Source organism: Cognatiluteimonas weifangensis (assembly GCF_003416885.1).
GTDB lineage: Bacteria > Pseudomonadota > Gammaproteobacteria > Xanthomonadales > Xanthomonadaceae > Cognatiluteimonas > Cognatiluteimonas weifangensis.
Genome location: NZ_QVPD01000005.1, coordinates 1 through 56,986, shown reverse-complemented (window position 1 = coordinate 56,986; position 56,986 = coordinate 1). Strand labels below are relative to the sequence as shown.

General features: G+C 72.0%; 45 protein-coding genes and 2 tRNA genes (1 of these 47 cut by a window edge). 26 read left to right on the top strand and 21 right to left on the bottom strand.

Annotation, left to right across the window (positions count from 1 at the left end; translation table 11 throughout):
* From rnd to D0Y53_RS06310, 3 genes are all read left to right on the top strand, one after another.
* Positions 1–754, top strand: partial view of a ribonuclease D gene (gene rnd, locus D0Y53_RS06320; RefSeq protein WP_117202374.1) — the 3' portion only. It extends 434 nt beyond the left edge of the window; 754 of the gene's 1,188 nt are visible here — the last part of the coding sequence; its start codon lies off the left edge, out of view; its stop codon occupies positions 752–754.
* Between the two features lie 44 nt (positions 755–798).
* Positions 799–874 (top strand) — tRNA-Ala (locus D0Y53_RS06315).
* 165 nt (positions 875–1,039) lie between these two features.
* Positions 1,040–2,080 carry a TraB/GumN family protein gene (locus tag D0Y53_RS06310; RefSeq protein ID WP_158550593.1) on the top strand — a complete coding sequence of 347 codons (1,041 nt, stop codon included), beginning with the start codon at positions 1,040–1,042 and terminating at the stop codon, positions 2,078–2,080.
* 52 nt (positions 2,081–2,132) lie between these two features.
* Here the strand turns inward: D0Y53_RS06310 and D0Y53_RS06305 are convergent, their stop codons facing one another.
* Positions 2,133–3,035 (bottom strand): AraC family transcriptional regulator, encoded by a 903-nt coding sequence (locus D0Y53_RS06305; protein WP_117202372.1) that lies wholly within the window; start codon positions 3,033–3,035, stop codon positions 2,133–2,135.
* 104 nt (positions 3,036–3,139) lie between these two features.
* Here D0Y53_RS06305 and D0Y53_RS06300 point away from each other — a divergent pair, with 104 nt between their 5' ends.
* From D0Y53_RS06300 to D0Y53_RS06290, 3 genes are all read left to right on the top strand, one after another.
* A complete protein-coding gene (locus D0Y53_RS06300; protein WP_117202371.1) occupies positions 3,140–3,895 on the top strand; it encodes a hypothetical protein in 756 nt (251 codons plus the stop codon).
* Between the two features lie 342 nt (positions 3,896–4,237).
* On the top strand, positions 4,238–4,990 hold the full coding sequence (locus D0Y53_RS06295) for a response regulator (protein WP_117202370.1): 753 nt from the start codon (positions 4,238–4,240) through the stop codon (positions 4,988–4,990).
* Positions 4,987–6,978, top strand: a complete 1,992-nt coding sequence (locus tag D0Y53_RS06290) for a PAS domain S-box protein (RefSeq protein WP_117202369.1) — start codon at positions 4,987–4,989, stop codon at positions 6,976–6,978. Before D0Y53_RS06295 ends, D0Y53_RS06290 begins: the two co-directional genes overlap by 4 nt.
* A 6-nt stretch (positions 6,979–6,984) precedes the next feature.
* Here the strand turns inward: D0Y53_RS06290 and D0Y53_RS06285 are convergent, their stop codons facing one another.
* Complete coding sequence (locus tag D0Y53_RS06285; RefSeq protein ID WP_158550592.1) at positions 6,985–7,659, bottom strand: helix-turn-helix domain-containing protein; 675 nt, start codon at positions 7,657–7,659, stop codon at positions 6,985–6,987.
* Positions 7,660–7,899: 240 nt separating this feature from the next.
* On the opposite strand from D0Y53_RS06285, the gene D0Y53_RS06280 reads away from it, so the two are divergent.
* Entirely contained in the window at positions 7,900–8,808 is a 909-nt protein-coding gene (locus tag D0Y53_RS06280) for a glycyl radical enzyme family protein (RefSeq protein WP_117202367.1), read from the top strand.
* A gap of 112 nt (positions 8,809–8,920) precedes the next feature.
* On the opposite strand, the gene D0Y53_RS06275 is transcribed toward D0Y53_RS06280, so the two are convergent.
* Positions 8,921–9,502 carry a sll1863 family stress response protein gene (locus D0Y53_RS06275; protein ID WP_117202366.1) on the bottom strand — a complete coding sequence of 194 codons (582 nt, stop codon included), beginning with the start codon at positions 9,500–9,502 and terminating at the stop codon, positions 8,921–8,923.
* 20 nt (positions 9,503–9,522) lie between these two features.
* A complete protein-coding gene (locus D0Y53_RS06270) occupies positions 9,523–9,966 on the bottom strand; it encodes an Hsp20/alpha crystallin family protein (protein ID WP_117202365.1) in 444 nt (147 codons plus the stop codon).
* Positions 9,967–10,155: 189 nt separating this feature from the next.
* Here D0Y53_RS06270 and D0Y53_RS06265 point away from each other — a divergent pair, with 189 nt between their 5' ends.
* Entirely contained in the window at positions 10,156–12,765 is a 2,610-nt protein-coding gene (locus D0Y53_RS06265; RefSeq protein WP_117202364.1) for a cation-translocating P-type ATPase, read from the top strand.
* Here D0Y53_RS06265 and D0Y53_RS06260 read toward each other — a convergent pair.
* From D0Y53_RS06260 to D0Y53_RS06230, 7 genes are all read right to left on the bottom strand, one after another.
* Positions 12,738–14,159, bottom strand: a complete 1,422-nt coding sequence (locus D0Y53_RS06260) for a cryptochrome/photolyase family protein (RefSeq protein WP_117202363.1) — start codon at positions 14,157–14,159, stop codon at positions 12,738–12,740. The two genes, D0Y53_RS06265 and D0Y53_RS06260, sit on opposite strands and share 28 nt — an antisense overlap.
* A 141-nt stretch (positions 14,160–14,300) precedes the next feature.
* Positions 14,301–15,908 (bottom strand): serine hydrolase, encoded by a 1,608-nt coding sequence (locus D0Y53_RS13250; protein ID WP_425477030.1) that lies wholly within the window; start codon positions 15,906–15,908, stop codon positions 14,301–14,303.
* 103 nt (positions 15,909–16,011) lie between these two features.
* The gene (locus D0Y53_RS06250; RefSeq protein ID WP_117202362.1) at positions 16,012–17,598 is read right to left on the bottom strand and encodes a serine hydrolase domain-containing protein; all 1,587 of its coding nucleotides are present in this window, start codon (positions 17,596–17,598) and stop codon (positions 16,012–16,014) included.
* A complete protein-coding gene (locus tag D0Y53_RS06245) occupies positions 17,595–18,836 on the bottom strand; it encodes a dipeptidase (RefSeq protein ID WP_117202528.1) in 1,242 nt (413 codons plus the stop codon). The genes D0Y53_RS06250 and D0Y53_RS06245 overlap by 4 nt, the downstream gene beginning before the upstream one ends.
* Positions 18,833–20,152: a diaminopimelate decarboxylase gene (lysA, locus tag D0Y53_RS06240; protein ID WP_117202361.1), complete on the bottom strand. Its 1,320-nt coding sequence runs from the start codon at positions 20,150–20,152 to the stop codon at positions 18,833–18,835. The genes D0Y53_RS06245 and lysA overlap by 4 nt, the downstream gene beginning before the upstream one ends.
* Positions 20,153–20,280: 128 nt before the next feature.
* The gene (locus D0Y53_RS06235) at positions 20,281–23,283 is read right to left on the bottom strand and encodes a TonB-dependent receptor (protein WP_117202360.1); all 3,003 of its coding nucleotides are present in this window, start codon (positions 23,281–23,283) and stop codon (positions 20,281–20,283) included.
* 61 nt (positions 23,284–23,344) lie between these two features.
* Positions 23,345–24,757 carry a transglutaminase-like domain-containing protein gene (locus tag D0Y53_RS06230; protein WP_233511680.1) on the bottom strand — a complete coding sequence of 471 codons (1,413 nt, stop codon included), beginning with the start codon at positions 24,755–24,757 and terminating at the stop codon, positions 23,345–23,347.
* A gap of 327 nt (positions 24,758–25,084) precedes the next feature.
* Between D0Y53_RS06230 and D0Y53_RS06225 the strand changes: the two genes are divergently transcribed.
* The 11 genes from D0Y53_RS06225 (at position 25,085) to D0Y53_RS06175 (ending at position 36,802) form a co-directional block, all read left to right on the top strand.
* Complete coding sequence (locus tag D0Y53_RS06225) at positions 25,085–26,239, top strand: DUF819 family protein (protein ID WP_117202358.1); 1,155 nt, start codon at positions 25,085–25,087, stop codon at positions 26,237–26,239.
* A 22-nt stretch (positions 26,240–26,261) separates the two neighbouring features.
* Positions 26,262–27,674, top strand: a complete 1,413-nt coding sequence (locus D0Y53_RS06220; RefSeq protein WP_117202357.1) for a C40 family peptidase — start codon at positions 26,262–26,264, stop codon at positions 27,672–27,674.
* A 60-nt stretch (positions 27,675–27,734) separates the two neighbouring features.
* Positions 27,735–28,844 (top strand): dipeptide epimerase, encoded by a 1,110-nt coding sequence (locus D0Y53_RS06215; RefSeq protein ID WP_117202356.1) that lies wholly within the window; start codon positions 27,735–27,737, stop codon positions 28,842–28,844.
* Between the two features lies 1 nt (position 28,845).
* Positions 28,846–29,694, top strand: coding sequence for a MurR/RpiR family transcriptional regulator (locus D0Y53_RS06210; RefSeq protein WP_117202355.1), 849 nt, complete (start codon positions 28,846–28,848; stop codon positions 29,692–29,694).
* An 82-nt stretch (positions 29,695–29,776) separates the two neighbouring features.
* Positions 29,777–30,580 (top strand): L,D-transpeptidase family protein, encoded by an 804-nt coding sequence (locus tag D0Y53_RS06205; RefSeq protein ID WP_233511679.1) that lies wholly within the window; start codon positions 29,777–29,779, stop codon positions 30,578–30,580.
* Positions 30,581–30,602: 22 nt separating this feature from the next.
* Positions 30,603–31,850, top strand: a complete 1,248-nt coding sequence (locus tag D0Y53_RS06200; protein ID WP_117202353.1) for a dicarboxylate/amino acid:cation symporter — start codon at positions 30,603–30,605, stop codon at positions 31,848–31,850.
* A gap of 75 nt (positions 31,851–31,925) precedes the next feature.
* A tRNA-Arg gene (locus D0Y53_RS06195) sits at positions 31,926–32,002 on the top strand.
* Between the two features lie 116 nt (positions 32,003–32,118).
* On the top strand, positions 32,119–33,651 hold the full coding sequence (gene amaB, locus D0Y53_RS06190; RefSeq protein ID WP_117202527.1) for an L-piperidine-6-carboxylate dehydrogenase: 1,533 nt from the start codon (positions 32,119–32,121) through the stop codon (positions 33,649–33,651).
* Positions 33,652–33,769: 118 nt separating this feature from the next.
* Entirely contained in the window at positions 33,770–34,828 is a 1,059-nt protein-coding gene (locus D0Y53_RS06185; RefSeq protein ID WP_117202352.1) for a quinone-dependent dihydroorotate dehydrogenase, read from the top strand.
* Positions 34,821–35,873, top strand: coding sequence for a UDP-N-acetylmuramate dehydrogenase (murB, locus tag D0Y53_RS06180; RefSeq protein WP_117202351.1), 1,053 nt, complete (start codon positions 34,821–34,823; stop codon positions 35,871–35,873). The genes D0Y53_RS06185 and murB overlap by 8 nt, the downstream gene beginning before the upstream one ends.
* A 53-nt stretch (positions 35,874–35,926) precedes the next feature.
* Positions 35,927–36,802 carry a DMT family transporter gene (locus D0Y53_RS06175; RefSeq protein WP_386724726.1) on the top strand — a complete coding sequence of 292 codons (876 nt, stop codon included), beginning with the start codon at positions 35,927–35,929 and terminating at the stop codon, positions 36,800–36,802.
* A 93-nt stretch (positions 36,803–36,895) separates the two neighbouring features.
* On the opposite strand, the gene D0Y53_RS06170 is transcribed toward D0Y53_RS06175, so the two are convergent.
* Positions 36,896–37,654 (bottom strand): phosphatase PAP2 family protein, encoded by a 759-nt coding sequence (locus D0Y53_RS06170; protein ID WP_117202350.1) that lies wholly within the window; start codon positions 37,652–37,654, stop codon positions 36,896–36,898.
* The gene (gene ispG, locus D0Y53_RS06165; protein WP_117202525.1) at positions 37,611–38,855 is read right to left on the bottom strand and encodes a flavodoxin-dependent (E)-4-hydroxy-3-methylbut-2-enyl-diphosphate synthase; all 1,245 of its coding nucleotides are present in this window, start codon (positions 38,853–38,855) and stop codon (positions 37,611–37,613) included. Before ispG ends, D0Y53_RS06170 begins: the two co-directional genes overlap by 44 nt.
* A 187-nt stretch (positions 38,856–39,042) precedes the next feature.
* On the opposite strand from ispG, the gene xseA reads away from it, so the two are divergent.
* Together xseA and D0Y53_RS06155 are read left to right on the top strand one after the other, a co-directional pair.
* Positions 39,043–40,392 carry an exodeoxyribonuclease VII large subunit gene (gene xseA, locus D0Y53_RS06160; RefSeq protein WP_117202524.1) on the top strand — a complete coding sequence of 450 codons (1,350 nt, stop codon included), beginning with the start codon at positions 39,043–39,045 and terminating at the stop codon, positions 40,390–40,392.
* Positions 40,393–40,532: 140 nt separating this feature from the next.
* Positions 40,533–41,960: an aldehyde dehydrogenase family protein gene (locus tag D0Y53_RS06155; RefSeq protein WP_117202349.1), complete on the top strand. Its 1,428-nt coding sequence runs from the start codon at positions 40,533–40,535 to the stop codon at positions 41,958–41,960.
* 17 nt (positions 41,961–41,977) lie between these two features.
* On the opposite strand, the gene D0Y53_RS06150 is transcribed toward D0Y53_RS06155, so the two are convergent.
* Entirely contained in the window at positions 41,978–44,821 is a 2,844-nt protein-coding gene (locus tag D0Y53_RS06150) for an EAL domain-containing protein (RefSeq protein WP_117202348.1), read from the bottom strand.
* Positions 44,822–45,065: 244 nt separating this feature from the next.
* On the opposite strand from D0Y53_RS06150, the gene D0Y53_RS06145 reads away from it, so the two are divergent.
* From D0Y53_RS06145 to D0Y53_RS06125, 5 genes are all read left to right on the top strand, one after another.
* On the top strand, positions 45,066–45,635 hold the full coding sequence (locus tag D0Y53_RS06145; RefSeq protein ID WP_117202347.1) for an RNA polymerase sigma factor: 570 nt from the start codon (positions 45,066–45,068) through the stop codon (positions 45,633–45,635).
* A gap of 7 nt (positions 45,636–45,642) precedes the next feature.
* A complete protein-coding gene (locus D0Y53_RS06140) occupies positions 45,643–46,692 on the top strand; it encodes a hypothetical protein (RefSeq protein WP_117202346.1) in 1,050 nt (349 codons plus the stop codon).
* Positions 46,689–47,288: an IMPACT family protein gene (locus tag D0Y53_RS06135; protein ID WP_117202345.1), complete on the top strand. Its 600-nt coding sequence runs from the start codon at positions 46,689–46,691 to the stop codon at positions 47,286–47,288. The genes D0Y53_RS06140 and D0Y53_RS06135 overlap by 4 nt, the downstream gene beginning before the upstream one ends.
* A gap of 369 nt (positions 47,289–47,657) precedes the next feature.
* On the top strand, positions 47,658–49,412 hold the full coding sequence (locus D0Y53_RS06130) for an ABC transporter transmembrane domain-containing protein (protein ID WP_117202344.1): 1,755 nt from the start codon (positions 47,658–47,660) through the stop codon (positions 49,410–49,412).
* A 48-nt stretch (positions 49,413–49,460) separates the two neighbouring features.
* Positions 49,461–50,114: a lysoplasmalogenase family protein gene (locus tag D0Y53_RS06125; RefSeq protein WP_117202343.1), complete on the top strand. Its 654-nt coding sequence runs from the start codon at positions 49,461–49,463 to the stop codon at positions 50,112–50,114.
* A 43-nt stretch (positions 50,115–50,157) separates the two neighbouring features.
* Here the strand turns inward: D0Y53_RS06125 and D0Y53_RS06120 are convergent, their stop codons facing one another.
* The 7 genes from D0Y53_RS06120 to D0Y53_RS06085 all read right to left on the bottom strand — a co-directional run bounded on the left by D0Y53_RS06120 (position 50,158) and on the right by D0Y53_RS06085 (position 56,769).
* Positions 50,158–51,801 (bottom strand): acyl-CoA dehydrogenase family protein, encoded by a 1,644-nt coding sequence (locus D0Y53_RS06120; RefSeq protein WP_117202523.1) that lies wholly within the window; start codon positions 51,799–51,801, stop codon positions 50,158–50,160.
* 688 nt (positions 51,802–52,489) lie between these two features.
* Entirely contained in the window at positions 52,490–52,696 is a 207-nt protein-coding gene (locus tag D0Y53_RS06110) for a cold-shock protein (protein WP_117202341.1), read from the bottom strand.
* Between the two features lie 99 nt (positions 52,697–52,795).
* Complete coding sequence (locus D0Y53_RS06105) at positions 52,796–53,575, bottom strand: S-methyl-5'-thioinosine phosphorylase (RefSeq protein ID WP_117202340.1); 780 nt, start codon at positions 53,573–53,575, stop codon at positions 52,796–52,798.
* A 102-nt stretch (positions 53,576–53,677) separates the two neighbouring features.
* Positions 53,678–54,235, bottom strand: a complete 558-nt coding sequence (locus D0Y53_RS06100; RefSeq protein ID WP_117202339.1) for a hypoxanthine-guanine phosphoribosyltransferase — start codon at positions 54,233–54,235, stop codon at positions 53,678–53,680.
* Positions 54,232–55,230, bottom strand: coding sequence for a beta-N-acetylhexosaminidase (gene nagZ, locus D0Y53_RS06095; RefSeq protein ID WP_117202338.1), 999 nt, complete (start codon positions 55,228–55,230; stop codon positions 54,232–54,234). Before nagZ ends, D0Y53_RS06100 begins: the two co-directional genes overlap by 4 nt.
* Before the next feature lie 176 nt (positions 55,231–55,406).
* Positions 55,407–56,087 (bottom strand): DsbA family oxidoreductase, encoded by a 681-nt coding sequence (locus D0Y53_RS06090; protein WP_117202337.1) that lies wholly within the window; start codon positions 56,085–56,087, stop codon positions 55,407–55,409.
* Between the two features lie 175 nt (positions 56,088–56,262).
* On the bottom strand, positions 56,263–56,769 hold the full coding sequence (locus D0Y53_RS06085) for a CYTH domain-containing protein (RefSeq protein ID WP_117202336.1): 507 nt from the start codon (positions 56,767–56,769) through the stop codon (positions 56,263–56,265).
* Between the last annotated feature and the right edge of the window lie 217 nt (positions 56,770–56,986).

Sequence of the window (56,986 nt, the reverse complement as noted above, 5' to 3'; positions counted from 1 at the left end):
GCCGCTGTCGCCGGCGCAGCTGGACTACGCCGCCGACGACGTGCGCCACCTGTTCGCCCTGCACGACGACCTCGAGGCGCGGCTGCAGGCGCTGGGCCGCGGCCCGTGGCTGGCCGAAGACGCCGGCCGCCTGGTCGCCAACGCCCGCAGCGACGCGCTGGAGCGCTGGCCGCACCTGGCCTTGCGCACGACCCAATTCCTTGCCGTCGACGCCCAGCGCCGACTGCTGCGGTTGCTGCGCTGGCGCGACGCCTACGCCCGCGAGCACGACCGCCCGCGCAACTGGATCCTCGACAACGAACTCGCCGCCGCCCTGGCCCGCAACCCGCCGGGCGACCGCACCGCCCTGCAGCGCCAGCTCGAGGCCACCCCGAAAGCGCCACGCGCGCTCGGCGATGCACTCTGGCAGGCGCTGCAGACGCCGCTGGCCGACGAGGCCGACGCGCCGCCGGCACGCAGCGAGGAGCGCGACAAGGCCATGCTGCGCAAGCTGCAGGACGCCGTGGCTGCGCTCAGCGCCGAGCACGGCCTGCCCGAGAGCGGCGTACTCGCCTCGCGGCGCTGGTTGCAGGCGCTGCTCGACAACCTCGACAACGGCGCCGACGAGCTCTGGCCCGGCCCGCTCGCCGGCTGGCGCCGGCAGCTGCTGGAACCGCGCCTGGCCCCGCTGCTGGCTGCGCTCGCGCCCCGCAGCACCGGCCACGCCACGCCCGTTGCCGGCACGGCTGGCGAGGGCCGGGGCGCGCCCGTATAATGCGCCGCTTCCGGCGTCGGCCGGGTCTGCTGTTCAAAAAACGTGGGGCGGTAGCTCAGCTGGGAGAGCGTCGCGTTCGCAATGCGAAGGTCGAGGGTTCGATCCCCTTCCGCTCCACCATTCCTCTCTTGCCAGAGGATCCAGGCAAGTCCAGAAAACCGGCCAAGCGCCGGTTTTTTGTTGTCATTCGTTCTGCCGGAACGTCATCCGGCGCAGCCACCGCTGCGTCCGTCGCGACTGCCCGTAAGATTGCGGGCGAGCCGGCCGAATGAAAGGGATGTCCGAATGAGAACGGGAAAGTTGCTCGCAACTTCCGTGCTGTGCACCTGCCTCGTCGCAGCGGCTGCCCGGGCGCAGGACGCCACGCCGGTGCCATCCGCATCCGCAAGCCCGGCGCCAAGCGAGCCCAAGCTCCTGGATACGGTGGTGGTCAGCGGTCGGGTCGCGGGCCCGGGCCTGTGGCAGGTTTACCGGGACGAGGACCATGACCTGTGGATCATGGGCACGCTCTCGCCACGGCCGGCCGACATCGAGTGGGACGCCACCGAGGTGCGCGCCCTGGTGGCCCGCTCGCAGGAGGTGCTGTGGGCGCCGAGATACAGCGTCAACGTGGATGCAAACCTGTTGCAGCAGGCCATGCTCGGCATCGGCTATCTGCGCGCCAAGAAAAACCCGGACGGGCAATTGCTCAAGGACGTGCTCCCGCCGGAACTGTATGCGCGCTGGCTGCAGGCCAAGGCAAAGTATCTGCCGCATGATTCCGGTGTGGAGCGCAAGCGCCCCCTGATCGCAGCGCAGGAACTCTTCGCAGCTGCCGTGAAGCGGGCGAATCTGTCCTCCCGCGGCTTCGTATATCCGGCCATGCAGCCAACCATCGAGGCGAACGGGGTCAAGAGCACCGTTCCGCGAGTCCAGGTGGACATCACCAGCCAGACGGCAAAGGCGGCGCTGGCCGACATGAGAGAAATGCAACTGGATGACCGGAAGTGTCTGGCCGCGACGCTGGATGCCGTCGAAACCGACATCCCGCGGATGGTCTCCAATGCCAACGCCTGGGCCAACGGCCAGGTCTCCCGCATCAGCTTCGCGTCACTGCAGCGGCGCGACGCGGCCTGTTCCGATGCCCTGATAAGGCCCGAGTTCTCGGCCAAGTACGGCTTGCCGAACATCAAAGACAGCGTGGAGGCGCGCTGGCTCGACGAGGCGACGGCAGCTCTGGCCAGGAACGCGTCCACGGTTGCCTTCGTGCCGATGGAGAACCTGATCGGGCCGGGCAGCTACCTCGACCGCTTGCGCGCGCAGGGCTATACGGTCAGCGGCCCGTAAATCCGCGCATGTCGGTCCGGTCACCGCGACCGGCCGCGAGCCACGCCAAGTTTCAGTCGCCGCGCTGCAGCGACGCGGCATCGGCGCCCACACCGCGCTGCATGCGCTTGACCCAGTCGCGCGGCGCCAGTCCGGTGCGGGCGGAAAAGGCCCGGCTCAGCGCCGAGGGGTTGGCATAGCCCAGCTCATCGGCGAGCAGTTTGAGGGCTACGCCCTCGCGCAGCCCGACCTGGGCCAGGGCCATGCGCCACTGGGCGAGGTAATCGGCCGGCGTCTGCCCGACCACCGCCTTGAAGGTGGTGGCGAAACTGGTGCGCGACATTCCGGCGACACCCGCCAGGCGCTGCAGCGACCAGGCCGCGCCCGGCGCCTCGTGCATCGCGACCAGCGCGCGCGCCAGGCGCGGATCCGACAGGCCGGTGATCAGGCCGGGGCGGATCCCGGCCTCGGCCGGGTGATCGAGCAGCCAGCGCAGCAACTGGATCAGGACCACCTCGAACAGGCGGTCGGCCAGCAGCCGGTGCCCGCAGCGCACCCGGGTGGTTTCCGCGAACAGCAGCCGCAGCGAGTCCTCCAGGCCTTCCACGGTCTCCAGCGGCAGCGCAATCAGGGGCGGCAGGGCCCGCGCCAGCGGATGGCGCTCGCCGCCGTCGAAATCCACCAGCGCGCAGGTGAAATCCGAACCGTCCACGGGCGGGTTGTGGAACAGATGGGTCGCCGGGCGCGGGTAGAACAATACGGCCGGCGCCTGCAGGCGCAGCCGCCGCGGCAGATCGCTCCGGCCCGGGTGCGTGACCTCCAGGCTCCCGCGCCGCAGGACATGCAGCGCCCCCTGCCCCGGCTGCGCCGGGAAGGCGTGCACGCCGCACAGCGTCCCGGCGAAGGACAGACGGGCGCCGACGCGGAACCGCTGCAGCAGGCCGGACAGGCGATCGAGGGCGGGTTCGGCAGACATTTGAACGCGATGATACGAAACAAGTACCGGATGACACCTATGGTACGGGGGATTCCACCAGACTTCCTGTCCCGGCATCCGCCGAATCCCAGTCAGGAGCTCTCATGCGACATCCCTCCCTCACTACGTTGGCCGTCGCCCTGTCGGTGGCCGCGGCGTCTCCCGCCATCGCCCACGGCCCGGACGCCCACACCGGCGGCATCGCTTCCGCCGCGGCCCGGGCCGTGCAGGCGCCCTTCGACATCGTGCACACGAAAATCACGACCGAGGGCAACACCGCGATCTTCCACATGGCGGTGTCCGGCGCCGCGGGCGCGGCGCGGCCGGCCAAGTCGGGCAAGCTCGCCGGCAGCACGGTGTTCTCCTACGTCTGGCCGACCAGCCTGGACCCTGCGACGATCGGCTTCGAGCCCAAGGCCGGGATCCTGGCCTTTGCCGTGACCGCGCACCCGGACTTCGACGACACCCCGCTGTTCGACGAGAACGGCGACGGCGAGCTGGGCAACGACGGCGACGTCTGGCACTCGCACTGGGTGGTGCTGCAGCCGGACCCGGCCTGCGGCCAGGACGCGCTGAAGGTGGTGGACATCGCCGAAGGCGCCAAGCCTCGCCTGCCCAAGACCTGGCCGGGCCTGCCGATCCTGATCGACAGCCCCGGGTGGGCGCCGCGCATCGCCGGCCACAGCGTCGAGGTGCGGGTGCCGTTCGACGACGTCGCGGCGATCGGATCGGCCGGCTTCGACGGCGTCACCGCCGCGCTGCGCGTCAACGCCAGCGTGCACAACCCGCTGCTGTGTGTGGTCGACGTGTTCAAGGTGGCGTCGGGCGATCTGTCGTTGCCGGGCCGGGTCGACCGCTGAGCGCAGCCAGGAAGGTCGCCGTCGGATTCGTCGTCGGCGATCGTCCGGACCTTCGTTTCCGGGTCGGCCAAGCGCGCCCCACGGACCCCGCCGCGTGCGGGGTCCGTCGTCGGCTGGCCTGGAATTCCGCCGCAACGCGTTGAATTTGCTGTCAGGACCCGAGTACCTGCCCGTTGCGGCATTCCCCGGGGGGACGAGATGGCACTCTCCGCGCAGGCCTCGCACCCGCAGGGGTGCGCCCAGCGGCAACCATGCGCAGCCGTGCGCACACCGCTGCGCGGCAGTCGCGTACCCTGCGCCTGGCCGCACCCTCCGCCCGCGCGCCCATTCCGGAACTGACCGATGCAGGCTCCCGGCTCCCTCGGCGACACCGCGAACACGGCAGGCCTGCACGTGCTGGTCGTCGACGACGATGCCGAGATCGGCGCCATGCTCGCCGGCTACCTGCAGAGCCAGGCGATGCGCGTGAGCCTGGCCGCGGACGGCGCCGGTCTGCGCGCGGCGATGCAACAGCAGGCGGTGGATCTGGTGCTGCTGGACCTGGGCCTGCCCGACGAGGATGGCCTGAGCCTGATCCGCGACCTGCGCAGCCGCTGGCAGGGGCCGGTGATCATCGTCAGCGGCCGCGGCGAATCGGTCGAGCGCGTCGTCGGCCTGGAGCTGGGCGCCGACGACTACATCACCAAGCCTTTCGACCTGCGCGAACTGCTCGCCCGCATCCGCTCGGTGGCGCGCCGCACCCAGCCGCCGCCGGCCGACGCAGCGCGCGGGGCCACCTACACCTTCGCCGGCATGCGCCTGGAAGTGGCGGCGCGCCGGCTGGCGGACCGCGACGGCACGGACATCGCCCTGACCGCGGGCGAATTCGACCTGCTGCTGGCGCTGGTCGAGCGGCCGCAGCAGGTGCTGACCCGCGACCAGCTGATGAACACCATGCACGGCCGCGACGCCGGCCCGTTCGATCGCGCGATCGACGTGCAGGTCGGCCGCCTGCGGCGCAAGCTGGAAGCCGACCCGGCGCACCCGGAACTGATCAAGTCGGTACGCGGCGCCGGCTATTATTTCGCGCCCGCGGTGACGCCCGCCCCGAGATGACCAGGTTCCCGCTGATCAATGCGGTCCCGGATGCGCTGATCATCGTCGATGGCGCCGGGCGCATCGAGCGGGCCAACCAGCAGGCCGAACGCCTGTTCGGCTATCCGCCCGACGGGCTGACCGGGCTGGGGATCGAGCAACTGGTGCCCGCGGAGGCGCGGCAGCGCCACCAGGCGCATCGCATCGGCTACATCGCGGCGCCGCGGATGCGGCCGATGGGCGACCGCGCGATGACGCTGGCCGGGCTGCGCCGCGACGGCAGCCAGTTCCCGGTGGAAATCGCGCTGAGCCCGATGCAGGCCGACGACGGCGTGCCGTTCTACGTGGCCTCGATCCGCGACGTCTCCGAGACCCGGCGCGCGCGCCAGACCCAGGTGCGCGCGCGCTACGACGCGCTGGTGGCGCGGATCGGCCAGCAGGCGCTGGAATCGGGCGACGCGGATCACGTCATCGCCAGCCTGCCCGCGCTGCTGGGCGAGGCGCTGGACGTGGACGCGATCGCGGTGGTGTTCCTGCGCCAGAACGCCGAGCTCGACGTGCGCTTCGTCAGCGGCCCGGAACCCGACGCCCTGGACGAAGCCCAGACGCTGCGGCTGGCGCAACTGCTGGCGCAGGGACAGGTGCTGGCGGTGCAGGACTGCGCCGAGGCCGCCGCCGAGCCGTTTCCGCTGTACCACGCCACCACCGGCAGCGGCGCGCTGGTGCCGCTGCCCGATCGCGAGCGGCCGATGGGCGCGTTGATCGCCTGGTCGCGGCAACCGCGCCGCTTCGACCACGACGCCCAGCACCTGCTGCAATCGGTCGCCAACCTGCTCGCGGCGCTGGTGCAGCGCCGCCGCACCGAGGAGCAGCTGGCGCACTCGCAGCGCCTGGAAGCGGTCGGGCAATTGACCGGCGGCATCGCCCACGACTTCAACAACCTGCTGACCGTGATCTCCGGCAGCCTGCAGCTGCTGCAGATGCAGTGCCAGGACCGGCCCGAAGCCGAGGCGCTGATCGCCAGCGCCCTGCGCTCCAGCGGCCGCGCCGCCGAGCTGACCGAAAAGCTGCTGGCGTTCGCCCGGCGGCAGCGGCTGAGCCCGTGCGCGGTGGTCCCGGCGCAGATCCTGCGCGAGCTGGACCTGATGCTGCACAGCACCCTGGACGAATCGGTGCGGCTGCGGATCCAGTGCCCCGAGGACCTGCCCGCGGCCTACGTCGATCCGACGCAACTGGAAGCCGCGCTGCTCAACCTCGCCCTCAATGCGCGCGACGCGATGCCGCGCGGCGGCGACCTGCTGATCGCCGCCGAGGAGCGTCGCACCGGCGCGAGAAGCGCGTCCTGGGCGCCGGCCGCCGGTCGCTACGTGGTGTTCTCGGTGATCGACACCGGCCACGGCATGACCCCGGAAACCCTGGCGCATGCGGTGGAGCCGTTCTTCACCACCAAGGGCCAGGGACGCGGCACGGGGCTGGGGCTGAGCATGATCTACGGCTTCGTCAAGCAAAGCGGCGGACACGTGCAGATCGACAGCCGCCTGGGCTACGGCACCCGGGTGGAGCTGTACCTGCCGGTGCTGCGCGCCGGCGACGCGGCACCGACGGCCGAACCGGCGGGCGCGACCGCGCCGGCGCCGGGCCACGGGGAGTCGGTGCTGGTGGTGGAGGACGAGGTGGAAGTCCGCGGCGTCGCCGCCGCCTTCCTGGAGGCGCTGGGCTATCGCGTGCACGCCGTCGCCAGCGGCGAAGAGGCGCTGGCGCATCTGGCGCAGGCCCCCGATGTCGATTTGCTGTTCAGCGACGTGCGGCTGGGCGCGAACCTGGGCGGGCGCGAGCTGGCCACGCTGGCCCGGCAACGGCGACCGCACCTGGCCGTGCTGCTGACTTCCGGCCACGATGCCGCCGTCGGCACCCGGGACGGCCCCGCGATCGAACTGTTGCGCAAGCCCTACCAGCGCGAACAACTCGCCGCGGCGGTGCAACGCTGCCTGCGGCGACGCGGCGCCTGAGCCGCGCTACTGGTCGCCGGCCATCGCCGCCCGCAGGCCCGCGGCATCGGCAATCCGGATCTCGCGCCGCGCCACCTCGATCAGTCCGCGCGCCTGCAGCCGCGACAGCGCCCGGGTCACGGTTTCCAGCTGCAGCGCCAGGAAGTTGCCGAGCTCGGCGCGGGTCATGCGCAGCAGCAGGCAGCGCGCGCTGAACCCCATGCGCTCCAGTCGCGCGGCGAAATCCAGCAGGAACGCGATCACGCGCTGGTCGGCGCTGAGCGTGCCCAGCGCCAGCATCCAGCCCCAGTCGCGGCGGATCTCGCCGGCCAGCAGCGCGGTTAGCCGTTGCTGGAAGTCCGGCAGCAGCGCCTGCATCCGGCCCACCGGCAATTCCCAGACTTCGCCCACGTCCAGCGCGATCGCGTCGCAGGCGTGGGTGGGCATGTCCAGCGCATCGATGCCCAGCAGGTCGCCGCGCATGCGGAAGCCGGTGATCTTCTCGCGGCCGTCGGCGCTACCCACGCTGGTCTTGAAGAACCCGGCGTGGATCAGGTACAGCGCGTGCCGCGGTTGGCCCGCGCGGAACAGGTATTGCCGGGGCTTGAGCCGGCGCCGCAGCAAGGGCAGCTGCCGGACCAGTTCCTCCAGGTCCGGCGCGGGTGCGGAATCCAGGACCGGGGCGAAGTCGGCGTCCGCCAATGCGGCGCGAACGGGACTCGGGGCGGGCGACGGGGGCGGGAGGGCGAGAGCAGCATCCTGCATGGCAGCAACTCCGGAACCGGAACGCACACCCTAGCCGCACCCGCCGCGCGCACGATGTTGCCGCGGTAACCGACTGTAACGATCGGTAACCGGCACGCGGTCCTTGACGCCGATCAATATCGCCTGCCGGCACCGGTACAGGCTGGCCTCGTCCCGCGCGATGCCGAGGCCGCCCGCGTGCTCCCGATCACTTCCTTCACCGATCCCGTCGCCGTCGAAACCTGGGACGCATGCTTCCGCTGGCGCGACGGCGAGGCGTTGCGCGACGTCACCATCGACGCCACCTGGTGGCGCGTCGCCGAAGCCGTCGCCGCGGTGGAAGGCGCGCAGGCGCCGCTGTGGGCGCACCGCTTCGTCGATGCCTTCAGCCACTGGCGGCTGCTGCCCGACGAGCGCCTGCTGCGGGCGATCGGCACCAGCGACGGCTTGCGCGACCTGGAGACGCCGTCGGCGGTGGTCAACCTCGGCGCCTTCGTGCCGCCGTCCTGGGGCACGCCGCCGCGGTTCGACGGCGACCGTCTGGCCCTGACCGCGGCGCTGGCCGTGCGCCTGCTCGACGACGCGGTCCTGGCCTGCAATCCGTCGCCGACGGCGACCACGCTGCGGATCGGCGTGATCGGCTTGGCCAGCGCGCTGGATGCGCTGGGACTGCCCTATTACAGCGAGGCCGCGCACGAACTGGCCCGCACCATCGCCCGCACCCTGGCCGAGGGCTGCCTGCGCGGCTCGCTGGACCTGGCCGAGGAACGCGGCCCGCTGGCGTCTCCCAGGCCTTCCGCGGAGCAGGTCGCGCAGTGGCGCGAGCGCGGCATGCCGCGGCACCTGGTGCAGCGCGCGCAGCGGATCGGCCTGCGCCACCGCGCCCTCACCGCGATCGATCCGCACCCGATGCTGGCCCACCTCGCCAACCATGTCAGCGACGCCATCGACCCGCCCGCGGCGATGGCCGCGCCCGACACGATCGATGCCGCGCTGTTCGCGCAGTTCAAGATGCGCAGCGCGATGCAACTGTGGATCGATGCGGCGATCGACTATCGCTCGCGGCCTGCGCGCCGCGAGCCCGGCAGGCGGTTGCTGGTGCAGTGAAGAGGCGCCAATCGCGAACTGCGCGGACGTGCGGTTCGGACGCACCACCCGCGCCAGCCGCAGGCATCGTCTCCGTCGCGCGCGCGCCGGCCGCCGTCGCGCCGACACGCGGCTAACGCTCCTCCGGTTCCGGCTCCTGCGCATCGTCGGCCGGCGCATCCTCCGCGGGCGCGGGCGGCGGCTGCAGTTGCGCGCGCGCCCGGCGCAAGGCGCCGGCGAGCTCGCGGTAGCTGCGCACGAACCCGGCTTTCACCTCGTCCCAGGCCTCGCCCGAGTCGCGCTGCATGCCGTCGTACCACTGCGCCAGGTCGCCGCGACGCTGGCGCAGGTCCGCCAGCGCCTGCTGCGTGCGCAGCCGCGCCGAGGCGCCCATGCGCTCCCGGTCGCGGTCCGCCTGCGCCTGCAGGCGCTCGATGCGCTCGTCCATGGCCGCGCCCGCCTGCCGCGCACGGGCAATCGCTTCCTCGCGGCGCGCCAGCGAATAGTCGCGCAGCGCGGCAACCGCCTCGTCCATTTCCCGTTCCAGCCGCTGCCGCTGCGCCTGTTCCTGTGCCTGCTGCGGTTCCGCGACCTGCGGTTGCACTGCTGCTTGCGGTGCCGGCGCATCCTGCGCCCGCACCGCACCGCTCCAGGCCGTCTGCGCGCCGACCAGCGCCAGCAGGCATGCGCCGAGGCGTCGGCGACCGCCGTCCATGTCCCGAATCTCCGCCAGGCTCAGCTGACGGTGAGATGCCGCGAACCGTCGCCGGCCTTCTTCGGCAGGGTCAGCATCAGCACGCCGCCGTCGTAGTTGGCCTGCGCCTTGGTGCTGTCGACTTCGCTGGGCAGGGTGAATGCGCGATAGGCCTGGCCGCTGTAGCGTTCGCTGTACAGCTCCTTGCCCTTTTCCTGCGATTTCTCGCGGTTGACTTCGGCGCTGATGGTGACCTGGTTGCCTTCCACGGCGACGTCGATGTCGCTCTTCTTCAGGCCCGGCATGTCGACGTGGACGAAATAGTTCTTGTCGTCCTCGTTGACGTCCAGGCGCATGTCCAGCGCGCGTTCCTGGGTGCGGGTCAGCGTGGGCGACACGAAATTCCGGAACATGTCCTCGATGTCGGTGAACGGGTCGAGGCGGCTGAGCTGGCGGACGGGGTTCCAGCGGGTGGGCATGGCCATGGTGGGGTCTCCTGATCTGGCGTGGGGGTCGAGCGGTGGTCGACGCGGGCCGGCGGGATGCCGACGGAGCGAGCATGGCCCCGTCCCGGGCGCCGGTATTGACCGAGGTCAACGTCCGCGCGCGACGGGTTTGCTGATCCAGGTCAAGTCGCGGCTTTCGCGCGCCCTTCACGCTGCACGCAGGTTTCCATGCAACCGCCCATGCCCTCGCCGTCCGCCCCCGGGGAGACCGCAGGCCTGACCTCGGCCGAAGCGGCCGCGCGCCTGCGCCGCGACGGCGCCAACGTGCTGCCGGAAGCGCAGCGCCCGTCGCGCTGGGGGCTGGTGCTGCGGGTGCTGCGCGAACCGATGCTGTTGCTGCTGCTGGCGGCGGCGCTGGTGTACCTGCTGCTGGGCGACCCGCGCGAGGCCGCGATCCTCGGCGGCTCGGTGCTGCTGGTGATCGGCCTGACCGTGTACCAGGAGCAGAAGGCCGAACGCGCGCTGCAGGCGCTGCGCGACCTCAGCAGCCCGCGCGCGCGGGTCGTGCGCGACGGCCAGCCGCAGGTGCTGCCGGCGCGCGAAGTGGTGGTCGGCGACCTGTTGCTGGTCGAGGAAGGCGACCGCCTGGCCGCCGACGCGCGGGTGCTGGACGAGGTCGACCTGCACGTCGACGAATCGCTGCTGACCGGGGAATCGGTGCCGGTGCGCCGGCACGCGGACAGCGCCATGGCGCAGGACCTGCTGCACGCCAGCACCCTGGTGGTGCGCGGGCACGGCCGCGCGGCGGTGGTCGCCACCGGCGCGCGCACCGAGGTCGGCCGCATCGGTGTCGCGCTGCGCGACATCGGCAGCGAGACCACGCCGATGCAGCGCGAGATCCGCCGGGTGGTGGTGCTGTTCGCGTGGCTGTCGCTGGCGTCGTGCGTCGCCATGACCGTGCTGTTCGCATGGACCCGCGGCGGCTGGCTGGACGCGCTGCTGGCCGGCATCACCCTGGCGATCGCCAACATCCCGGAGGAATTCCCGGTGGTGCTGATGGTGTTCCTCGCCTTCGGCGCGTGGCGCATGGCGCAGCACGCGGCGCTGGTGCGGCGCACGCCGGCGATCGAGGCCCTGGGCGCGACCACGGTGCTGTGCACCGACAAGACCGGCACCCTGACCGAAAACCGGATGACGGTCGTCGAACTGGTCGTCGGCGGCGAGCGCGCCGCGCCGCAGGCCGCCGACAGCCTGCCGTTACGCACGCTGCTGCGGGACGCGGCGCTGGCCTGCCCGCGCGCCGGCCACGACCCGATGGAACACGCGCTGCTGGCGGCGGGCAGCCGCATCGGCGTCCCGGACCCGGCATGGCGGCTGCTGCGCGAATACCCGTTCTCGCCGGCGCGTCCGGCCGTGATCGCGGTCTGGGCGCACGGGCGCGAGCCGCTGCAGGTGGCCTGCAAGGGCGCGCCGGAAACCGTCGCCGACCTGTGCCGTCTGCCGCCGGACCGGCGCGCGGCGCTGCAGGCCGAGGTCGAGGCCATGGCCGCGCGCGGCCTGCGCGTGCTCGCCGTCGCCGCCGCGCACTGGCCCGCGCCGGCCGGCGGCGCGCCGGTGCTGCCGGAGTCGCCCTGCGGCTACGAGTTTTCCTGGCGCGGACTGGTCGGGTTCGCCGATCCGCTGCGCGCCGGGGTACCCGACGCCATCGCCCGCGCGCAGGCGGCGGGGATCCGCGTGGTGATGCTCACCGGCGACCACCCGGCGACCGCGCGCGCGATCGCCGGCAGCGCCGGCCTGGACGTGTCCGACGCGATCGTGCTGGGGCGCGAACTCGACGCCTGCGACGGCGAGCTGCCCGCGGCGGTGCTGCACGCGGAGGTGTTCGCGCGGGTGCGCCCGGAGCACAAGCTGCACCTGGTGCGCGCGCTCAAGCGCGATGGCCAGGTGGTGGCGATGACCGGCGACGGCGTCAACGACGCGCCGGCGCTGAAAGCCGCGCACGTGGGCATCGCGATGGGCGGGCGCGGCACCGACGTCGCCCGCGAGGCGGCGGCGATCGTGCTGCTGGACGACAACTTCGTGACCGTGGTGGACGCGGTGCGCCTGGGCCGCACCATCTACGACAACATCCGCCGCGCGGTGCGCTACATCCTGGCGGTGCACGTGCCGATCACCGGCCTGGCGCTGCTGCCGCTGCTGACCGGCGAGCCGCTGCTGCTGTTGCCGCTGCACGTGGTGTTCCTGGAACTGATCATCGATCCGGCCTGCTCGATCGTGTTCGAACGCGAGCCCGCGGCCGCGGACCTGATGCGCCGGCCGCCGCGGCCGCAGGGCCAGCGCCTGCTCGACCTGCCCAGCCTGTTCGGCAGCCTCGGCCACGGCGCGGTGATGTTCGCCGTGGTCGTCGCCATCCACGCGCTGGCCACCGCGCGCGCGCTGCCGCACGCGCAGGTGAGCGCGCTGGCCTTCACCGCGCTGGTGGCCGGCAATCTCGGGCTGATCGCGCTGTACCGTTCCGGCGCCTCGGCCTGGGACGCGCTGCGGCAGCGCAACGTGGCCTTCTGGATTGTCGGCGGGGCTGCGCTGGCGGTGCTGTGCACGGTGACCCTGCTGCCGGGACCGGCGCGGTGGTTCGGGTTCCAGCCGCCCCCCGGCGAGATCTGGCTGCCGGCGCTGCTGGCGCCGCTGCTGGTCGCGGTGGCGCTGCGCATCGTGCGCGACTGGTTGCCGCGGCGCGGCGCGCGCGGATCGCGGGCGCGCGCGGCGACGGTCGCCACCGCAGCCGGGCGCGCCCGCGCCGGGGAAGCGGATCAACCGCGGACGCCGCCTTCGGCATAGGCGGCCAGCGCCGCCGCGCGGCCGGCCGCGAGGTCGACGATCGGGCGCGGATAACGCCCGGCGGTGGCCGCCGGATCGCGCCACGGCTCGTGCCGCAGCGCCGCCGGCAATGCCGCCAGCTCCGGGACCCAGCGCGCGATGTAGGCGCCCTGCGGATCGAACCGGCGCGCCTGCAGCACCGGATTAAACACGCGGAAATACGGCGCCGCGTCCACCCCGGTGCCGGCGACCCACTGCCAGCCCAGCGTGTTGTTGGCCAAGTCGGCGTCCACCAGCGTGTCCCAGAACCAGCGCGCGCCATGCAGCCAGTGCACGCGCAGGTGCTTGCTCAGCAGGCTGGCCACCAGCATGCGCACGCGGTTGTGCATCCAGCCCGTCGCCCACAGCTCGCGCAGCCCGGCATCCACGATCGGGATCCCGGTGCGCCCGCGCTGCCACGCCCGCAGCAGCCGCGCCGCGGGCTCGGCCCAGCGGAAAGCGTCGAAGCGCGGATTGAAGTTGCGCTGCGGCGTGTGCGGAAAGTGGTGCAGCACATGGTGCGCGAACTCGCGCCAGCCCAGCTGGCGGACGAAGGCGGGCAGCGCGGCCGCCGCGGCGCCCTCGGCCTGCGCCAGCACATGGACGACGCGCCAGGGCGCGATCTCGCCGAAGTGCAGGTGCGCGGACAGGCGCGAGCTCCCGGGCAGGTCGGGCCGGTCGCGGGCGAGCGGATACCCGGCCAGCGCGTCCGTGCCGAAGCGCACCAGCGCGGCCTGCGCGCCGGCCTCGCCGGGGCGCCCGTGGTCCCAGAAACCGCGGTCCCAGCCGCGTGCCGGCGCCAGCCCCAGCGCCTCCAGCGCCACGCCCGGCGGCGGCATCGCATCGCCGGCGGCCGGCACCGCCAGCGTCGCGGGCGCCGCGACGCAGGCCTGCGGCCGCCAGCGCGCCAGCGCCGCACGCCAGAACGGGGTGAACACCCGATACGGATCGCCGGCCACGGTGGCCAGCTCCCACGGCTCGAACAACAGGCTGCCGTTGCAGCTCTCCGCACGCAGGCCCTGTGCGCGCAAGGCACGCCCGATCCGCGCGTCGCGCTGCTCGACCGCCGGCTCGTAACGCCGGTTCCAGAACACCGCTTCGGCGCCGGTCGCCGCGGCCACGGCCTGCAGCGTGTCCAGGCTCGGGCCGCGATACAGGTGCAGGCGCGAGCCGCGGGCGCGCAGGTCCGCATCCAGCGCCATCAGGGACCGTTGCCGCCAGGCGTCCGAGGCGGCCCCCGGCGGCCATTCGCCCTCCTCTTCCGGCGCATGCACGTACACCGGCACCGGGGCCAGCCCCGCGCGCAGCGCGGCCTGCAGTGCCGGGTTGTCCGCCAGCCGCAGATCGTTGCGGAACCAGACCAGCGCGACGGACATGGATGGCAGGCTCCTGCGACTGCGGAAGACGATCGCAGGCGCAGCATCGCGCGATCCGGCGATCCGCCCGTACGGCGCGGATGGCCTGGCTGCGTGCCGATGGTACAGGCGGCGCCTCCGGCTGCAGCCGGCCCGCGCGCGTCAGGGCGTCAGGAACAGCTCCCCCACCGCCAGCGCCGTGCGATAGGGTTCCGGGTCGTCGCGGTTGCTGAGCAGGATCACGGTCAGACGCTGTCGCGGCCAGCGCACGATCACGTTGCGGAAGCCGATGGTTTCGCCGGAATGCCACAGCGTGTCGCCGGTGATCCGCCAGCCGAACCCGTACCCCGCTTCGTAGGGCTCGCCGACCACCCGCACCTGCGGCGCGAACGCGAGCGCGCGCGAGGTATCGTCGAGCAGGCGGTCGTCGTACAACGCCGCGTCCCAGCGCGCGAGGTCGTCGATGGATGCGTAGATGCCGCCATCGCCGAGCACCGCGCTGGTCGGGCTCTGGTCGGTGCGCTGCCAGCGCCCGTCGATCTGGCTGTAGCCGAAGGCGCGGTGCGGCGGCGCCGGCCCGCCGGCGACGTAGGCCAGGCTGTCGTGCATGCCCAGCGGCGCGAAGATGCGGGTGCGCAGGAAATCCGGATACGGCATCGCCGAAGCGCGCTCCACCACCAGCGCCAGCAGCGCGTAGCCGCCGTTGCTGTAGCGGTAGGCCGAACCGGGCGGGAAGTACAGCCGGTCTTCGCGCTCCAGCAGCGCGAGCACGCCGGCGTCGCGGATCTGGCCCGGCCAGTCCGCGCCCATCAGGTCCTCGTAGTCGATCAGGCCGGAGGTGTGGGTGAGCAGCTGGCGCAGGGTGATCGCGGCGGCGGCCGGCGGCAGCGACGGCAACCACTTGCGCACCGGATCGTCGAGGCCGAGCCGGCCGTCCTGCGCCAGCAGCAGGATCGCGGCGGCAGTGAACTGCTTGCTGACCGAGGCCAGGCGGTAGGTCGTGGCCGGGCCGGCTTCGACGCCCGCCTCCAGGTCGGAACGGCCGTACCCGCGGCGCACCAGCGCCTCGCCGTCGCGGAGCACGAGCAGCGCAGCGCCGGGCACGTCGCCCTCGTAGCGCTGCATCAGACGGTCGATCCGGGCCTGCGGCATCGGCGCCTCCGAAGCGGTGACGGGAACATCGTAGAGGACGCCGGGCGCGGGTTCCGGCTGCAGCGTGTAGTGCCACCACTCCAGCGGATAGTTGGCGAAGCCCTGCGCCGCCATCGCGTCGAGCAGCTGCCGGCGGTTGGCATGCTGCGCCGCGGTCGCCTGCGGCGAAGCGGTGTTGGCGCGCGTGCCGAAATAGTCGAAGTCGGTGCCCATGTCCAGCGGCCGGCAGTCCGCATCCTGCGCGTCGCACTGCAGCAGGGTGAGGTCGACGGTGGCGCCGCGGCTGTGCCCGGAAACCGGCGCGATGTAGGCGCCGAGCAGCTGCGACTTGTCCAGGTCCGGGTAATGCGCCGCCTTGGTGCGCTGGTCGGCCGGATCCCCGGCCCAGCGCACGAAATGCGCCACCGCGCGCGCCGGCCGGTAGCAGTCGAACACGCGCAGGCGCTGGTGGCGCGCACGCAACGCATGCTCTACCCGGGCCAGCGCTGCGGCCGCTTCGCGCTTGAGATAGCAGCGCGGCGCGGCGTAGCCGTCCACCGGCGCGCCGACGAAGTTGTCGCGGCCGGCGTAGGCGATCTGCTGCGACAGGTCGGGCACCAGGCTGCGGACATCGACCATCCCCGCCTGCTCCATGGTGGTGGCCGGCGACAGCAGCGGCGCGTCCGCGGCCGTCGCCACGCCGCCCGCGATCAGCAGCAACGCCGCGACGCCGGCACGGACGCTAGTCACAGTCGCCCACCCGGACGAACGCGAGGTCCTCGTAATCGGAGCTGAAATCGCCCTGCGGATCGAGCTTGGCCATGCGCAGGGTGCGCGCATCGCCGCTGCCGGCGAATTCCAGCCAGGCGTCGAGGTCGACCGCGACGTCGTCCCAGTGCAGCAGGTAGCGCCCGCCCAGCTCGCCGATCGTGCCGTGCATCTTCGGCGACTTCGCCGAGCGCCATTCCACGCCATCGCCCCGCGGGCAGATGCGGACATCGCCGAACCACGGATCGCGCCAGAGGCCGAGCCAGGGCTGCAGCCGGGCCGCGGCAACCGGCTTGCGCGCAGCGATGTCCGGGACCGGCGCCGGCTGCGCTGCAGCCGCCGGCGACGGAGCGGCCGGCCGCTCGACGGCATCGGCAAAATTATCGAAGCCGCGCTCGTCGTCGGGCTGGGTGAACAGCTTGAGCAGCACCTCGCCGAGCACCGTGCGCGCGGTGCCGCCGTCGCCGTTGATCATGAACACGAAGCCGGACTGCCGGTCCGGCAACAGCATCATCATCGAGTACATGCCGCCGAGCGTGCCGGTGTGCGAGACGGTCCATTCGCCGTCGGCGTCGGCGACCCGGAAGCCGTAGGCGTAGGCGTAGTAATGGGTGTCGTCCATCTCGCGGCGGAACTGCGAAATCGGCATCGGCGTGCGCGCCTTCCACAGCTCCGCGCGCTGCTGCGGGCCCAGCCACCGCAGCTGCGCCGGCGTCGGCGCCAGCCAGTTGCGGGCCCAGGCGAGCATGTCGTCCAGGCCGCAGCGGATGCCGCCGGCCGCGGCCGAGGTGATCGCCGGAACCACGGCGCCGTCCTCGCGCATGACCACGTTGCCCTCGCCCTCGCGCCGGTGCGGCTGGGCGAGGCTGCCGGCGTCGGCGCGGGAAAACTCGCCGACGCGGCAGCCGCCCAGGCCCAGCGGCGCGAACAGCTCGCGTCGCACCAGCTCCTCGTAGGAGGCGCCGCCCGCGGCCGCGGCCACTTCGCCGGCGACCACGTACAGCAGGTTGTCGTAGGCGTAGCCGGCGCGGAACCCGTAGGCCGGCTTGATGTGGCGCAGGCCATGGACGATGTCGGCGCGGGTGAACAGGTTCGGCTCCGGCCACAGCATCAGGTCGCCGCCGCCTTCGGGCAGGCCGCTGTTGTGCACCAGCAGGTCGCCCACGGTCATGTGCCGCGTCACCCAGGGATCGTGCATCGCGAAGTCCGGCAGGTACTTCGTCACCGGGTCGTCCCAGCGCAGCTTGCCGGCCTGCACCAGCCGCGCCAGCACGCTGGCGGTCATCGCCTTGCTGTTGGAGGCGATCTTGAACAGCGTCTTCGTGGTCACCGGATCGCCGGAGCCGGCGACGGTCTCGCCGAAGCCGCGCGCGTAGACGACCTGGCCGTCCTCGATCACGCCCACGGCGATGCCGGGCAGGCGGTAGCGGGCGATCGCGGCTTCGACCGCCTCGTCCACCAGGTACGCCGGCGCGCGTTGCGCCGGCCCCGGCGCGGGGCTGGTTCCGGCAGCGGCCGTGCCCGCGGCCAGCAGTAGCGCCAGTACGAGCAGGCGGCTCATGGCGCGTCCCCGGGCCCGCGCGCGGCCGCGTCGATCGCCGCCTGCCACACCCGCAGCAGATTGCCGCTCCAGAGCTTGTCGATATCGGCCTCGCCGAAGCCGCGCGCACGCAGCCCGGCGGTGACGTTGCGCGTTTGCGAGGCATCCATCCAGCCGGTGATGCCGCCGCCGCCGTCGAAGTCCGAGGCGATGCCGACGTGGTCGATGCCCGCCACCTGCACCATGTGCGCGATGTGGTCGAGATAATCGTCCAGCGTCGCCAGCGGATACTGCTGCTGGATCCGCGCCATGCCTGCGGCCATCGCCGGCAGGCCGTCGTGCCTGTCGCTGTCGTATTCGGCATCGCCGGCCTGGCGCGCGACCTGCGCCTGCAGCGCTTTCTCGGCGGCGGCGCGGCCGGGGTCGTGCTTGAGGAATTCCTTGTAGGCCACGGCCTGGATCACGCCGCCCTTGGCGGCGATGGCGCGCAGCAGGGCGTCGGGCAGGTTGCGCGGGTGCTCGACCAGCGCCCGCGCCGAGGAATGCGAGGCGATGATCGGTGCCTGCGAGGCCGCCAGCGCATCGCGCACGCACGCGTCCGAGGCGTGCGAGACGTCCACCAGCATCCCCAGCGCATTGGCGCGCGCGACCGCGGCGCGGCCGAAGTCGCTCATGCCCGCGTCGTCCGGGCTGCCCATCGCCGGCTCGCCGTGCTCGGTGTCCGGCATCGAGCTGCTGCACAGGTCGTTGTTGCCGACGTGCACCAGCCCCAGGTAACGCGCGCCGCGGGCGTAGGCGGCGTCCAGGCGCGCCAGGTCGTGGCCGAGCGAGTAGCCGTTCTCGATCCCGATCAGCGCCGACAGCACGCCGCGGGCATGGTTGTCGCGCACCTGCTGCGGCGTGGTCGCGGCGCGGATGCGGTCCGGATAACGCTGCAGCATCGATTCGATCGCCGAGTACTTGCGCTCGGCCTGGGCCACGGCGTCGGCGTACCCGGCCGGCGTCAGCGGCCCCTGGCCGACGTAGATCACGAAGAACGCGGCGTCCAGCCCGCCGCGTTCCATCTTGCCCAGGTCCACCTGCAGCGCGCTGTCGCCACCGACGTCGAAGCGCGGCGCGCGCATGTAGTCCGACGGGATGTCGACGTGGGTGTCCAGCGTCAACGGTACGTCCCGGCCGGCGGCCGGGGCGTGCGCGCAACCGGCGAGCAGCGTCGCCAGCAGCGCGACCGCGGCGATCCGGCCCGCGGATCCTGTCATGTCCATTGCCACTCCCCCGGCGAGCGTTCGCCCGCAACCATTTCCTGCAGCGTCTGCCGCCGTCGCACCACGACGTGGCGGCCGTCGTCGACCAGCACCTCGGCGGCCAGCGGCCGCGAGTTGTAGGTCGATGCCATCGACGCACCATAGGCACCGGTGGCGGCGATTGCCAGCAGGTCGCCGGCCTCGCAGCGCGGCAGGGTGCGCGCGAGCGCGAAAGTGTCGCCGGTTTCGCACACCGGGCCGACCACGTCGTAGGCCACGATCTCGCGTCCGCCGTTGTCGCCCAGCCGCACGATGTCGTGCCAGGCGTCGTACAGGCTGGGCCGCAGCAGGTCGTTCATGGCCGCGTCGACCACCAGGAAATCGCGCTGCTCGCCGTGCTTGGTCAGCAGCGCGCGGGTCAGCAGCAGGCCGGCCTCGGCCACCAGCCAGCGGCCGGGCTCGAGCACGAGGAGGCCCTCGTAGCCGGCCAGGGCGGCGCGGATCTCGGCGACGTAGGCGGTCGCCGCCGGCGCCTGTTCGCCCGCGCGGTAGCGCACGCCGAGGCCACCGCCGACATCGATGCTGGCGACGCGGTGACCGGCGCCCTCCAGCTCGCGCCAGAAACGCGCCAGCCGCCGCAACGCCTCGCGGATCGGCGCCAGTTGCAGGATCTGGGAACCGATGTGCATGTGCAGCCCGTCCAGGCGCACGTGCGGGCGCTGCGCCGCGGACTCGAACCAGGACCGCGCCTCGGCGATCGACACCCCGAACTTGTTCTCCGACTTGCCGGTGGAGATCTTGGCGTGGGTGTGCGCGTCGACGTCCGGATTGATCCGCGCCGCCGCGCGCGCGACGGTGCCGCGCGCCTGCGCCAGCCGCTGCAGCAGGTCGAGCTCGGCGCGCGACTCGACATTGAAGCGGGCGATGCCGGCGTCCAGCGCCTGCACGATCTCGTCCTCGCGCTTGCCGACCCCGGAAAACACGATTTTCTCCGGCGCGATGCCGGCGCGCAGCGCACGCCACAACTCGCCGCCGGACACGATGTCGGCGCCGGCGCCCTGCTCCGCCAGCAGCCGCAGGATCGCGCCGTTGCTGTTGGCCTTGACCGCGTAGCAGACCAGCGCATCCAGGCCCTGCAGGGCCGCCTGCAGGCTGGCCATGCGTTGCCGGATCGCGGTCGCCGAGTACACGTGCAACGGCGTGCCCTCGCGCGCCGCCAGCGCCTGCAGGTCGACGCCCTCGACGGTTGCGGCCGTGCGCGCGCCGCCCTCGCCCGCGCCGGGGTCGCCGGTTTCGGCGCGGGGGTGGTTGTTCTGCGGATCCAGGGTCATCGCCTCGCCATGCCATCGGCGGCGGTGCCGCTGCCGGCATCGCGCGCAAGAGGACGGCGCATGCGCCGTCCGTGGTCGTTGCCCGAAAAAAGCGGCGGCCCGTCGTCAACGGGCCGCCGAGGGGGGCATCAGAAGTTGTAGGTCACGACCAGCTGCATGTAACGCGGCGCCTGCCAGACCGTGCCTTCCCCGAAGTAGGGCCGCTTGTTGCCGGGAGTGCTCTCGTAGCGAGAATGCACGTTGAGCATCGCCTGGCTGTTGAACAGGTTGTAGACGGACAGGCGCGCTTTCAGGTCAACGTCCTGGAACGGCGTGAACGTCACGTTGAGGCCCATGTCCTTGACCCACGGGAGGCGACCGAAGGCGCCACGTTCGGTGTAGATGAACTGCCTTGTCGTCCAGTTGCCATCGCAGCCCGACTCGCACAACCAACCCGAGCCGCCGCCGCTGAATTCGCTGGAACCACCCGCCGCGCGGTTGTCGTTGGGCCAGCGCACGCCGAAGGCGGTGATGGGTCCACCGGAAATCGCCGACAGCGTGGCACCGAACAGCCACATGTCGTTGAGCTTGTAGCTGCCGCGCAGCTTGATCTGGTGACGGTGGTCGTTGAACAGCACGCCATAGCGCTCGTTGACGGCCGGATGATCGTAGAACTGCACCAGGTTGGTGTCGTTGTAACCCGTATCCGAATTCACCGGGCCCTCGATATTGCCCTCGGACTTGGACCAGATGTAGCTGGCGTTGAACGCCCACTTGTCGTCCCAGGCCCGATCCAGCTGGAACTCCACCGCCTTGTAGGTGCGCTTCGGCCTCTTGTAACCCATGACCGCGCCGCTGCCGGACGCCTCATAGCCATCCACGGAGCTGTCGAAGGTCACCCACTTGCCTTCGTTTTCGCACCACAGAGTGTTGGTCTCGCCCGGATTGATGATCGGGAACCCGGATGCCGAGTCGTCCCAGAAGTAGCTGGGGCAGTCAGCGATGTGGTTGATGCGCGTGTCTTCCACCGCGCGATTCAGTTCGCGGTAAGTCGCGTTGATGCCATACGACCAGGCCTGGTTGATCGCCTGCTGGAAGCCTAGGATGAATTCGTCCTGGTAGACCTGCTTCAAGTCGCGGGCGACCTCGATGCGAACATCGTCGGGCGCGGGCACGTTGCCGTCGGTATTGACCGGGCCGATCTGCGCTCCGAGGTTCGGAAGCAGGTAAGTGCCCGCAACCGGATGCTCCAACACGGTAAAGCCGTCGAGCACGTAATAGGTGTGCTCGTCCGTGGTGCCGCCGCCGAAGTAATCGGTGAGCTTGTTGGTCAGCGGGATGTAGTAGCGGCCCGCATTACCGAACAGCTTGGTCGTGCCGTCGCCCTTCACGTCCCAGCTGAAACCAAAGCGCGGGGAGATCATGTCGCTGAAATCGGCTTGAGCGAAGGTCGCGCCCGAGGCCAGCTTGTTGTGGAACTTATCGGCGCGCAGGCCGATGTTCAACAGCAGGTTCGGGGTGACGTTCCAGTTGTCTTCGATATAGATGGCTTGCGCCTCGGTCGAGACCGGAGTGCCTGTGACCTTGTGGCGTGCATCCACGTATGCGGTTACGCCGGCGGGAACATCCGCGCCGTTGGAGAGCTCCCGATCCGTTTCGTCGGCGTCGATGCCGAGCAGCGTGTAGCTCACGCCGTCGCCCGGATAGCGGCTCGCGCTGTCGGAGTCCATCACTTCCCGGTCCAGGCCGAAGCGCAGCAGGTGGTCGCCGAGCGTCCATTCGAAGTCCAGGCGTGCAGCCTCGCGCTCGTCGAAGCGGGCATTGATGCCGCCGTCGGTCGGGTGGCAGCCTTCCGGCGTGGTTTCGTCGCCGAACATCGCGGTATAGGTGCTGTCGCGGACCACGATGCTGCAATCCGGGTCCTGCGCACTGCTGTTGGCGGCGCTGCGTTTGTTCACCCCATACAGCGCCTTTACCACGAAGTTGTCGGACAGGTGGCCGGTATAGGTGAGCGACCAGTTGTTGCCGCCAGAGTTCGCGATGCTGTCGCCCTTCAGCCTGCCGAGCGAATCCGTGTCCCATGTGTAGGTGTAGATATCGGTCGTCGATTCGGCCTTGTCGGAGAAGGCCAGGAATTCCAGCAGGTGGTTGTCGTTGATGCGCCAATCCAGCTTGGTGCCCCAGAAGTGGTCGGGGCTGCGGGTGTAGAAGGCATCGTTCGTGTCGATGTCCCGCGAGTTGGCATCGCGCGCCTCGTACATCGCGAAGAAGAACAGCTTGTCCTTCACCAGGGGGCCGGATGCCCAGAGGTTGGTCTTGAAGAACGAGCCGTCGTCGCGGCTGGTACGATCGCGCTCGTCCACGGTGCCATCGTGGTGGAAGTGGTCGTCCCGGGCCCAATTCCAGACCGACGGCTCCCATGTCAGCTGCACGCCGGCATGGAATTCGTTGCCGCCGGATCGCGTCACGGCGTTGATGACGCCACCGGTACTGCGCCCGAATTCGGCCGAGTAACCACCGGTCTTGACCTGGAATTCCTGGAAGAAATTGAACGGCACCGTCGAGAAGCCTTGGCGACGATACGGATCGGTCACGTCCAGGCCATTGATGTAGACGGCGTTCTCCGCCACCGACGAGCCACCGAAGGTGAGGCCGCCGAAGGTGGCACCGGACGACACCACGCCGGGCGCCAGCAGGGCGACCGAGCCGAGGCTCTGGTCCACCGGTAGCCGCGCCAATTCCTCGCGGGTGACATTGGTGGCCGATTCCGTCGAAAAGACGTCGACGCGATTGACGACGCGCGAACCCACCACCTGCACGGTGTCCAGGTTCACCGTACCTTCGCTGGTCAGGTTCACCGAGGTCGTGCCGCCCAGCGAGACGGTCACGGCGACCGGCTCGGCGTCACCTGCCGAAAGGCTGTACTGGCCCGGCGGCAGTTGGCCGATGCGGTAACTGCCGTCCGAGTCGACCGTGACCGTGCGGCTGGCGCCGCTCGCGATATTGGTGACCGTCACCTGAGTACCAGCTGCGGCCTGGCCCGCGATCGCACCGGTGGCGCTCTGCGCCAGCACCGGCGCCGCGAGCGACGAAAGGCACATCCCCATGGCGATGCAAAGCACGGACTTGCGCAAATTCCGGGTATTGCTCATTTCCTCTCCCCCAAACGGTGCACGTGGTTGTGTGTGATGTGGTTGCCGCCGAAAAAACCGTTCAATGCCGGCCGCTGCCGTCGACCGGCGTCGATAGCAATTGCCAGGCGAAGTCGTAGTCCCACTGGTCGAAATACAGGTTGCCGCCGTCCCACTCGGCCTCGCCGCGCTGCAGGTCGACGGTCTCGGAGCGGAAATGGGTCTTCGCCGGCAGCAGCGGCCGGCTGTAGTCGTCGTTGAAGGCGATGCGGTAGGCATCCAGACCGCCCAGGTAGAAGCCTGCGACGGCCGGGTCGGTGTCGTCCAGCCTGCCGAAGGTCACGTCCATCGGAATCCAGCCGTAGGGCGCGATGTACAGCTGTCCCCAGTCGTGCAGGTTCCAGTAGGCGTCGTCGGCCGCGGCGCTGTCGCCGTAATGCATCATCCCCGACTGCCAGCGCGCGGGGATGCCGTTGAGCCGCAGCAGCGCGATCAGCAGCAGGGTCTGCTGGCCGCAGTCGGCGTGGCCGGCGTGCAGCGCGTAGTCGCTGATGTTGGAGATCGTGGAGTATTCGCGGGCGCCGGCCCACGGGATCGCGTCGACCGCGGCGTAGAGCTTCTGCGCGATCCGCCAGGGGTTGGTCTCCGCGCCCACGACCCTGCGCGAGAACGCGCGCAGGTCGTCGGTGAACACCACATGCGGCGCGCGCTGCGCCACGAACGGCGCCAGCTCCGGGGTGATGCCCGCAGCCACGACCCGGTCCGGGTCGATGTCGAAGCGGCGGGCGCTGACGGTGACGTCGTAGGTCACCGAGAACGCGGTCGGCTTGCCCGCGACGGCCGGCTGCTCCAGGTACACGGTGCGCTGCAGCGCCGATTCGGGCGCGATGCGGTGCGCCGCCGGCGCGCTGGCGACCAGGCGGATGTCCTGCTGCTGGCCCGGAATGGCGCGCGGGTACGGGATCCAGGCGCGCACGGTCTCGCCGGCCGGCACCGCGTCGGCGTCCACCGTCAGCGACTGGGTGACGCGCAGGCGGCGCGGCAGCACGCTGTCGGCCTGCGCGGCGCGCGCGGCGGCGACCACGGCGCGGTGGTGCGCATGCGCGCTCTCCAGCGGACTGTCGGTGAAGGGCGTCGGTTGCGCGCGCCGCGCCCGCGCCTGCGCGCTCAGGCGGAACAGGTTGCCGGGCGCACGATTGAAGTACAGGCGCCGGCCATCGATGTCCATGCGCTCGAGCAGCCCGGCGGCGTCCCACTGCGCGAATTCGTCATCGCGCAGGTCGGGGATCTGCTTGCGCACGCGCGCCTTGACCGCGTCGGCATCCAGGGTGAAGTCGAGCCGGATCCGGCGCATGCGCTCGCGCTGGAAGCGCAAGGCGTCGCCCGTCGCGGAGGGCTGCGCCGCGGTCAGCGCCTGCGCGATCGCCGCTTCGGCGCCCGCGAAATCCCCGGCGTCGATCCGCGCGATCACGGCACCGAGCGTCGCGTCATCCACGGCCGATGCATCCGCCGCGGCCTCGCTCGCGCCCGCAACCGTCACGTCCACCGGCACGGCGAGGCCGCGGCCCGTCAGTGCGAGCAGCAACAGCGGCGCGCACAGGCTCCATCGGCGCTGCCGCACCGACCTTGCCACGACAGGGGCTGGCACCGCATCCACCCACATTTCCCCAGCGAATCAGCCAATGGATGGCTGTGTAACATGGCCGTGGATGCTGGTCAATAATTTATTCTTTTCGTGTATGTTAGAGGAATCAGCTATTCCGCACTGCACCAAATTGCACTGCCTCCGCCGCCTGCAGGCGAGGATGTTCCAGGGGACACGATGATCCAGACGGTCTGGCCTTATCTCGCGGTGCTGCTGCTGGTCGCCGGCATCTTTCCGGCGCTGGAGCGGCGCACCGGCTGGAAGCTGTTCGCGGTGTTCCCGCCGATCGTGCTGGTGTACCTGTCGGTAACGGCGCTGGCGGTGCTCGGCCTGTGGCAGGTCACGCCGGCGATCCAGACCTCGCAGAAGTTGCTGATCGCGCAACTGATCCCGGCGCTGCTGTTCCTGCTGATGATCAACTGCGACCTGCGCGCGATCTTCGCGCTCGGGCCGCGGGTGCTGGCGGTGTTCTTCTGCACCACGCTCAGCCTGTTCGTCGGCTTCGTCGTCACCTACCTGGCATTCCGCCAGCTGCTTCCGGCCGGCGATGGCTGGCAGCCGCTGGCCGCGGTCAGCGGCAGCTGGGTCGGCGGCAGCGCCAACATGGTGGCGGTCAAGCAGGCGATCGGGATGTCCGACGACGCCCTGGCACTGGCGCTGCTGACCGACGCGATCTGCTACTCGATGTGGGTCGCGATCCTGTTTTCCACCGCGCGGCTGGCGCCGGCGTTCAACCGTTTCACCCGCGCCCGCTCCAGCGCCGACCTGGTGGTCGCGCAACCGCGCACGACCGGCCCGGCGAGTGCCGACGCGGTGCTGCTGTGGCTGGGGCTGGCGGCGCTGGCGACGGTCGTTTCGACGGAGCTGGCCACGCTGCTGCCGACCTCGGACATGGTCGGCGCCACCACCTGGACGATCCTGATCGCCACCGGTCTGGGCCTGGTCGCGGCGCATACCCCGCTGGCGCGCTTCTCCGGCGCCGGCCCGATCTCCGGGGCGCTGCTGATCTTCGTGGTCGCGGTGATGGCCTCGCAGAGCAACTTCTCCGGCATCGCCACCGCGCCGCTGTACCTGCTGTGCGGGGTGTGCATCATCGCCATCCACGCGCTGCTGATGCTGCTGGCCGCGCGGCTGTTCCATTTCGACCTGTACCTGTGCGGGATCTCCTCGCTGGCGCACATCGGCGGCGTGGCCGCGGCGCCGATCCTGGCGGCGACGTACTCGGCGGTGCTGGTGCCGGTCGCGATCCTGCTGGCGTTGCTCGGCTATATCCTTGGCACCGGTTTCGGCCTGTTGATGGCCACGGTGCTGTCGTCCCTGGCGCCGGTCTGAGGCCCTGTCCGAGGTGCATCGCATGCGAATTCCGTTCCCCACCATCGTTGCCGTACTGGCCCTGGCGCTGCTGGTGCCGCCGCCGGCGGGCGCCGCGCAGACGCAAGCGTCGGCAGCGACGACGGTGCCGGCCAGCGGCGTGATCGGCGTCGAAGAGGCCTACCTGTCGCCGGAGTTCTGGGTGGCGCGGCTGGCCGCGCCCGACGCCGTGGTCCTGGACACTGCCGCGATCGCGGCGCAGAACGCCCGGCTGCTGCGCCTGGACGATTCCATGCACGACCTGCGCGCGCTGCCCGCGCGCCTGGATCGCGCCCGGGTCGCCGGCTGGATCCAGGCGCTGGCGCAGCGCCCCGCGCAGCCGCTGTACGACGTCGACGGCCAGCCGGTCGCCGCGGCCACGCTCGACGCGATCCTCGCCAACCGCGCCCTCGACGCGATCCCGGCGCGGCAGGACACCCGCTACGGCATGGTGCTGCAGCGGGCCGCGCTGCGCGCCTTCCCCACCGACCTGCGGGTGTTCAGCCGCGACGGCGACACCGACATCGACCGCTTCCAGGAAAGCGCGCTGTTCCCCGGCACCCCGGTGGCCATCGTCCACGCGAGCGGCGACGGCCAGTGGCTGTTCGTGGTCAGCGAGCGCTATGCGGCCTGGATCCAGCGGGAGGCCGTCGCCGAAGGCGCCCGCGACGCCGTGTTCGCGCATGCCGACCGGACCCCCTACCGCATCGTCACCGGCGCCAAGCCGCGCACCGTGTTCACCCGCGAGCAGCCGCAACTGTCGGAACTGCAGCTGGACATGGGCGTGCGCATGCCCCTCGCCGACGTGCCGCCGGACCAGCCGGTCAACGGCCAGCATCCCTACACCTCGTGGGTGCTGGAGCTGCCGCTGCGCAACCCCGACGGCAGCCTCGGCTTCGCCCCGGCGCTGCTGCCCAGGACCGCCGACACCGCCGCCGACTACCTGCCGCTGACCCGGGCCAACCTCCTCCGCCAGGCCTTCAAGTTCCTCGGCGAGCGCTACGGCTGGGGCCACTCGTACAACGGGCGCGACTGCAGCGGCTTCGTCTCCGACGTCTACCGCAGCATGGGCGTGCAGCTGCCGCGCAACACCAGCGACCAGTCGGTGAGTCCGGCGCTGAACCGCATCCACTTCGCGCCGTCCGACGGCCGCGACAAGCGCATGGCCGCGCTCGCCGCATTGCAGGTCGGCGACCTGGTCTACATCCCCGGCCACGTGATGATGGTGGCGGGCCGCATCGGCGACGAGCCCTACGTGATCCACGACACCAGCGGCGGCAGCTACCTGGGCGCCGACGGCGAGCTGCGTTCCATGCACCTCAACGGTGTCTCGCTGACGCCGCTGACGCCGCTGATGTTCAACGCCACGCAAAGCTACGTCGACCGCATCACCAACATCGTCCGCATCCGTCCCTGAGCACCGAAAGGAAGCCCGGCTCGCCATGAAGATTTCGTCCACCCCCCGGAAGTCCGCCGCATGAAGATCACCGGCATCAGGTTCGGCATGCTGCGCGTGCCGTTGAAGACCCCGTTCAAGACCGCGCTGCGCACCGTCGAGCAGGTCGAGGACATCGTGGTCATGGTGCACACCGACAGCGGCCAGGTCGGCTACGGCGAGGCGCCGGCCACCGCGGTGATCACCGGCGACACCCACGGCTCGATCGTGGAAGCGATCCGCCGCTACATCGCCCCGCGCCTGATCGGCATGGATATCGCCGACCTCAACCGCATCACCGGGCTGATCCAGGGCGCGATGGAGAAGAACTCCAGCGCCAAGGCCGCGGTCGAGATCGCGATCTACGACCTCTGGGGCCAGCTCTACGGCGCGCCGCTGTACCAGCTGCTGGGCGGCGGCGACCCGGTGATCACCACCGACATCACCATCAGCGTGGACTACATCGACAAGATGGTGGCCGATTCGATCGCCGCGGTGGAGCGCGGCTTCGAATCGCTGAAGATCAAGGTCGGCAAGGACATCGGCGTCGACATCGAGCGGGTCAAGGCGATCTACGCCGCGGTCGAGGGCCGCGCGCTGCTGCGACTGGACGCCAACCAGGGCTGGACCGCCAAGCAGGCGGTGTACGCACTGCAGACGCTGGAGGAGGCCGGGGTCAAGCTGGAGCTGGTCGAGCAGCCGGTCAAGGCGCACGACATGGAGGGCATGCGCTACGTCACCGAGCGCGTGCACACGCCGATCATGGCCGACGAGAGCGTGTTCGGCCCGATGGAGGTGATCGAGCTGATCCGGATGCGCGCGGCCGACATCATCAACATCAAGCTGATGAAGACCGGCGGCATCTCCAACGCGGTCAAGATCGCCGACATCGCCGGCATGCACGGCATCGACTGCATGATCGGCTGCATGCTGGAGACCAGCATCAGCGTGGCGGCGGCGGTGCACCTGGCGGTGGCCAAGGCCGGCGTGATCACCAAGGTCGACCTCGACGGACCCTCGCTGTGCGCGACCAACCCGGTCGACGGCGGGGTGATCTTCAACGAGTCGGAGATCTCGGTCACCGACGCGCCGGGCCTGGGGATCCGCGAGATCCGCGGCCTGGAACTGCTGGCCGAGCCCAAAGCCGCCTGACATGAGCGCGCTGGTCAAGATCCGCGCCGAACGCGACCGCATGTCGGCGATCGAGCGCCGCATCGCCGACTTCGTGCTGGAGAACGCCCAGCTGCTGCGCGACTACTCCTCGCAGCACTTGGCCAACGCGCTCGGGATCAGCCAGTCCAGCGTGGTCAAGTTCTGCCAGAAGCTCGGCTTCAAGGGTTACCCGGACCTGAAGTTCTCGATCGGCGAGGCGCTGGTGCGCGCCGACAACGGCCAGGCGACGGCGGGCGCGGAAGCCGCCGAGAGCGACCGCAAGAGCACCCTGGCCGGCAGCCTGTGGCGGCGCAAGTCCGAAGCCGAGGAAGCGACCCGGCTGATCAACCCGCCCGACGCGATCGACGCCGTGGCCGCGGCCATCGGCCATGCCGGCAAGGTGTTCATCATCGGTCTGGGCGAGGACGACATCCACGCCCGCGCCTTCGCCCAGAAGCTGTCGCTGCTGGGCATCCTGGCGGTGCACAACTTCGACCCCGCGCACATGACCGCGAGCATGTCCGTCGCCGGTCCCGGCGACGTGCTGCTGGTGTTTTCCGAGCACGGCAAGCAGTCGGCGCTGTGCCAGATCTGCCGCTATTTCCGCGAGCAGCAGGGCAAGGTGATCACGGTGACCCGGCACACCTCCAACGCGCTGCGCGCGCACGCCGACATCGCCCTGCTGGTGTCGGCGCACGACGAGCGCGCGCACATCGAGCCGCTGCTGTACCACTCGGCGCTGCAGCACCTGCTCGACGGCGTGTTCGTGCTGCTGTGCGAGGCCGACGACGGGCGCAACGCGCGCCTGCAGGCCAACCTGGAGCGGCTGCAGCCGCTGCTGGAGCCATGAGCGCATGCCGCGCACCGCTACGGCGGCCAGCGGCCGCGCATGCGGCGATCGGGTAACGGGACGGACCTGTCAGGAGCACGCCATGTCGATTCGCCGCCATCTCCGCGCCCTGCCCTGGCTGTCCATGCTCGCCGCGATCGCCGCGACCACCGCGCTCGCCGGCTGCGCGCACCGGCCCGCCGCCACGGCCGAATCGCTGCGCTGGCAGCAGGCGCAACAGCTGGTGCTGGTCACCACCGCCGACTGGGACAGCCCCCGCGGCGAGCTGCGCACCTACGCGCGCGCGGACGACGGCAGCTGGCGTGCCGCCGCGCCGCCGCAGCCGGTGACGATCGGCCGCGCCGGCGCGGCCTGGGGCATCGGCCTGCACGACATCCCGGCCGGCGACACCGGCCCGGTCAAGCGCGAGGGCGACGGCCGCAGCCCGGCCGGCGCGTTCGCGATCGGCGAGGCGTTCGGCTATGCGCCCAGCGCCGCCACCGCCCTGCCCTACGCGGCGATGGGCGCGTCGGACTACTGCATCGACGTCAGCGGCTCGCCGTACTACAACCGCATCGTCGACGCCGCCGCGGTCGGCGCGGAGGCGGTACGCGGCTCCACCGAGCCGATGCGCCGCGACCTGCATGCCGACGGCGACCAGCGCTATCGCCTGGGCTTCGTGATCGAGCACAACCCGCGCGGCGCGGCGCAGGCCGGCAGCTGCATCTTCGGCCACCTGTGGCAGACCCCGGACACCGCCACCGCCGGCTGCACCGCAATGGCGCCGGCGACCATGCAGGCGCTGCTGGCGTGGCTGGACCCGCGGGCGCAGCCGCTGTTCGTGTTGCTGCCCGCCGCCGAATACCGCCGCCTGCAGACCGCCTGGCGGCTGCCGCGACTGCCCTGACCGCCCCCGCCCCGGAGCCCGCATGAGCGCCACCGCCCGCATCCTCACCGGCCTCGCCGCCGGCGCCGTCATCGGCCTGCTGCTGGCCTGGCTGGATCCCGCGCTCGGAGTGCGCGCGGCCGACCTGGTTCAGCCCTTCGGCAAGCTCTGGCTCAACGCCCTGCAGATGACGGTGGTGCCGCTGGTGCTGGCGCTGGTGATCGTGGGCGTCAATACCGCCAGCGATGCGGCCAGCTCCGGCCGGGTCGCGCGGCGCGCGATCCTGGTGTTCCTGACGATCCTGTCCGGGGTGGCGGCGTTCACCGCGCTGGTGGCGCCGCTGGCGCTGTCGCTGGTGCCGCGCGATCCCGGCCTGGCCGCGGCCCTGCACGGCGCCTCCGACGGCGCGCCCGCGGCCACCGCGCCCGCCGGCTGGGCCGATGCGCTGACCGCGATCGTCCCCAGCAACGCGATCGCCGCCGCCGCGCAGAGCGCGATGCTGCCGCTGGTGGTGTTCGCCCTGTTCTTCGGCTTCGCCCTGACCCGGATCGGCGCCGACCACCGCGCGAAGATGGTCGATTTCTTCCAGGCGATCGCCGACGCGATGATCGTGGTCGTGCGCTGGGTGCTGTGGGCGGCGCCCGCGGGCGTGTTCGCCCTGATCCTGGCGGTGTGCGCGCGCTCCGGGTTGAGCATGCTCAGCGCGCTGGGGGTGTACATCCTGCTGGAATGCCTGCTGTACCTGGCGGCCACGGCGATGATGCTGCCGCTGGCGGTACTGTGGGGCGGCGAGCGCCTGCGCCACTTCCTCGCCGGGCTGGTGCCGGCGCAGGTGGTCGCGGCCAGCACCCAGTCCTCGCTGGCCTCGCTGCCGGCGATGCTGCAGAGCGCCGACCGCCACCTGGGCTATCCGCCGCAGGTCGCCTCGCTGGTGCTGCCGATGGCGGTATCGCTGTTCCGCATCGCCAGCCCGATCCAGTACCTGGCCTCGGCCTGCTTCATCGCCTGGGCCTTCGGCGTCGACCTCAGCGCCGCGCAGCTGGCCACCGGCGCCGCGCTGGCGGTGGTGATCAGCCTGGGTTCGGTGGGGCTGCCGGGACAGGTCAGCTTCATGGCCACCAACCTGCCGGTGACCCAGGCGATGGGCCTGCCGGTCGGCCCGCTGGGCCTGCTGCTGGCGGTGGACACGATCCCGGACGTGTTCGCCACCGTCGGCAACGTCAGCGCCGACCTCACCGCCACCAGCATCGTCGCGCGGCAGTCGCGCGGGGACGCGGTGGCCACGCCGTAGGGCCCGGCCCCGGGGGCCGGCGCGGGGGCGGCGCGATTGGCCTGCCGAGCCGCGCCCATGCGAAAATCAGCGATTGCCCCCGTAGCTCAGCTGGATAGAGCGTCCCCCTCCTAAGGGGAAGGTCGTGCGTTCGAATCGCGCCGGGGGCGCCAGAGGTTATGCAGGTCCCTCTGCAAGAGCCCGCACATCCCCGTGCGGGGATCCAATGGAAAAGCCACCCGGAAGCGGTGCAACGCGCCCGGACAGCATCAATCTGGAGTTCCTCACGATGACCCACCCCGTCCTCACCGCCCTCGGCCTCGGCGACAACGAGTCCGGCACCTACCTCGGCAACGGCGAGTGGTCGCAGACCCGCGATGCCGGCGTGCTGGAACCGGTCAATCCCACCGACGGCAGCGTGCTGGCGCGGGTGCAGGCGTCCTCGCAGGAGGACTACGACACCATCGTCGAGCGCGCCCAGGCCGCGTTCAAGGTCTGGCGCACGACCCCGGCGCCGCGCCGCGGCGAGGCCATCCGCCTGTGCGCGGACGCGCTGCGCGCCAACAAGGACAAGCTCGGCTCGCTGGTGGCGCTGGAAATGGGCAAGTCCAAGCCCGAGGGCGACGGCGAGGTGCAGGAGATGATCGACATCGGCGACTTCGCCGTCGGCCTCTCGCGCCAGCTGTACGGCCTGACCATGCATTCCGAGCGCCCCGGCCACCGCATGTACGAGCAGTGGCACCCGCTGGGCCTGGTCGGGATCATCTCGGCGTTCAACTTCCCGGTCGCGGTCTGGGCCTGGAATTCCTTCGTCGCGGCGGCATGCGGCGACATCTCGATCTGGAAGCCCTCGCCCAAGGTGCCGCTGTCGGCGATCGCGGCGCTGCGGATCTGCAACCAGGCGCTGAAGCAGGGCGGCTTCCCCGACCTGTTCTTCCTGTTCAACGACGCCGGCAACGAGCTGGCGCAGGGCTTCGTCGACGACAGGCGCGTCGCGCTGATCTCCTTCACCGGCTCCACCCGGGTCGGGCGCATGGTCGGCGAGCGCGTGGCCCGGCGCATGGGCCGCTCGCTGCTGGAACTGGGCGGCAACAACGCGATCATCCTCGACGAGACCGCCGACCTGAAGCTGGCGATCCCGGGGATCGTGTTCGGCGCGGTCGGCACCGCCGGCCAGCGCTGCACCACCACCCGTCGCCTGTTCGTGCACGAGAAGATCCACGACGACGTGCTGGCCCGGCTGGTCGCCGCGTACAAGCAGGTCGAAGGCAAGATCGGCGACCCCACCGACCCGAAGAACCTGATGGGCCCGCTCAACAGCCGCGACGCGGTGCAGGCCTACCTGGACGCGATCGCGAAGGCGAAGGCGGCCGGCGGCACCGTCGCCAGCGGCGGCGCCGCGCTCGAGCGCCCGGGCAACTTCGTGCTGCCGACCATCGTCACCGGCCTGGCCAACAGCGCCGAGGTGGTGCAGACCGAAACCTTCGCCCCGATCCTGTACGTGATGAAGTTCCGCGACCTCGACGACGCCATCGCGATGCAGAACGACGTGCCGCAGGGCCTGTCGTCCTCGATCTTCACCAACAACCTGAAGGCGGCGGAGAAGTTCCTGTCGGCGGCCGGCTCGGACTGCGGCATCGCCAACGTCAACATCGGCACCTCGGGCGCGGAGATCGGCGGCGCCTTCGGCGGCGAGAAGGAAACCGGCGGCGGCCGTGAGTCGGGGTCGGACGCCTGGCGCGCCTACATGCGCCGGCAGACCAACACCATCAACTACTCCGATTCGCTGCCGCTGGCGCAGGGCATCAAGTTCGACCTGTAGTTTTTTCCCTCATTCCCGCGCAAGCTGGAATCCCGCGTTTTCGCGACCAACGAATCGAACGTCGCCGGATCCCGGCTTGCGCCGGGACCACGGCAAGCCCGGGGATCCGCCCTTGACGATGTACGGCCTCGCCCGCCCGTTCCTGTTCGGCCTGGAGCCCGAGCGCGCGCATGCGCTCGGGCTCTCGGCGCTGGAAAGCGCGTATCGCTGCGGGCTCGACCCGCTGCTCGCGGCCCGGCCGCAGCCGCTGCCGACCAGGGCGCTGGGGCTGGCTTTTCCCAATCCGGTCGGCCTGGCCGCCGGGCTGGACAAGAACGGCGCCCACGTCGACGCGCTGCTGGCGCTGGGCTTCGGCTTCGTCGAGGTCGGCACGGTGACGCCACGGCCGCAACCGGGCAATCCGAAGCCGCGGATGTTCCGCCTGCCGCGGTACCGCGCGATCATCAACCGCATGGGCTTCAACAACGACGGCGTCGAGGCGCTGGTGCGCAACGTCGGCCGCGCCCGGCGCAAGGGCGGCTTGCTCGGCATCAACATCGGCCGGAACAAGGACACGCCCAACGAGTCGGCCGAATCCGACTACCTGTTCTGCCTGGAGCGGGTGTATCCGCTGGCCGACTACGTCACCGTCAACATCTCCTCGCCCAACACCGCCGGCCTGCGCGAGCTGCAGGAGGAGCAGGCCCTGCGGCGGCTGGTGGGCGCGCTGCGCGAGGCGCAGGAGCGGCTCGGCGCCCGGCACGGCAAGCGCGTGCCGATGCTGGTCAAGGTCTCGCCCGATCTCTCGGACGACGACATCGACGCCGCCGGCCGGGTCCTGTCCGACCTGCAGGTGGACGGCGTCATCGCCACCAACACCACGGTATCGCGGCTCGCGGTGCAGGACGATCCGCACGCGCGCGAGAGCGGCGGCCTGTCCGGCGCGCCGTTGATGGACAAATCGACCGCGGTGCTGCGGATGCTGCGCACGCGCCTGCCCGAGTCGATTCCGTTGATCGGCGTCGGCGGCATCCTGCACGGCGCCGACGCGGCCAAGAAGATGGCCGCCGGCGCGGCGCTGGTGCAGACCTACACCGGGCTGGTGTACCGCGGCCCGGCGTTGATCGGCGAATGCGTCGAAGCCATGCGCCGGCGCAAGGAAGCCCCCAGCCGCGGCAACCTGCCGCCGCATGACTGAGGCCGCGATGGGCGGTTACCGGCTGCTCGAGAACGCGCGCCTGGACGCGCGCAACACCTTCGGCGTGTCCGCGCGCGCGCCGCTGCTGGTGGAAGTGGCCGATGCCGCCGCGCTGCCGGAACTGTTCGGCTACGCGCTGCTGCGCGACGAGCCGGTGCTGGTGCTCGGCGGCGGCAGCAACCTGCTGTTCGCCGGCGATCCGCCCGGCGCGGTGCTGGCGCTGGGTGGACAGCGGATCCGGATGCTCGAGGACGACGGCGAGCGCGCGATCGTGCGCGCCGACGCCGGCGTGGAGTGGCACGCGCTGGTGCTGTGGACCCTGGGCCATGGCCTGGCCGGGCTGGAGAACCTGGCGCTGATCCCCGGCACCGTCGGCGCCGCGCCGATCCAGAACATCGGCGCCTACGGGGTGGAAGTGCGCGAGCGCATCCACGCGGTCGAAGCCTTCGAGCGCGCCGCCGGCACGCTGCGGCGGCTGTCCGCCGCCGACTGCGCGTTCGCGTACCGGGACAGCCTGTTCAAGCACGCGCCGGAGCGGTTCGTGGTGACCGCGGTGGAGTTCGCGCTGTCGCGCACGCCGGCGCTGCGCCTGGACTACGCCGGGCTCGGCGCGGAACTGGCCGCGATGGGTGCGGACGCGCCGCGCCCCTCGCTGGTGGCCGAGGCCGTGTGCCGCATCCGCCGCCGCAAGCTGCCCGACCCGGCCGTGCTCGGCAACGCCGGCAGCTTCTTCAAGAATCCGATCGTGCCGGCCGCGCAGGCGCAGGTGCTGCAGGCCGAGCATCCGTCGCTGCCGGCGTTCGGCGGCGGCGATGCGGCCCTGCGCAAGCTCTCGGCCGCATGGCTGATCGAGGCCTGCGGCTGGAAGGGACACCGCGAGGGCGACGCCGGCATCGCTGCCTCGCATGCGCTGGTGCTGGTCAACCACGGCCACGCCAGCGGCGCGCAGCTGCTGGACCTGGCGCGACGGATCGCCGCCTCGGTGCACGCACGCTTCGGCGTGGCGCTGGAGCCGGAACCGCGGATCATCGGGGCGCATTGGTGAGCGCGCAGCGGCCCGAGGCGGAGCGCCCGGCCCCGTTCCTCAAGGCCGCATCGCTGATGCTGCTCAGCACCACCTTCTTCGGCCTGATGGCGGTGGTGATCCGGCTGGCTTCCGATGCCGGCATCGCCACGGTGGAAATCGCGTTCTTCCGCAACTTCTTCGGCCTGCTGGCGCTGCTGCCGTTCCTCCGCCGCGGCGGCCGTGCGGTGTTCCGCACGCAACAACTGCCGCGCTACTTCGTGCGCTGCGCGATCGGCGTGGCCTCGATGCTGTGCGGCTTCTGGGCGATCGGCCACCTGCCGATGGCGCAAGCGATCTCGCTGTCCTACTCGGCGCCGCTGTTCGTGACCATCGCGGCGGTGATCTGGCTCGGCGAAATCGTGCGGCGCCGGCGCTGGACCGCGGTGATCCTGGGCTTCATCGGCGTGCTGGTGATCGTGCGTCCCGGTACCGAAGGCTTCAGCGCCGGCTCGCTGGTGGCGGTCGCGGCGGCGGTGCTGAGCAGCATCGTCGCGATCCAGATCAAGCAGCTGTCGCGGGTCGACGCGCCGGACACGATCGTGTTCTACACCTACGCGTTCTGGGTGCCGATGTCGCTGCTGCCGGCATTGTTCGCGTGGCAATGGCCGCAGGGCATCGCCTGGCTGTGGCTGGCGGCGATCGGCGTGCTGGGCACCGGCGGCCAGCTGTTCTGGACCCGGGCGCTGAAGCTGGGCGAGGTCTCGGCCCTGACCCCGATCAGCTTCATGCAGCTGCCGCTGGTGACCGCGCTGGCGTGGCTGCTGTTCGACGAGGTGATCAGCCGCTGGACGGTGATCGGTGCGTTGATCATCTTCGGTGCCAATGGCTACATCGCGCATCGCGAGGCGCAGCTGTCGCGGCGCGCCGCCACCAGCGCCCCGGTCGAGGCGGCCAAGCCGGGCGAATGAGGCGGTGCGTGCTGCGTCGGCGGCCGCTCCGGCACACGACCGCCCGGCGAGCCCCTGCCGACCCGATGCCCGCAATCCCGCCAATCCCTGCCGCTACGACCGCGGCAGGCGCAGTTGCCAGGGCCGCTGGCGGCCGGAGAACACCAGCCCGTAGGCGCCCACCGTCCACACCGAAGCCGCGGCCCAGCCGGCGAGGATGTCGGAGGGGTAATGCACGCCCAGGTACACCCGCGACAGCCCCACCGCCAGCACGAACGCCGCGGCGGATATCGTCACCGGCCAGCGCAGCGGCCGGCCGCCGGGCGTGCGCCGGTACCAGCACAGCAGCACCACGACCAGCGCCAGGGTCATCGAGCCCATGGCGTGGCCGCTGGGAAAGCTGTAGCTGGTTTCCGGCCACAGCGCCGGCCACAGCGCCGGCCGCGCCCGCGCGAAGGCATGCTTGGCAAGGACGTTGAGCAGCGCCGAGCCGACGATGGCGATCCCCGCGAACAGGCCTTCGCGCAACCACCGCCGCCACGCCAGCCCCAGGATCAGCAGCACGTCGACCGGGATCACGCCGTAGCCGTAGCCCAGCGCCGACAGCGCCACGAACGCGCGGTCCCAGCCGGCGCCGGCAAGGTCGCGCGCCAGCCACAGCAGCGGTGCGTCGAAGAAGAACGGCTCGCCCTCGTGCAGCTCCTCGACCAGCGCGCCGAAGCCCCACAGCGGCAGCAGCAGCCCGGCGAACACCAGCAGCAGGCGGCGGCCGTGCAGGCGCAGGAACGCGGCGCCGAAACGCGCCTCGGCGCGGGCGCTGCGCGCGATCTCAGCCGCTGTGGGCGGCGGCCCGTCCGTATTTGCGTTCGACATAGTCGTCGATGATGGCGACGAAATCCGCCGCGATGCCGTCGCCGCGCAGGGTGACGGTCTTTTCGCCGTCCACGAACACCGGCGCCGCCGGCGCCTCGCCGGTGCCGGGCAGCGAGATGCCGATGTCGGCGTGGCGCGACTCGCCCGGACCGTTGACCACGCAGCCCATCACCGCCAGGGTCAGGTGTTCGGCGCCAGGGTGGGTGATCTTCCACTGCGGCATTTTTTCGCGCACGTGCTCCTGCACCACCTTGGCCAGTTGCTGGAAGAACTCCGAGGTGGTGCGGCCGCAGCCCGGGCAGGCGGTGACCATCGGCGTGAACGCGCGCAGGCCCAGGGTCTGCAGCAGCTCCTGCGCGACGATCACTTCCTGGGTGCGCGAGGCGCCCGGCTCGGGCGTGAGCGAGATGCGGATGGTGTCGCCGATGCCTTCCTGCAGCAGCACCGCCAGCGCCGCCGAGGAGGCGACGATGCCCTTGCTGCCGATCCCGGCCTCGGTCAGGCCCAGGTGCAGGGCGAAGTCGCTGCGCGCGGACAGGTCGCGGTAGACCGCGACCAGCTCCTGCACGCCGCTGACCTTGGCCGAGAGGATGATGCGTTCGGCCGGCAGGCCCAGCTCGATCGCACGCTGCGCCGAATCCAGCGCCGAGCGGATCAGCGCCTCGCGCAGCACGCGGCTGGCGTCCCAGGGCTCGGCGCGGCGCGCGTTCTCGTCCATCAGCCGGGTCGCCAGGTCCTGGTCCAGCGAGCCCCAGTTGGCGCCGATCCGCACCGGCTTGTCGTGGCGCAGCGCGAACTCGATCAGCTGCGCGAACTGGGTGTCGCGCTTGTTGCCGAAACCGACGTTGCCGGGATTGATCCGGTACTTGGCCAGCGCCTGCGCGCAGGCCGGCTCCCTGGCCAGCAGTTGGTGGCCGTTGTAGTGGAAGTCGCCGATGACCGGCACCTCCACGCTCATCATCCGCAGGCGTTCCACGATCCGCGGCACCGCCGCGGCCGCGGCGGCGGTATTGACCGTGACCCGCACCAGCTCGGAGCCGGCGCGCCACAGGTCCGCGACCTGCTTCACGGTGGCCGCGACATCGGCGGTATCGGTGTTGGTCATCGACTGCACGACGACCGGGGCGCCGCCGCCGACCAGGACGTTGCCGACCCGGACCTGGCGGGTGACGCGGCGCGGCGCGGGACCATAGGCATCCATGCGTGCATTGTAGCGACCGCGCACGCGGTTCCGTTCCGGCCGCCGGCAGGCACGGCCGGCGGAACCTCCCGCGATGGCCCATCGCACCCCGCCGCAGGCCCGTCCGGCGACCGCGACGCCCGGCGACCTCCGCGGCCCGCGCCCGTCGCCGTCGGCCGGCGGCGCCACGATGGCCTATCCTGAGTCGATGAATACCGCAGCCGCCGGCGAGGTTCTGACCCCCAGCCAGCTCAACACCCTGGCCCGCGACCTGCTGGAAGGCGCGTTCCCGCTGGTGTGGGTGGAGGGCGAGCTCAGCGGGGTTTCGCGGCCGGCGTCCGGGCACCTGTATTTCTGCCTCAAGGACGCGCGCGCGCAGGTGCGCTGCGCGATGTTCAAGCCCAAGAGCACGTGGCTGAAGTTCGCCCCGCGCGAAGGCCTGCGGGTGCTGGCGCGCGGGCGGCTGACCCTGTACGAGGCGCGCGGCGACTACCAGCTGGTGCTCGACCACATGGAAGAGGCCGGCGAAGGCGCGTTGCGGCGCGCGTTCGAGGAGCTCAAGGCCAAACTCGCCGCCGAAGGCCTGTTCGACGCCGCGCGCAAGCGCGCCCTGCCCGCCTACGTGCGCCGGCTGGGGGTGCTCACCTCGCCCTCCGGCGCCGCGGTGCGCGACGTGCTGAGCGTGCTGGCGCGGCGTTTCCCGCTGCTCGAGGTCGAGATCCTGCCGGTGCCGGTGCAGGGTGCGACCGCGGCAGCGCAGATCACGACCCTGCTGCGCCGGGCGGCCGCCAGCGGCCGTTTCGACGCGCTGCTGCTGACCCGCGGCGGCGGCTCGCTCGAGGACCTGTGGGCGTTCAACGACGAGCAGCTGGCGCGCACGATCGCCGCGTCCGCGGTGCCGGTGGTGTCCGCGATCGGCCACGAGACCGACTTCAGCCTCGCCGACTTCGCCGCCGACCTGCGCGCGCCCACGCCCTCGGCCGCGGCCGAGCTGCTGGTGCCGCACGCCGAGGACCTGCAACGGCGCCTGCGCGCGTTCGACGCGCGCCTGCGCAACCTGCAGCGGCAACGCCTGCGCCAGGCGATGCAGCGCGCCGATCGCGCCGCGCTGCGGCTGCAGGCGCTGCGCCCGCAGGCCCGCTTGCAATTGCTGCACCGTCGCCAGGCCGAGGCCCTGCGCCGCCTGCGCGCGGCCTGGCAACGCCGCGGCGAACGCGAGCGCTCGCGCCTGCGCCACGCCGACGCGGTGCTGCGCGCGCTGCATCCGCAGCGGCGGCTGACCCGCCTGCAGCAGCGGCTGCAGGCGCTCGCGCCGCGGCCGCGCGCCGCACTCGCGCGCAAGCTCGCCGGCGACGCGTTGCGCCTGCGCGGGCTGGCGCGTTCGCTGGCCGCCGTCAGTCCGCTGGCCACGGTCGCCCGCGGCTACGCGATCCTGCAGCATCCGGACGGCCGCATCGTGCGCAGCGTGGTCGATGCGGCCGTGGGCGCGGCGCTGGAGGCGCGGCTGTCGGACGGGCAACTGCGACTGCGCGTGGAAGCCGCGACCCCCGATCCGTAGGAGCGGCGTCAGCCGCGAAGCCCTGGCCACAGGATCGCGGCTGACGCCGCTCCTACGAGGACCAAACCCAACGTCGCGCACCGCAGCGACGACCCGGCGTTGACCCGGGATGCGCAAAGCTGGCACCAAGGAGACCTGCGATGCTGAAGCCGTCCTATCCCTACTACCTCGCCAACCGGGCGGTCGCCGCCAACGCCGACCTGGACGTGCTGGACAAGTATTCGGGCCGGCGCGCCACCCGCGTCGCCCTGGCCGATGCCGCCACCGTGCGCGCGGCGATCGCGGCCGCGCACCAGGCGCGCGCGGCGCTGGCGGCGTTCCCGCCGGACGCGCGCCGCGACGTGCTGGAACATTGCGTGCGCCGCTTCGGCGAGCGCCACGAGGAGCTCGCGCTGGCGCTGTGCATCGAGGCCGGCAAGCCGATCCGGGACGCGCGCGGCGAGGTCACGCGGCTGATCGACACCTTCCGCATCGCCGCCGGCGAGGCCACCCGCATCGATGGCGAGGTGGTGGAGCTGCAGATCTCCGAACGTAGCCGCGGCTACCGCGGCCTGACCCGGCGCGTGCCGGTGGGCGTGTGCGGCTTCATCACCCCGTTCAACTTCCCGCTCAACCTGGTGGCGCACAAGGTCGCGCCGGCGATCGCGGCCGGCTGCCCGTTCGTGCTCAAGCCCTCAGAGCGCACCCCGGTCGGCGCGCTGATCATCGGCGAGGTGCTGGCGGAAACGGACCTGCCTGCGGGTGCGTTCTCGATTCTGCCCTGCTCCAACGACGACGCCGCGCCATTGGTCGAGGACGAGCGCATCGCCCTGCTCAGTTTCACCGGCGGCCTGGTCGGCTGGGAGCTCAAGGCCCGCGCCGGGCGCAAGAAGGTGGTGCTGGAGCTGGGCGGCAACGCCGCCTGCATCGTCGACGCCGATCCCGGCCGCCCGCTGGAGGAAGTCGTGGCGCGGCTGCTCACCGGCGCCTATTACCAGTCCGGCCAGAGTTGTATCGGCGTGCAGCGCATCTACGTCCACGCCAGCCTGTACGAGCCGCTGCAGCGGCAGCTCGCGGCGGCGGTCGCCCGGCTGCGCATGGGCGATCCGCGCGAGGAGGAGGTGTTCATCGGGCCGATGATCGACACGGCCGCGGCGCAGCGCGTGGAACGCTGGATCGCCGCCGCGGTGGCCGGCGGCGCGCGGCTGCTCGCGGGCGGCCCGCGCCAGGGCAACCTGCTGCCGGCGGCGCTGCTGGAACACGTGCCGCACGACAGCGATCTGTACCGCCGGGAAGCCTTCGGCCCGGTCGCGCTGCTGGAGCCGTTCGACGACTTCGACGCCGTGCTGGCGCAGGTCAACGGCAGCGACTTCGGCCTGCAGGCGGGCGTGTTCACCGGCAACCTGGCGCACGCGCTGCGCGCCTGGGACCGGCTCGAGGTCGGCGGCGTGATCGTCGGCGACATCCCCAGTTTCCGCGTCGACAACATGCCCTATGGCGGGGTCAAGGGCTCCGGCCTGGGCCGCGAGGGCGTGCGTTACGCGATCGCCGAGATGACCGAGCCGCGGCTGCTGGTGCTCCGCAGTTGACCCGTGCGTGATGGCGCCTACGCCGGCTGCGGGTGCCCGTAGAAATAGCCCTGGCCGAACTGGCAGCCGAGCTCGAGCAGGATGTCGCGCTGCGCAGGCGTCTCGATGCCCTCGCCGATGGTGTCGATGCCCAGGGTCCCGGCCAGCGCCAGGATCGCGCGCACCAGCGCCAGGCTCTCGGCGCGGGTCTCGCCGTCGAGGCCGGAGACGAAGCTGCGGTCGATCTTCAGCGACTGGATCGGGAACCGGTGCAGGTACGACAGCGCCGAGAAACCGGTGCCGAAATCGTCCAGCAGCGCCTGCACGCCGCGGCCGCGCAGGGTGTTGAGCATGCGCAGCGCGCGCGGCGCGTCGTCCAGCAGCGCGCCCTCGGTGATCTCGATCCGCAGCCGGTGCGGGTCGGCGCCGGCGGCGTCGAGCATCCGCAGCAGGCGCTCGGCGAAATCGTCGGAGTGGAAGTGCCGCGGCGAGACGTTGATCGAGACGTAGCCCTCGCGCTGGTCGCGCAGCCAGGCAATCACGCGCTCGTAGATCAGCCAGTCGACCTGCTCGATCAGGCCGCTGTCCTCGCCCACGCCGATGAACTCGCCCGGCGGCAGCGCGCCGTGCAGGTCGTGGTTCCAGCGCAGCAAGGCCTCGTGGCCGACCACGACGCCGTCGGCCAGGCGCACGATCGGCTGGAAGTGCGGCTCGAAGGCATCGCCCATGATCGCCCGGCGCAGGTCCGCCTCCAGGTCCAGCAGCCGGATCGCGTGCGCGCGCATCGCCTCGTCGAACAGCGCGCTGCGGTCGCGGCCCTCGGCCTTGGCGCGGTACATCGCCGCGTCGGCGTCGCGCAGCAGCTCCTCGCCCAGGCGATAGCGCGGCTGCCACTGCGCGATGCCGATGCTGGCCGAGGGAAACAGCTCGCGCCCGCCCAGCCACAGCGGCTTGCCCAGCGCTTCCAGGATCCGCGTCGCCAGCGCGACGCTGCCGGCGCCGTCGGCCACCTGCTCGGCCAGGATCGCGAACTCGTCGCCGCCGAAGCGCGCCACCACGCCCTCCTCGCCGAGCGCCCCGGCGATGCGGCGGCCGATCTCCACCAGCATCTCGTCGCCGGCGGCATGGCCGATGCTGTCGTTGATCAGCTTGAAGCGGTCCAGGTCCAGGAACAGCACGGCAAAGCCGCCGTCGGCGCTGCCGCGCATGCGGTTGATCGCCGCGTCCAGCCGCTCCAGCAGCTGCGGCCGGTTGGGCAGCCCGGTCAGGGCGTCGTGCCGGGCCTGGTGGGTCAGGCGCTGTTCGGCGCGCACGCGCTCGCCGATCTGCGCGCGCAGCTCGCGATTGGCGCCGGCCAGCTCCTGGGTGCGCGACTCGACCCGGAACTCCAGCTCCGCGTGCGCGGCCTTGAGGTATTCCTGCGCGCGCTTGCGCGCCAGGCCGCCGCCGATGTGGTGGGCGACGAAGGTCAGCAGCTCCTGGTCGCGCGGGCTGAAGGCGATGTCCGGGGTGTAGCTTTGCACCGCGATCGCGCCGACCACGGCGCTGTCGCGCAACAGCGGCACGCCGAGCCAGCAGTGCGCCAGCGCGCCGTGACTGCGCACGTCGCCGGTGGCCTCCAGTTCGGCGATGCGGGCGCGGTCGGCCAGCAGCGCCTCGCCCTGGGTGATCACGTATTCGGTCAGGCCGTTGGCGATCCTGCGGGTGACGCGGGTGGAGTCGCGCTCGTCGACCGAATACGGGAACTCGATGTGCTTGCCGTCCTGGGTCAGCAGCGCAATGTAGAAGTTGCGCGCGTACAGCAGCTCGCCCACGACCGCATGCAGGTCGGCGTAGAAGTGCTCCATGCTGCCGGCGGTGACCGAGAGCTCGGTGATCCGGTACAGCGCGCGCTGCAGCCTTTCCGCGCGCTGGCGCTCGACGATCTCGGCCTGCAGCACCAGGTTGGCCTGCTGCAGCTCCAGCGTGCGCTCGTCCACGCGCCGTTCCAGCTCGACCTGCGCGTGCTTGCGGTCGAGCGCGGTGAGGATGTGCTGGGCGACGTACTCCAGCAGCGCGCGGTCCTCGTGGCTGTAGCTGGCCGGGTGGTCGTAGCTCTGCACCACGATCGCGCCGCTGACGCGGTCGTCGCGGCGCATCGGCACGCCGAGCCAGTCGGCGCTGTCGGGGCCATGCCGGAGGTCCAGGTGCACGCCCAGCTCCTGGCGCAGGCGCGCCGACGGCCCCAGCAGCGGGCGGCCCTGGCGCAGCAGGGCCACGGTCAGGCTGTTGGGCATCTCCGCGATCGAAATCTCGGTGTCGGGCTCGGCGACGTAGGGGTCCAGGCGGTCGGCGAAATACAGGAAACGCACGCTCTCGCGGATGTCGTCGTAGAGCACGATGTAGAAGTTTTCCGCATACATCAGCCCGGCGACCACCGCATGCAGACGGCCGAGCATTTCCTGCATCTCCAGGCCGGAGCCGGCGAGGTCGGCGATCTCGTACAGCGCCTGCTGCAGGCGCTGCGACTTCTGCAGCGATTCGATCCGGCCCTGCGCGCGCACCGCAGCCAGGGTGGCGGCGACCGTGCAGCGCACCAGCGCCAGCCAGACCGCGCGTGCGGCCGGCGGCAGGGCGTCGCCCAGCTGCGCAGCCAGGGCGATGCGCGCGTCGCCCTCGTTCCAGGCCTCGCCGAGCACGCTCGCCGACTGCGGCGGGACGTCGCCGTCGAGACAGGCCCGGGCCAGCGCGTGCAGCGGGGGGCCGGCGCCGGGCGTGGCGGAAACGCCGTTGCCCGCGTCCGGATCGCGCCAGGCCACGACCACGTCGGAGCCGGCCGGCAGGGCGTCGGTCAGCGCCTCGGCCAGACGCGCCAGCGCCGGCGCGACGACCGGCGCCGGCATCCTGGCCGCTTCCGCGGTGAGAGTCCCCCTGCCCATCGCCGCAGGATAACGTCTGGCGCGACCGCCACCGCAACCCCGGCCGGCGCGGGCGGACGTTCCTGGACGAACGGGCCGGTTGCGGCCCGCGGGAGGCAATGCCACGGTGACGACCGCAGGGCCACACCCGGAGCGGATCGGCGCGGTCGCGGCGCGCGCCGGCGGCCGGGGATTCCCGCTGCGCGGGACAACGCTTACCCTGCCGGCGATGGACGACAGCCCCGCCGACCACCCCGCCGACGCCAGCGACGAGGCGCTGATGCTGGCCTATGCCGGCGGCGCCGCGGCCGCGTTCGAGCAGCTGTACGCGCGCCACCGCGGCCGCCTGTACCGCTTCCTGCTGCGGCAGCTGCACGACCCCGCGCTGGCCGACGAGCTGTTCCAGGATGTCTGGCAGCGGGTCATCGCCGCCCGCGCCGGCTGGGCGCCTGCGGCGCCGTTCGGCACCTGGCTGTACCGCATTGCCCACAACCGCCTGACCGACCATTGGCGCGCGCTGCAGCATCGCCCGCCGGCGCCGGCCGACGCCGAGGCGCGTGCCGCGCGCATACCCGACCACGACACCCCCGAGCGCACACTCTCGCAATTCGAGCAGCGCCGGCAGCTGCAACTGGCGCTGGACGCCCTGCCCGCGGAACAGCGCGAGGTGCTGCTGCTGCGGCTGGAACAGGAACTGACCCTGGAGCAGATCGGCGCGATCACCGGCGTCGGCCGCGAGACGGTCAAGTCGCGGCTGCGCTACGCCATGGACAAGCTGCGCGCCCGCCTGCCGGAATGACCCAGACATGAGCCCGCACGAGCCGACCCCGCTGAGTCCCGAAGAACGCGCGCTGGCGCAACGCCTGGCGCAGCTGGGCCCGCACGGCGAGCCGTCGCCGGCGCTGGACACCCGCATTCTCGCCGCCGCGCATGCCGCAGCCCACCGCGCGCCGCACCGGCCACCGTGGCGCGGCTGGCCGCTGGGCCTGGGCATCGCCGCGTCGCTGGCGCTGGTCCTGGGCGTGGCCTGGCGTCTGCGGCCCCTGCCCGACGTCGCCCCCGCCTACCGTTCCGAAGCCGAGTCCGCGCTGCGCAGTGCGCCGGCCGCCGTCCCCACGCTGCCCGACCGCGCCGCGGCGGCGGCCCCGTCGGTAGCGGCCCCGTCGACAGCGACCCCGCCGGCAGCGGTCCCGGCGACCGCAACCACGGCCGCCGTCGACACGGCGCCGCCGGCGACCCGCCGCGCCGCGCCGCGCCGCATGGCTCTCCCGACACCCGCACCAGCGCCGACCGCACCGCAGGAACCGCCGGTCGCGTTCCCGGCCCCGGCCCCCATGCCACAGCCCGCGCCGCCGCCGCCCCCGGCGACCGAACCCGCCGCGGCCCCGCCGGCCGACCGCGCCGTCACGGCCCCGGCCGCCGCTGCCGCGCCCCAGGCGGGCGGCGCGAGCAAGGCCGCCGCAGTTGCGCCTCCGGCCAAGGGCACGCGCCAGGCCACCGCCGATGCGGCCGCAATCGCCTCGCAACGCGCGTCTGCGCCCGCCGCCCCGACGGCTCCGACCGCGCAGCAGGCGTTCGCCGTGCCCGCCGCGGCTCCGGCTCCCCCCGCTGCCGACAGCGCCGCCGAAACCGCCGAGGCCGCCGAGGCCGCCGAGGCCGCCGGCAACGACGAACCGGTGAACGACGTGCCGCCGGCCACCGTCGCCACACCGCAGGTGCGCGACGCCTGGCTGGCGCGCATCCGCGAACTGGCCGCCGCCGGCCGCAGCGATGAAGCCCGCGCCAGCCTGCGCGAGTTCCGCCACCGTTACCCGGACTATCGGCTGCCCGACGACCTGCGCGCGTTGCTGCCGTGAGCGACACCCTGGCCGCACCCGCGGCATACGCGCTGGAGGTCAAGCACAGCCGTTTCCTCGCCCACGCCGCGCCGGTGGCCAGCGCCGAGGCCGCGCTCGCCTTCCTGGCGCAGACGCGCGATCCCGCCGCCACCCACAACTGCTGGGCCTGGCGCATCGGCAGCGCCTACCGCTCCAGCGACGACGGCGAACCGGCCGGCACCGCCGGGCGCCCGATCCTGGCCGCGATCGACGGCCAGGACTGCGACCGGGTGATGGTGGTGGTGACGCGCTGGTTCGGCGGCATCAAGCTCGGCGCCGGCGGCCTGGCGCGCGCCTACGGCGGCGCCGCGGCGCAATGCCTGCGCAACGCGCCGCGGCTGCCGCTGGTGGCGCGCTGCACGTTGCGGCTGCAGGCCGGGTTCGACGACCTCGGCGCGGTCCACGCCGCGCTCGCCGGCTGCGACGCCGACAAGCTCGAAGAAACCTTCGCCGCCGACGGCCTGCACCTGCGGGTATCGCTGCCTGCCGACCGCGTCCAGGCGCTGCGGCAGCAACTGCGCGACGCCACCCGCGACCGCGTGCGCATCGCTGTCGATCCCTCCCCCGCGCCGTAAGCCAAGCCTGGTCGTACCCGCACGGCCGGCCACCCCGGCAATTACCGGGAACGGCGCGGCCGGCGCCGGTCGCTGCCATCGCCGCCGCCACCACCGACAGGCACGCGCTGGCCGGGCAGCGGCACTGCCTGTGCGGCAGCGCGCGGACAGCCCCTCAACCAGCCGAAACGGCCGATCGTGGGGATGCGCCCAGATGTTGGCGTGATGGACGTTCTCGTCCGGGACCGTGGACTCCGGCCCCGCACCACCCGTCACCGCGCGCTGTCGCCGCCGCGCAGCGTGCCCGGCGGGATTCCGCGACAGCGGCCATCGCGCTTGCACTTGACCTGCGCGGTCGCGCCGCGCACGCCGAGGCTTCATCATGGCGGCATGACCGATTCCATCCCCGCCAAGGCCCCGGTCGGCACGCTGCGTGCGCTGTGGCCCTTCGTCCGCGCGCATCGCGGCCTGTTCGTCGCCTGGCTGCTGGCGCTGGCCTGCTCCTCGACCGCCACCCTGAGCCTGCCGGTCGCGTTCCGGCACATGATCGACCAGGGCTTCTCCAGCGGCGCCAACATCGACCGCGCCTTCGTGTTCCTGTTCCTGGTGGCGCTGGCGCTGGCGCTGGCGACCGCGGCGCGCTTCTACTTCGTCACCCTGCTGGGCGAGCGCGTGGTCGCCGACATGCGCGACAAGCTCTACGCGCACCTGCTCGGCCTGGACGCCGGTTTCTACGACCGCAACCGCAGCGGCGAGCTGGTCTCGCGCCTGACCGCCGACGCCGAACTGCTGCGCAGCGTGGTCGGCTCCAGCATGTCGGTGGCGTTGCGCAGCACGGTGACCGTGATCGGTTCGATCGCGATGCTGTTCGTCACCAGCCCGCACCTGGCCGCCTACGCGCTGTTCGGGATCCCGCTGGCGGTGCTGCCGATCGTGCTCGGCGCGCGACGGCTGCGGACGATGTCGCGCGCCAGCCAGGACCGTGTCGCCGACGCCAACATGCTCGCCACCGAAACCCTCGGCGCGGTGCGCACGGTGCAGGCGCACGCGCGCGAACCCTACGAACGCGGCCGCTTCGGCAGCGCGCTGGCGCTCGCGGTGGAGACCGCGCGGCGCCGCATCCGCGCCCAGGCCGTGGTCACCGCGGTCGCGATCGTGCTGATCTTCGGCGCGATCACGCTGGTGCTGTGGTCCGGCGCGCATGACGTGGTCAGCGGCGAGATGAGCGCCGGCACGCTCGGCCAGTTCGTGCTGTACGCGCTGATCGGCGGCGGTTCGGTCGGCTCGCTGGCGGAGGTGTGGAACGAGCTGCAGCGCGCCGCCGGCGGCATGGGCCGGATCTCGGAGCTGCTGCAGCACACGTCCGCCATCGCCGCGCCGGCGCAGCCGCAGGCGCTGCCGCGGCCGGTGCGCGGCGCGATCGCCTTCGACCAGGTCACGTTCCACTACCCGATGCGGCCCGACCAGCCGGCGCTGGACGGCTTCGACCTGCGCGTGCAGCCCGGCGAGACCGTCGCCCTGGTCGGCCCGTCCGGCGCCGGCAAGAGCACCGTGTTCGCGCTGCTGCTGCGCTTCCACGACCCCGACCGCGGCAGCATCGCGCTCGACGGCATCGACGTGCGCGCGCTCGACCCGGCGGCACTGCGCGACGCGATCGCGCTGGTGCCGCAAGCGCCGACGATCTTCGCCGCCAGCGCCGCCGACAACATCCGCTACGGCCGCCTCGAGGCGACCGACGCCGAGGTCCGCGCCGCCGCCGCCGCCGCCGAGGCCGACGACTTCCTCGACGCGCTGCCCGAGGGCTTCGCCAGCGAGCTCGGCGAGCGCGGCGCGCGCCTGTCCGGCGGCCAGCAGCAGCGCGTGGTGATCGCCCGCGCGCTGCTCAAGGACGCGCCGGTGCTGCTGCTGGACGAGGCCACCAGCGCGCTCGACGCGCAGAGCGAACGCGCGGTGCAGCACGCGCTGGAAAACCTGATGGCCGGCCGCACCACGCTGGTGATCGCGCACCGCCTGGCGACCGTGCTCAAGGCTGACCGCATCGTGGTGATGGACCGCGGCCGGATCGTCGCCGAGGGCACGCACGACGCGCTGATGGCGCAGGGCGGGCTGTACGCGGAACTGGCAAAACTGCAGTTCCTGGACTGAGCGCACCGGCCGCGCGGCGCGTTCCGGCAACGGTGCACGGGAGAACGCATGGCCACCGCCACGGCAATCGCAGCGATCGTGTGCCTGCTGGCGTGCGCGGCGCTGCTCGCGGCCGAGTGGCGCCAGTCGTTGCTCGGTCGGGCGAGCTTCAAGCTCCTGGCCAGCAGCGCGTTCGTGGTCGTCGCGCTGCAGTCCGGCGCCACGACCTCGGCGTACGGCCGCTGGGTCCTGGTGGCGCTGGCACTGAGCTGGATCGGCGACGCGTTGCTGCTGTCGCGGCAAAGCCGCCGGTTCCTGGCCGGCCTCGCCAGCTTCCTGCTGGCGCACGTCGCCTTCGCGCTGGCGTTCGCGCAACGGCCGTCGGATCCGGTGCTGCTGGCGGCGGCGCTGGCGGCGATGGGCGGCTTCGGTGGCGGCGTGCTGGCGTGGCTGTGGCGGCATCTGTCGACGCCGTTCTACCGGATCGCGGTGAGCGCCTACGTGCTGGCCATCGTCGCCATGGGCGCGCTCGCGATCGCCGCCAGTGCGGCCGCGGGGACGTGGTTACCCGCGGTTGGCGCGGTGGCCTTCGCCGCGTCCGACCTGGCGGTCGCGCGCGACCGTTTCGTTGCGCCCGGCTTCGCCAACCGCGCCTGGGGGCTGCCGCTCTACTACGCTGCGCAGCTGCTGCTGGCGGCGTCGGTCGCCGCCGCGGCGGCCTGAGCCGGCATCGCCCCGGCTGCGCGCCGGGCTGCGCCGGGAGCGGCTATGCCACCGGCAAGGCGCGGGCGAGGATGGCGTCGCACGCAACCTCGTCCGGCAAGACGCCGAACAGCGGCCCGGCGCCGCCGGCAAGCCGGCTGCGGCAATAGGCGTCGGCCAGCGGGCTGCCCGCGCGCAGCAGCGTGGCCGCCGCCAGCGCCAGCGCCAGCTGCCCGACCAGCCGCCGCGCCGCGCCCTCGGCGCAGGCGGATCCGGCCAGCGCCGCGCGCAACGCCGCGGTCGCGTCGTCGAGCAGCGGATGCAGGCCGCCGGCCGCCTCGAGTTCGGCCAGCAGCGCGGCGCCGGTCTCCGGTTCGCGCGCCAGCGCGCGCAGCACGTCCAGGCACTGGATGTTGCCGCTGCCTTCCCAGACCGAGTTGAGCGGCGCCTGCCGGTACAGTCGTGCCAGGAGCGATTCCTCGACGTAGCCGTTGCCGCCCAGGCATTCCAGCGCCTCGCCGACGAACGCCGGCGCGCGCTTGCAGATCCAGTACTTGCCGATCGCGGTGGCGATGCGGGCGAAGGCGGCCTCGCGCCGGCTGTCCTCGCTGTCGCCACGCTGCGCGACGTCGACCGCGCGCGCCACCCGCAGCGACAGCGCCAGCGCGGCCTCGGCCTCCAGCGCCAGGTCGGCGAGCACGTTGCGCATCAGCGGCTGCTCGACCAGGCGCTTGCCGAAGGCGCGGCGGTGGCGGCAGTGGTGCAGCGCCTGCGCCAGCGCCATGCGCATCAGTCCCGCGGAACCGAGCATGCAGTCCAGTCGGGTTAGCATCACCATCTCCAGGATGGTGGCGATGCCGCGACCCTCGGCGCCGACGCGCCAGGCGCGGGCGCCATCGAACTCGACTTCGGACGAGGCGTTGGACCAGTCGCCGAGCTTGTCCTTGAGCCGCAGCAGGCGCAGGCCGTTGCGCGTGCCGTCGGCCAGCAGCCGCGGCAGCAGGAAGCAACTCAACCCGCCCGGCGCCTGCGCCAGCACCAGGAAGCCGTCGGACATCGGCGCCGACAGGAACCACTTGTGCCCGTGCAGCGCGTAGGTCGCGACATCATCCTGCCCGGGCAGCGGCGTGGCGACGGTGGTGTTGGCGCGCACGTCGCTGCCGCCCTGTTTCTCGGTCATGCCCATGCCCAGGGTGACGCCGGCCTTGGCGGCGATCGGCAGCGCGCGCGGGTCGTAGTGCGGGGCGGCGGCCTTGTCGGCCCAGGCGCGCAAGGCCGGCTCGCGGCGCAGCACCGGCACCGCGGCATGGGTCATGGTCAGCGGGCAGCTGCTGCCCGGTTCGGCCTGGTAGTGCAGATAGGCGAGTGCGGCGCGGGCGACATGGGCACCGGGTTGCGGCTCATGCCAGGAGAGGCCGGCGACGCCGTGCTCGATCGCCGCCTGCATCACCGCGTGATAGGCAGGATGGAAGTCGACCGTGTCGATGCGGCGGCCGCGGCGGTCGTACTGGCGCAGCCGCGGGCGGTCGCGGTGGGCGTCGTCGGCGAACCGCAACAGCGTGTCGCCGGCGAGCGCGCCGTAGGCGGCGATGCGCGGGGCGAAAGCAGCGGCGCCCTCGCGCGCCAGCGCCTCGCGCAGGGCCAGGTCGTCGCGCCACAGGTCGCGCGGAGCGAACTCCGGCGGCTGGTTGTCGGCGCCATCGCCCATGGCGGCGGTGCCGGCGGCGACGGGAATCTCGGTAGCGGCTGCCATCGGCATCCTCCGCTGTGGCCCGCTGCCGATTGTGCACCCGCCGACCGCAAAGATTCTGGCCCGGATCCGGGAATCGGTTGCGAACGCAATCGCCACCCGGCAGCCATGGGCGACTGCGCGAGCTTGCAGTCCATCGCTTCGGGCTTTTTTCTGCGGGCGCCAACTCACCTGCCAGAAGCCGGTGGCCCGACCTGTGCGGGACCGTCGGCGGCATGGATGCCGCCGAGGAGCCTACAAGGACGTATTCACGGCGTGTCCCGCACAGGTCGGGCCACCGGCTTCCCCCACGGAAGCTTCCGCACTTGAAGGGAAGTCTCACGGCGTGTCCCGCGCGCAGGTGGGGCCGCCGGCTTCCTCCACGGAAGCTTCCGTACTTGAAGGGAAGTCTCACGGCGTGTCCCGCACAGGTCGGGCCACCGGCTTCCCCCGCAAAGGTTTCCACACTTGAGGGACCTATTCACGACGGTCCTGCACAGGCCGGGCGCGCCGGCTTCCCCTGCAGAGGCTTCCGCACGGAAGCATGCATTGACGGCATGTTCCGCGAAGACCGGGTCACTGGTTTCTCCGCAGCGATCCCCACTCGGAAGAAGAGCCACAAAAAAGCCCCGCCGTAGCGGGGCCTGGAAGCGGGGATCGCGCCGGCTCAGGCGACCGGCTGCACGCCGGCGGCCTGGGCGCCCTTGGGACCCTGGGTGACCTCGTAGCTGACGCGCTGGCCTTCCTGCAGGCTGCGGAAGCCCTTGGAGTTGATTGCCGAATAGTGCACGAACACGTCGGCGCTGCCGTCCTCGGGCGCGATGAAACCGAAACCCTTGGCGTCGTTGAACCACTTCACGGTGCCGTACTGCATAGCGCTGGTGACCTCGTCTGGATGCGGTGTGCGTGCGCTGGCGCGTGGGGCGGCCGGGCGCACGGGCCGAGTATGCAAAAGCTGCCGGGGCGCTGGCAATCACCCCGCCAGCAGCGCGGCGATGATCCGCGACACGCCGGCGCTGGCCGCGGCGACATTGCCGAGCACCTCGTCGAAGGTGATGGTCGCGTCCGGATCTGGCCCGGCGCCGGCGGCCCAGTTGGCGACGATCGCCAGGCAGGCGTAGTCCAGGCCGAGCTCGCGCGCCAGGCCGGCTTCGGGCATGCCGGTCATGCCGACCAGGTCGCAGCCGTCGCGGCGCAGGCGCGCGATTTCCGCGCGCGTCTCCAGGCGCGGCCCCTGGGTGGCGCCGTAGCAGCCGCCGTCGACCACGGCGACGCCGGCGTGTGCCGCCGCGGCCAGCAGCTGCGCGCGCAGCGACGGCGTGTATGGTTCGCCGAAATCCACGTGCAGCACCGCGCCCCCGCGGCCATCTTCGGCATCGCCCTCGCACAGCGTGGAGATGCGACCCCAGGTGTAGTCGATCAGCTGGTCGGGACAGCCGAGCACGCGTGGGGCGTAAGCGGGCGCGATGCCGCCGACGGTGTTGAGCGCGAGCACGCGCGTGGCGCCGGCCTGCTGCAGCGCGGCGAGGTTGGCGCGGTAGTTGATGCGGTGCGGCGGCACGCTGTGGCGCTCGCCGTGGCGGGCGAGGAAAGCGACGCGGCGACCGCCGAGGGCACCGATCCGCAGCGGTCCGGACGGCGCGCCATAAGGGGTACCGGGCAGCTCGGTGCGGACATCGGCGAGCTCGGCCAGGGCGTAGACGCCGGTGCCGCCGATGACGGCCAGGTCGATCGCCGGATGCGGTTGACTCATGTCGACTCCTGTGCGGTCGCGTTGCGGGCCTGCGGCTTGCAGCCGCGCAGATTCGTCATTCCCCGCCGCCTGCCGGGTGCGCCCGCGGCGGCGACCGCGAGGTCAGTCCCGCAAGGCATAGATCGCGGGCAGGTTGCGGCCCTGTTCGTGATAGTCCATGCCGTAACCGAACACGTAGCGGTCGGGCACCTCCAGGCCGGCATAGTCGGCGACCAGGCCGGGCACGCAGCGGTCGTGGCGCTTGACCGTGAGCGCGGCGATGCGCACCTCGCGCGCGCCCTGCTGCAGGCACCAGGCGCGCACCGTGGCCAGGGTGTGGCCCTCGTCGAGGATGTCGTCGACCAGCAGCACGCGGCGGCCGCGCAGCGGCGTTTCCGGACGGTGCTTCCACACCAGCGTGCCGCCAGAGGTGGCGCCGCGGTAGCGGGTGGCGTGCAGGTAGTCGAACTGCAGGTCGAGCCCGCGCGCGCCCAGCGCCAGCGCCAGTTGCCCGGCGAACGGCAGCCCGCCGTGCATCACCGTCAGGTACACCGGCACGCTGCCGGCGTAGTCGTTGCGGATGCGCGCGGCCATGCGCGCGATCGCGCGCTCGATCGCGGTGTGGTCGTGGACGATGTCGGCATTGGCCAGCGCCGTGGCCAGCTCCGGCACCGCGCTCATGCCAGGCCTCCGGACAGGCGCGCCTGCGCGGCGCCGTAACGGGCCTGCGCCAGCAGTCCGTCCCAGCCCATCGCGCCGCGGCCGATCAGGCCGACCAGCGCGGCGGTGTTGAGGGTGCGGCCGGCGATCGCGGCCAGCGATTCTTCCACCAGTTGCGGATGGCACACCAGCACCACGTCGCAGCCGGCGTCCAGGTGGGCGTCGATCCGCGCCTTGACCCCGCCGGCGGAGAACGCCGCGGCCATGCCGATGTCGTCGGAAAACACCACGCCGCGGAACCCCAGCTCGCCGCGCAGGATCTCCCCGATCCAGCGTCGCGAATAGCCGGCCGGTTCCGGCGCGACCCGCGGATAGACCACGTGCGCCATCATCACCGCGTCGGCCTTGGCCTCGATCCCGGCGACGAAGGGCACGAGGTCGAGGGCGCGGATTTCCTCGAGCGTGCGCGCGTCGATCGCGGTGTCCACGTGCGTGTCCTCCGGCACCGAGCCGTGGCCGGGGAAGTGCTTGAGCGTGGCGGCCATGCCGGCGGCGTGCATGCCGTGCACGTAGGCGCGGGTGAACGCGGCGACGACCTGTGGATCCTCGGCAAAGGCGCGATCGCCGATGGCGCGGTTGCCGCGGCCCAGGTCGACCACCGGGGCGAAGCTCAGGTCCACGCCGCTGGCGCGGATCTCGCTGGCCATCAGCCAGGCGTGCTCCTGCGCCAGTTCCAGCGCGGCAGCCGGATCGGTCGCGTACAGGCGGCCGAAACCCTGCAGCGACGGCAGCGCGCTGTAGCCGTCGCGAAAGCGCTGCACGCGGCCGCCTTCCTGGTCCACGCAAACCAGTTGCGGCCGCGGCGCGGCTTCGCGGATCGCCTGCGCGAGTTCCGCCACCTGCGCGCGCGAGGCGAAGTTGCGCGCGAACAGGATCACTCCGGCGCAGGCGTCGTGCTGCAGCCAGTCGCGTTCCTGCGCGGCGAGTTCGGTGCCGGCGATGCCGATCACGAGCATGCGGAAAATCTCCAGGCGCGGCGCCCTGCGCCGGGGCGGCATTGTCGCGCAGTTGCGCGGCCGGGCGTAAGCGGCCCCGGCCCCGGCCTGCCGACCGTGCCGGTCGCGCCCGCGTGAACGCGCGGAGACGCTGCCAGGCCATCCCGCGACACGCCTGGCGTGCGCCGACTCCCGTCTCAGCTGCAGCCGTCCACGCCGCAGGCCGCCGCGGCCGGTTCCGCAGCGGCGCCGACACCGGCCTGCGCGAACGCCTGCAGGAACGCCTCCGGCGGCTGCGCGCCCTGCACCAGCACGCGGCCGTCGATCACGAAACTGGGCACCGCGCGGATGCCCAGCTGCTGCGCCTGCGCGATCTGCGCGCGGACTTCGGCCAGGCCCTCGCCGCCCGCCAGCAGCGCATGCACGCGCGCCTCCGGCAGCCCGCCCGCGGCGCCGGCAGCGACCAGGGTCGACGCCTCGGCGAGGTTGCGGCCTTCGGCGAAGTGGGCGCGGAACAGCGCTTCGCCGACCGCGTCGGCATCGCCTTCGCGCGCGGCCAGCCACAACAGCCGGTGCGCCTTGAGCGTGCTCACGCGGACCTGGCCGCGGTCGAAGTCGAACGGCAGGCCTTCGGCGCGACCGGTGTCCTGGGTCCGGCGCAGGAGTTGCTCGGTGCGCTCGGCGCCACCGAACTTGCGCGCATAGGCCTCGCGCAGCGGCACCGGCGTGTCGCCGGCGTCGGGATCGAGCAGGAAGGCGTGCCAGTGGATCTCGGCGTTGCGGCCGGCCTCGCCCAGGCGCGCCAGCGCGGCGCGCAAGCGGTGCTTGCCGATCCAGCACCAGGGGCAGACCACGTCGGACCAGATGTCGATGCGCATGACCGGACTATGGGGTCGCCGCGACGCCGGCTCAAGCACTCGCCTGGGCGCGCGGCGACCACCGGCAGCGGCCCTTGCGGCGGCGCCCATCGCAATCCCGGATCCGGGGCGAGGCAGGCATCGGGGACAGCGCACCGGAGCAAGCGCGGCCGACGCTACGAGACCTTTTCGGCGGCTACCGGGTCCTTTCAGCCGGCGACCATTGCGCGTAAGGGCGTGTGGCGAGTGCGAGGTTGTAGTAGCGCGCGATGTCGGTGACCTCGGCGCCGAGCCAGGCGGGACGGGCGAAGACCTCGTCGGCGGCCTGCAGCTCGATCTCGGCCACGACCAGGCCGGCGTTGTCGCCGAGAAACTCGTCGACTTCCCACAGGTGGCCGGCATGCATGACTTCATGCCGGCGTTTGTCGATGCGGCCGCCGACGCACAGCGCCAGCAGCGCGCGCGCATCGGCGGTCGGGATCGGATAGTCGAATTCCTGCCGGGTGTGCCCCAATTCGCGCGACTTGAGGTTGAGGAAAGCGTCATCGCCGGCGATGCGCACGCGCACCGAGGCGCGCATCGCGCCGCTGTCCATCGCGGCCAGGTCGTTGAGGTAGCCCTGTGCCATCGGCGTCACCGCGTGCGCGGCAGGGCGCCAGGTGTCGTCGGTGACCAGGAATTTGCGTTCGATTTCCAGTGCCATGCAGTGTTTCCAGACAAGCTGCTTGTATCGCGAAAGATTTTGACCCTTCTTCCGCCTGCGAGGATCAATTTCGGAGAGCACGGCCTAGTCTCGGGGGAACGGCACGGCCTGATCTGGGGGGAGATCGGCTTCGGAGGGAGTCGCCGCCCGGCGGGCTGGGGGTGCTGCGCCCTCCTGACGACCTCCTGTCTTTAAGTCGGGTCGTGGACCCTCCATG

What these genes read in the sequence shown, in the direction of transcription:
- D0Y53_RS06310 (WP_158550593.1), top strand. Translation starts at nt 1,040, where the DNA reads ATGAGAACGGGAAAGTTGCTCGCAACTTCCGTGCTGTGCACCTGCCTC.
- D0Y53_RS06305 (WP_117202372.1), bottom strand. Translation starts at nt 3,035, where the DNA reads ATGTCTGCCGAACCCGCCCTCGATCGCCTGTCCGGCCTGCTGCAGCGG.
- D0Y53_RS06300 (WP_117202371.1), top strand. Translation starts at nt 3,140, where the DNA reads ATGCGACATCCCTCCCTCACTACGTTGGCCGTCGCCCTGTCGGTGGCC.
- D0Y53_RS06295 (WP_117202370.1), top strand. Translation starts at nt 4,238, where the DNA reads ATGCAGGCTCCCGGCTCCCTCGGCGACACCGCGAACACGGCAGGCCTG.
- D0Y53_RS06290 (WP_117202369.1), top strand. Translation starts at nt 4,987, where the DNA reads ATGACCAGGTTCCCGCTGATCAATGCGGTCCCGGATGCGCTGATCATC.
- D0Y53_RS06275 (WP_117202366.1), bottom strand. Translation starts at nt 9,502, where the DNA reads ATGGACGGCGGTCGCCGACGCCTCGGCGCATGCCTGCTGGCGCTGGTC.
- D0Y53_RS06270 (WP_117202365.1), bottom strand. Translation starts at nt 9,966, where the DNA reads ATGGCCATGCCCACCCGCTGGAACCCCGTCCGCCAGCTCAGCCGCCTC.
- D0Y53_RS06265 (WP_117202364.1), top strand. Translation starts at nt 10,156, where the DNA reads ATGCAACCGCCCATGCCCTCGCCGTCCGCCCCCGGGGAGACCGCAGGC.
- D0Y53_RS06260 (WP_117202363.1), bottom strand. Translation starts at nt 14,159, where the DNA reads ATGTCCGTCGCGCTGGTCTGGTTCCGCAACGATCTGCGGCTGGCGGAC.
- D0Y53_RS13250 (WP_425477030.1), bottom strand. Translation starts at nt 15,908, where the DNA reads ATGGTCGATGTCCGCAGCCTGGTGCCCGACCTGTCGCAGCAGATCGCC.
- D0Y53_RS06250 (WP_117202362.1), bottom strand. Translation starts at nt 17,598, where the DNA reads ATGAGCCGCCTGCTCGTACTGGCGCTACTGCTGGCCGCGGGCACGGCC.
- D0Y53_RS06245 (WP_117202528.1), bottom strand. Translation starts at nt 18,836, where the DNA reads ATGACAGGATCCGCGGGCCGGATCGCCGCGGTCGCGCTGCTGGCGACG.
- lysA (WP_117202361.1), bottom strand. Translation starts at nt 20,152, where the DNA reads ATGACCCTGGATCCGCAGAACAACCACCCCCGCGCCGAAACCGGCGAC.
- D0Y53_RS06235 (WP_117202360.1), bottom strand. Translation starts at nt 23,283, where the DNA reads ATGAGCAATACCCGGAATTTGCGCAAGTCCGTGCTTTGCATCGCCATG.
- D0Y53_RS06225 (WP_117202358.1), top strand. Translation starts at nt 25,085, where the DNA reads ATGATCCAGACGGTCTGGCCTTATCTCGCGGTGCTGCTGCTGGTCGCC.
- D0Y53_RS06220 (WP_117202357.1), top strand. Translation starts at nt 26,262, where the DNA reads ATGCGAATTCCGTTCCCCACCATCGTTGCCGTACTGGCCCTGGCGCTG.
- D0Y53_RS06215 (WP_117202356.1), top strand. Translation starts at nt 27,735, where the DNA reads ATGAAGATCACCGGCATCAGGTTCGGCATGCTGCGCGTGCCGTTGAAG.
- D0Y53_RS06210 (WP_117202355.1), top strand. Translation starts at nt 28,846, where the DNA reads ATGAGCGCGCTGGTCAAGATCCGCGCCGAACGCGACCGCATGTCGGCG.
- D0Y53_RS06205 (WP_233511679.1), top strand. Translation starts at nt 29,777, where the DNA reads ATGTCGATTCGCCGCCATCTCCGCGCCCTGCCCTGGCTGTCCATGCTC.
- D0Y53_RS06200 (WP_117202353.1), top strand. Translation starts at nt 30,603, where the DNA reads ATGAGCGCCACCGCCCGCATCCTCACCGGCCTCGCCGCCGGCGCCGTC.
- amaB (WP_117202527.1), top strand. Translation starts at nt 32,119, where the DNA reads ATGACCCACCCCGTCCTCACCGCCCTCGGCCTCGGCGACAACGAGTCC.
- D0Y53_RS06185 (WP_117202352.1), top strand. Translation starts at nt 33,770, where the DNA reads ATGTACGGCCTCGCCCGCCCGTTCCTGTTCGGCCTGGAGCCCGAGCGC.
- murB (WP_117202351.1), top strand. Translation starts at nt 34,821, where the DNA reads ATGACTGAGGCCGCGATGGGCGGTTACCGGCTGCTCGAGAACGCGCGC.
- D0Y53_RS06170 (WP_117202350.1), bottom strand. Translation starts at nt 37,654, where the DNA reads ATGTCGAACGCAAATACGGACGGGCCGCCGCCCACAGCGGCTGAGATC.
- ispG (WP_117202525.1), bottom strand. Translation starts at nt 38,855, where the DNA reads ATGGATGCCTATGGTCCCGCGCCGCGCCGCGTCACCCGCCAGGTCCGG.
- xseA (WP_117202524.1), top strand. Translation starts at nt 39,043, where the DNA reads ATGAATACCGCAGCCGCCGGCGAGGTTCTGACCCCCAGCCAGCTCAAC.
- D0Y53_RS06155 (WP_117202349.1), top strand. Translation starts at nt 40,533, where the DNA reads ATGCTGAAGCCGTCCTATCCCTACTACCTCGCCAACCGGGCGGTCGCC.
- D0Y53_RS06150 (WP_117202348.1), bottom strand. Translation starts at nt 44,821, where the DNA reads ATGCCGGCGCCGGTCGTCGCGCCGGCGCTGGCGCGTCTGGCCGAGGCG.
- D0Y53_RS06145 (WP_117202347.1), top strand. Translation starts at nt 45,066, where the DNA reads ATGGACGACAGCCCCGCCGACCACCCCGCCGACGCCAGCGACGAGGCG.
- D0Y53_RS06140 (WP_117202346.1), top strand. Translation starts at nt 45,643, where the DNA reads ATGAGCCCGCACGAGCCGACCCCGCTGAGTCCCGAAGAACGCGCGCTG.
- D0Y53_RS06130 (WP_117202344.1), top strand. Translation starts at nt 47,658, where the DNA reads ATGACCGATTCCATCCCCGCCAAGGCCCCGGTCGGCACGCTGCGTGCG.
- D0Y53_RS06125 (WP_117202343.1), top strand. Translation starts at nt 49,461, where the DNA reads ATGGCCACCGCCACGGCAATCGCAGCGATCGTGTGCCTGCTGGCGTGC.
- D0Y53_RS06120 (WP_117202523.1), bottom strand. Translation starts at nt 51,801, where the DNA reads ATGGGCGATGGCGCCGACAACCAGCCGCCGGAGTTCGCTCCGCGCGAC.
- D0Y53_RS06110 (WP_117202341.1), bottom strand. Translation starts at nt 52,696, where the DNA reads ATGCAGTACGGCACCGTGAAGTGGTTCAACGACGCCAAGGGTTTCGGT.
- D0Y53_RS06105 (WP_117202340.1), bottom strand. Translation starts at nt 53,575, where the DNA reads ATGAGTCAACCGCATCCGGCGATCGACCTGGCCGTCATCGGCGGCACC.
- D0Y53_RS06100 (WP_117202339.1), bottom strand. Translation starts at nt 54,235, where the DNA reads ATGAGCGCGGTGCCGGAGCTGGCCACGGCGCTGGCCAATGCCGACATC.
- nagZ (WP_117202338.1), bottom strand. Translation starts at nt 55,230, where the DNA reads ATGCTCGTGATCGGCATCGCCGGCACCGAACTCGCCGCGCAGGAACGC.
- D0Y53_RS06090 (WP_117202337.1), bottom strand. Translation starts at nt 56,087, where the DNA reads ATGCGCATCGACATCTGGTCCGACGTGGTCTGCCCCTGGTGCTGGATC.
- D0Y53_RS06085 (WP_117202336.1), bottom strand. Translation starts at nt 56,769, where the DNA reads ATGGCACTGGAAATCGAACGCAAATTCCTGGTCACCGACGACACCTGG.